At 59.9% G+C, this 43,886-nt stretch carries 48 protein-coding genes (1 of these 48 only partly in view); 24 read left to right on the top strand and 24 right to left on the bottom strand.

Going from position 1 to position 43,886, the window contains the following annotated elements; all coding sequences use genetic code 11:
* Nucleotides 1–190 precede the first annotated feature (190 nt).
* The 7 genes from PMI34_RS25465 to PMI34_RS25490 all read left to right on the top strand — a co-directional run bounded on the left by PMI34_RS25465 (nt 191) and on the right by PMI34_RS25490 (nt 5,883).
* Complete coding sequence (locus PMI34_RS25465; protein ID WP_008045887.1) at nt 191–1,684, top strand: acetyl-CoA hydrolase/transferase family protein; 1,494 nt, start codon at nt 191–193, stop codon at nt 1,682–1,684.
* A gap of 319 nt (nt 1,685–2,003) precedes the next feature.
* Nucleotides 2,004–2,219 (top strand): DUF1127 domain-containing protein, encoded by a 216-nt coding sequence (locus PMI34_RS25470; protein ID WP_008018491.1) that lies wholly within the window; start codon nt 2,004–2,006, stop codon nt 2,217–2,219.
* 258 nt (nt 2,220–2,477) lie between these two features.
* On the top strand, nt 2,478–2,687 hold the full coding sequence (locus tag PMI34_RS27795) for a DUF1127 domain-containing protein (RefSeq protein ID WP_081498025.1): 210 nt from the start codon (nt 2,478–2,480) through the stop codon (nt 2,685–2,687).
* A gap of 143 nt (nt 2,688–2,830) precedes the next feature.
* Nucleotides 2,831–3,151 carry a DUF2388 domain-containing protein gene (locus tag PMI34_RS25475; protein WP_008045886.1) on the top strand — a complete coding sequence of 107 codons (321 nt, stop codon included), beginning with the start codon at nt 2,831–2,833 and terminating at the stop codon, nt 3,149–3,151.
* Between the two features lie 107 nt (nt 3,152–3,258).
* The gene (locus PMI34_RS25480; protein ID WP_008045885.1) at nt 3,259–3,576 is read left to right on the top strand and encodes a DUF2388 domain-containing protein; all 318 of its coding nucleotides are present in this window, start codon (nt 3,259–3,261) and stop codon (nt 3,574–3,576) included.
* Between the two features lie 28 nt (nt 3,577–3,604).
* Nucleotides 3,605–3,925, top strand: a complete 321-nt coding sequence (locus PMI34_RS25485) for a DUF2388 domain-containing protein (protein ID WP_008045884.1) — start codon at nt 3,605–3,607, stop codon at nt 3,923–3,925.
* Nucleotides 3,922–5,883 (top strand): DUF7844 domain-containing protein, encoded by a 1,962-nt coding sequence (locus tag PMI34_RS25490; protein WP_008045882.1) that lies wholly within the window; start codon nt 3,922–3,924, stop codon nt 5,881–5,883. Before PMI34_RS25485 ends, PMI34_RS25490 begins: the two co-directional genes overlap by 4 nt.
* 63 nt (nt 5,884–5,946) lie before the next feature.
* Here PMI34_RS25490 and trpA read toward each other — a convergent pair whose 3' ends face one another.
* Both trpA and trpB read right to left on the bottom strand, forming a co-directional pair.
* Nucleotides 5,947–6,759 (bottom strand): tryptophan synthase subunit alpha, encoded by an 813-nt coding sequence (trpA, locus tag PMI34_RS25495; protein WP_008045880.1) that lies wholly within the window; start codon nt 6,757–6,759, stop codon nt 5,947–5,949.
* The gene (gene trpB / locus PMI34_RS25500) at nt 6,759–7,994 is read right to left on the bottom strand and encodes a tryptophan synthase subunit beta (protein ID WP_008045877.1); all 1,236 of its coding nucleotides are present in this window, start codon (nt 7,992–7,994) and stop codon (nt 6,759–6,761) included. The genes trpA and trpB overlap by 1 nt, the downstream gene beginning before the upstream one ends.
* A 124-nt stretch (nt 7,995–8,118) precedes the next feature.
* On the opposite strand from trpB, the gene PMI34_RS25505 reads away from it, so the two are divergent.
* Nucleotides 8,119–9,012, top strand: a complete 894-nt coding sequence (locus PMI34_RS25505) for a LysR family transcriptional regulator (protein WP_008045875.1) — start codon at nt 8,119–8,121, stop codon at nt 9,010–9,012.
* On the opposite strand, the gene PMI34_RS25510 is transcribed toward PMI34_RS25505, so the two are convergent.
* Complete coding sequence (locus PMI34_RS25510) at nt 9,009–9,332, bottom strand: DUF883 family protein (RefSeq protein WP_008045874.1); 324 nt, start codon at nt 9,330–9,332, stop codon at nt 9,009–9,011. The two genes, PMI34_RS25505 and PMI34_RS25510, sit on opposite strands and share 4 nt — an antisense overlap.
* Nucleotides 9,333–9,489: 157 nt before the next feature.
* On the opposite strand from PMI34_RS25510, the gene PMI34_RS25515 reads away from it, so the two are divergent.
* Both PMI34_RS25515 and PMI34_RS25520 read left to right on the top strand, forming a co-directional pair.
* Nucleotides 9,490–9,705 carry a dodecin gene (locus tag PMI34_RS25515; protein WP_008045871.1) on the top strand — a complete coding sequence of 72 codons (216 nt, stop codon included), beginning with the start codon at nt 9,490–9,492 and terminating at the stop codon, nt 9,703–9,705.
* A 121-nt stretch (nt 9,706–9,826) separates the two neighbouring features.
* The gene (locus PMI34_RS25520; RefSeq protein WP_008045869.1) at nt 9,827–10,048 is read left to right on the top strand and encodes a DUF1161 domain-containing protein; all 222 of its coding nucleotides are present in this window, start codon (nt 9,827–9,829) and stop codon (nt 10,046–10,048) included.
* Between the two features lie 68 nt (nt 10,049–10,116).
* On the opposite strand, the gene PMI34_RS25525 is transcribed toward PMI34_RS25520, so the two are convergent.
* Complete coding sequence (locus PMI34_RS25525; protein ID WP_008045867.1) at nt 10,117–11,118, bottom strand: LLM class flavin-dependent oxidoreductase; 1,002 nt, start codon at nt 11,116–11,118, stop codon at nt 10,117–10,119.
* Nucleotides 11,119–11,601: 483 nt separating this feature from the next.
* On the opposite strand from PMI34_RS25525, the gene PMI34_RS25530 reads away from it, so the two are divergent.
* Nucleotides 11,602–11,835: a DUF1161 domain-containing protein gene (locus PMI34_RS25530; protein WP_008045865.1), complete on the top strand. Its 234-nt coding sequence runs from the start codon at nt 11,602–11,604 to the stop codon at nt 11,833–11,835.
* Nucleotides 11,836–11,839: 4 nt separating this feature from the next.
* Here the strand turns inward: PMI34_RS25530 and PMI34_RS25535 are convergent, their stop codons facing one another.
* Entirely contained in the window at nt 11,840–12,259 is a 420-nt protein-coding gene (locus tag PMI34_RS25535; RefSeq protein ID WP_008045862.1) for a PA0061/PA0062 family lipoprotein, read from the bottom strand.
* Nucleotides 12,260–12,299: 40 nt separating this feature from the next.
* Nucleotides 12,300–12,722, bottom strand: a complete 423-nt coding sequence (locus PMI34_RS25540; RefSeq protein ID WP_008045860.1) for a PA0061/PA0062 family lipoprotein — start codon at nt 12,720–12,722, stop codon at nt 12,300–12,302.
* A 59-nt stretch (nt 12,723–12,781) separates the two neighbouring features.
* On the opposite strand from PMI34_RS25540, the gene PMI34_RS25545 reads away from it, so the two are divergent.
* Nucleotides 12,782–13,879, top strand: a complete 1,098-nt coding sequence (locus PMI34_RS25545) for an aminopeptidase (RefSeq protein ID WP_008045858.1) — start codon at nt 12,782–12,784, stop codon at nt 13,877–13,879.
* Here PMI34_RS25545 and PMI34_RS25550 read toward each other — a convergent pair.
* The 5 genes from PMI34_RS25550 to PMI34_RS25565 form a co-directional block, all read right to left on the bottom strand.
* Nucleotides 13,861–15,090 carry a nucleoside recognition domain-containing protein gene (locus PMI34_RS25550; RefSeq protein ID WP_008045856.1) on the bottom strand — a complete coding sequence of 410 codons (1,230 nt, stop codon included), beginning with the start codon at nt 15,088–15,090 and terminating at the stop codon, nt 13,861–13,863. The genes PMI34_RS25545 and PMI34_RS25550 overlap by 19 nt on opposite strands.
* A gap of 231 nt (nt 15,091–15,321) precedes the next feature.
* Entirely contained in the window at nt 15,322–16,653 is a 1,332-nt protein-coding gene (gene gltP / locus PMI34_RS25555) for a glutamate/aspartate:proton symporter GltP (RefSeq protein WP_008045855.1), read from the bottom strand.
* A gap of 285 nt (nt 16,654–16,938) precedes the next feature.
* The gene (locus PMI34_RS28655) at nt 16,939–17,244 is read right to left on the bottom strand and encodes a hypothetical protein (RefSeq protein WP_157222699.1); all 306 of its coding nucleotides are present in this window, start codon (nt 17,242–17,244) and stop codon (nt 16,939–16,941) included.
* A gap of 248 nt (nt 17,245–17,492) precedes the next feature.
* Nucleotides 17,493–17,657 carry a DUF1328 domain-containing protein gene (locus PMI34_RS27790; protein WP_008045854.1) on the bottom strand — a complete coding sequence of 55 codons (165 nt, stop codon included), beginning with the start codon at nt 17,655–17,657 and terminating at the stop codon, nt 17,493–17,495.
* Nucleotides 17,658–17,728: 71 nt separating this feature from the next.
* The gene (locus PMI34_RS25565) at nt 17,729–18,016 is read right to left on the bottom strand and encodes a hypothetical protein (protein ID WP_008045853.1); all 288 of its coding nucleotides are present in this window, start codon (nt 18,014–18,016) and stop codon (nt 17,729–17,731) included.
* A gap of 434 nt (nt 18,017–18,450) precedes the next feature.
* On the opposite strand from PMI34_RS25565, the gene algB reads away from it, so the two are divergent.
* Both algB and PMI34_RS25575 read left to right on the top strand, forming a co-directional pair.
* Nucleotides 18,451–19,797 carry a sigma-54-dependent response regulator transcription factor AlgB gene (gene algB / locus PMI34_RS25570; protein ID WP_008045852.1) on the top strand — a complete coding sequence of 449 codons (1,347 nt, stop codon included), beginning with the start codon at nt 18,451–18,453 and terminating at the stop codon, nt 19,795–19,797.
* A gap of 10 nt (nt 19,798–19,807) precedes the next feature.
* Nucleotides 19,808–21,598, top strand: coding sequence for an ATP-binding protein (locus PMI34_RS25575; protein WP_008045851.1), 1,791 nt, complete (start codon nt 19,808–19,810; stop codon nt 21,596–21,598).
* A 7-nt stretch (nt 21,599–21,605) separates the two neighbouring features.
* Here PMI34_RS25575 and PMI34_RS25580 read toward each other — a convergent pair whose 3' ends face one another.
* From PMI34_RS25580 to PMI34_RS25610, 7 genes are all read right to left on the bottom strand, one after another.
* Entirely contained in the window at nt 21,606–23,219 is a 1,614-nt protein-coding gene (locus PMI34_RS25580) for an EAL domain-containing protein (protein WP_008045843.1), read from the bottom strand.
* Nucleotides 23,220–23,295: 76 nt separating this feature from the next.
* Nucleotides 23,296–24,075, bottom strand: a complete 780-nt coding sequence (locus tag PMI34_RS25585) for an N-acetylmuramoyl-L-alanine amidase (protein WP_008045831.1) — start codon at nt 24,073–24,075, stop codon at nt 23,296–23,298.
* A 103-nt stretch (nt 24,076–24,178) separates the two neighbouring features.
* Nucleotides 24,179–26,158, bottom strand: a complete 1,980-nt coding sequence (locus PMI34_RS25590; protein ID WP_008045829.1) for a GGDEF domain-containing protein — start codon at nt 26,156–26,158, stop codon at nt 24,179–24,181.
* Entirely contained in the window at nt 26,155–27,033 is an 879-nt protein-coding gene (locus PMI34_RS25595) for an endonuclease/exonuclease/phosphatase family protein (protein WP_008045827.1), read from the bottom strand. Before PMI34_RS25595 ends, PMI34_RS25590 begins: the two co-directional genes overlap by 4 nt.
* Before the next feature lie 14 nt (nt 27,034–27,047).
* On the bottom strand, nt 27,048–27,689 hold the full coding sequence (locus tag PMI34_RS25600; protein ID WP_008045826.1) for a thiol:disulfide interchange protein DsbA/DsbL: 642 nt from the start codon (nt 27,687–27,689) through the stop codon (nt 27,048–27,050).
* A 200-nt stretch (nt 27,690–27,889) separates the two neighbouring features.
* Nucleotides 27,890–28,519, bottom strand: coding sequence for a c-type cytochrome (locus PMI34_RS25605; protein WP_008045824.1), 630 nt, complete (start codon nt 28,517–28,519; stop codon nt 27,890–27,892).
* Nucleotides 28,520–28,564: 45 nt separating this feature from the next.
* On the bottom strand, nt 28,565–28,855 hold the full coding sequence (locus PMI34_RS25610) for a c-type cytochrome (RefSeq protein ID WP_008002190.1): 291 nt from the start codon (nt 28,853–28,855) through the stop codon (nt 28,565–28,567).
* 191 nt (nt 28,856–29,046) lie between these two features.
* Here PMI34_RS25610 and yihA point away from each other — a divergent pair, with 191 nt between their 5' ends.
* Nucleotides 29,047–29,691 carry a ribosome biogenesis GTP-binding protein YihA/YsxC gene (gene yihA, locus PMI34_RS25615; protein WP_008045823.1) on the top strand — a complete coding sequence of 215 codons (645 nt, stop codon included), beginning with the start codon at nt 29,047–29,049 and terminating at the stop codon, nt 29,689–29,691.
* Nucleotides 29,692–30,011: 320 nt separating this feature from the next.
* Here the strand turns inward: yihA and polA are convergent, their stop codons facing one another.
* Nucleotides 30,012–32,816 carry a DNA polymerase I gene (gene polA, locus PMI34_RS25620; RefSeq protein ID WP_008045822.1) on the bottom strand — a complete coding sequence of 935 codons (2,805 nt, stop codon included), beginning with the start codon at nt 32,814–32,816 and terminating at the stop codon, nt 30,012–30,014.
* Between the two features lie 74 nt (nt 32,817–32,890).
* Between polA and PMI34_RS25625 the strand changes: the two genes are divergently transcribed.
* Nucleotides 32,891–33,178 carry a DUF2782 domain-containing protein gene (locus PMI34_RS25625; protein WP_008045821.1) on the top strand — a complete coding sequence of 96 codons (288 nt, stop codon included), beginning with the start codon at nt 32,891–32,893 and terminating at the stop codon, nt 33,176–33,178.
* A 60-nt stretch (nt 33,179–33,238) separates the two neighbouring features.
* Entirely contained in the window at nt 33,239–34,189 is a 951-nt protein-coding gene (locus PMI34_RS25630) for a homoserine kinase (protein ID WP_008002196.1), read from the top strand.
* Between the two features lie 45 nt (nt 34,190–34,234).
* Here the strand turns inward: PMI34_RS25630 and znuA are convergent, their stop codons facing one another.
* Nucleotides 34,235–35,155 (bottom strand): zinc ABC transporter substrate-binding protein ZnuA, encoded by a 921-nt coding sequence (znuA, locus tag PMI34_RS25635; RefSeq protein WP_008045819.1) that lies wholly within the window; start codon nt 35,153–35,155, stop codon nt 34,235–34,237.
* Between the two features lie 66 nt (nt 35,156–35,221).
* Here znuA and zur point away from each other — a divergent pair, with 66 nt between their 5' ends.
* From zur to PMI34_RS25670, 7 genes are all read left to right on the top strand, one after another.
* Nucleotides 35,222–35,704, top strand: coding sequence for a zinc uptake transcriptional repressor Zur (zur, locus tag PMI34_RS25640; RefSeq protein ID WP_008045818.1), 483 nt, complete (start codon nt 35,222–35,224; stop codon nt 35,702–35,704).
* Nucleotides 35,704–36,489 (top strand): zinc ABC transporter ATP-binding protein ZnuC, encoded by a 786-nt coding sequence (znuC, locus tag PMI34_RS25645; protein WP_008045817.1) that lies wholly within the window; start codon nt 35,704–35,706, stop codon nt 36,487–36,489. The genes zur and znuC overlap by 1 nt, the downstream gene beginning before the upstream one ends.
* A complete protein-coding gene (gene znuB, locus PMI34_RS25650) occupies nt 36,482–37,270 on the top strand; it encodes a zinc ABC transporter permease subunit ZnuB (RefSeq protein WP_008045814.1) in 789 nt (262 codons plus the stop codon). Before znuC ends, znuB begins: the two co-directional genes overlap by 8 nt.
* Nucleotides 37,271–37,307: 37 nt before the next feature.
* Complete coding sequence (locus PMI34_RS25655) at nt 37,308–38,024, top strand: PA5502 family lipoprotein (protein ID WP_008045813.1); 717 nt, start codon at nt 37,308–37,310, stop codon at nt 38,022–38,024.
* Between the two features lie 329 nt (nt 38,025–38,353).
* Entirely contained in the window at nt 38,354–39,361 is a 1,008-nt protein-coding gene (locus PMI34_RS25660) for a methionine ABC transporter ATP-binding protein (RefSeq protein ID WP_008045811.1), read from the top strand.
* Nucleotides 39,361–40,035 carry a methionine ABC transporter permease gene (locus tag PMI34_RS25665; RefSeq protein WP_008002212.1) on the top strand — a complete coding sequence of 225 codons (675 nt, stop codon included), beginning with the start codon at nt 39,361–39,363 and terminating at the stop codon, nt 40,033–40,035. Before PMI34_RS25660 ends, PMI34_RS25665 begins: the two co-directional genes overlap by 1 nt.
* A gap of 63 nt (nt 40,036–40,098) precedes the next feature.
* Entirely contained in the window at nt 40,099–40,869 is a 771-nt protein-coding gene (locus PMI34_RS25670; protein ID WP_008045809.1) for a MetQ/NlpA family ABC transporter substrate-binding protein, read from the top strand.
* Between the two features lie 173 nt (nt 40,870–41,042).
* Here the strand turns inward: PMI34_RS25670 and PMI34_RS25675 are convergent, their stop codons facing one another.
* The 4 genes in view from PMI34_RS25675 to PMI34_RS25690 are tightly spaced (at most 10 nt apart) and all read right to left on the bottom strand, a layout consistent with a single transcriptional unit that may run on beyond the window.
* Nucleotides 41,043–41,678, bottom strand: a complete 636-nt coding sequence (locus PMI34_RS25675) for an SCO family protein (protein ID WP_008045807.1) — start codon at nt 41,676–41,678, stop codon at nt 41,043–41,045.
* Nucleotides 41,675–42,574, bottom strand: a complete 900-nt coding sequence (cyoE, locus tag PMI34_RS25680; RefSeq protein WP_008045805.1) for a heme o synthase — start codon at nt 42,572–42,574, stop codon at nt 41,675–41,677. Before cyoE ends, PMI34_RS25675 begins: the two co-directional genes overlap by 4 nt.
* Entirely contained in the window at nt 42,562–43,632 is a 1,071-nt protein-coding gene (locus PMI34_RS25685; protein WP_008045802.1) for a COX15/CtaA family protein, read from the bottom strand. The genes cyoE and PMI34_RS25685 overlap by 13 nt, the downstream gene beginning before the upstream one ends.
* A gap of 10 nt (nt 43,633–43,642) precedes the next feature.
* Nucleotides 43,643–43,886, bottom strand: the end of a protein-coding gene (locus PMI34_RS25690) for a hypothetical protein (protein WP_008045800.1). Its footprint extends 350 nt past the window's final position; the window shows 244 of its 594 coding nt (coding positions 351–594); its start codon lies off the right edge, out of view; the stop codon is at nt 43,643–43,645.

Raw genomic sequence — 43,886 nt, 5'->3', positions numbered from 1 at the left:
CCGATTCGTCGGGGCGTTTTTGTTTGCGCAAATCGTCGGACAAACTATCCTTTTGTTACCGATCCGGTAACGGTGTTTTGCTTGAAAGGCCCGGAATAGACGCCTCGATTGCGACCTTGGTAGCGGGACAGAAGTCGGCGCAATTCACTAGACTGCACATCCTGCTACCTGTTGCCCGAGATAACAATCCATGTACCGTGACCGTATTCGCCTGCCTTCGTTGTTGGACAAAGTGATGAGCGCTGCCGACGCTGCCGCTCTGATTGAGGACGGCATGACCGTCGGCATGAGTGGCTTTACTCGCGCCGGCGAAGCCAAGGCCGTCCCCCAGGCGCTGGCCGAACGCGCCAAGGTCACGCCGCTGAAGATCAGCCTGATGACCGGCGCAAGCCTGGGCAACGACCTCGACAAGCAGCTGACCGAAGCCGGCGTGTTGTCGCGACGCATGCCGTTTCAGGTCGACAGCACCCTGCGCAAGGCGATCAATGCCGGCGAGGTCATGTTCATCGACCAGCACTTGTCGGAAACCGTGGAGCAATTGCGCAACCAGCAATTGAAGCTGCCGGACATTGCCGTGATTGAAGCCGTTGCGATCACCGAGCAAGGACATATCGTACCAACCACCTCGGTCGGCAACTCGGCCAGCTTCGCGATTTTCGCCAAGCACGTGATCGTCGAGATCAACATGGCACACAACCCGAATCTCGAAGGTCTGCACGACATCTATATTCCGACCTACCGTCCGACCCGTACGCCGATTCCGCTGGTCAAGGTCGACGATCGCATTGGCAGCACCGCCATCCCGATTCCACCGGAAAAAATCGTCGCCATCGTGGTCACCAACCAGGCTGACTCGCCCTCCACTGTGCTGGCACCGGACGCCGAGACCCAGGCCATTGCCGACCACCTGATCGACTTCTTCAAACAGGAAGTGGCAGCCGGGCGCATGACCAACAAGCTCGGCCCGCTACAAGCCGGTATCGGCACCATCGCCAACTCGGTGATGTGTGGCCTGATCGACTCTCCGTTCGAAGAACTGACGATGTATTCCGAGGTGCTGCAGGACTCGACCTTCGACCTGATCGACGCGGGCAAGCTGAGTTTTGCCTCGGGCAGTTCGATCACCCTGTCGAGCCGGCGCAATGCCGACGTGTTCGGCAATCTGGAGCGCTACAAGGACAAACTGGTTCTGCGCCCGCAGGAGATCTCCAACCACCCTGAAGTCGTGCGCCGCCTTGGCATCATCGGCATCAACACGGCACTGGAGTTCGACATCTACGGCAACGTCAACTCCACTCACGTCTGCGGCACGCGGATGATGAACGGCATCGGCGGCTCGGGCGACTTCGCGCGCAACGCGCACCTGTCCGTGTTCGTGACCAAATCGATCGCCAAGGGCGGTGCGATCTCCAGCGTGGTGCCGATGGTCAGCCATGTCGACCACACCGAACATGACGTCGACATCCTCGTGACCGAAGTGGGCCTGGCAGACTTGCGTGGCCTGGCGCCCCGGGAGCGCGCCCGGGTCATCATCGACAAATGCGTGCACCCGGATTACCGCCAGGCGCTGAATGATTACTTCACCGCCGCGTGCGCCATCGGCGGGCACACCCCGCACATCCTGCGTGACGCCCTGAGCTGGCACATCAACCTGGAAGAAACCGGGCAAATGCTGAAGAAGTAATTGGTACAGATAGCAGCTGGCGCAAACACAGTTTCGTCAGCTTGCCCTTGCCTCTTCGTAATATGAAAAAAACTGTACTGCTGTACTGGTCATTTTTGAAGGAAAACACCTACTCCACCGAGCCAAAATAGCATATTTGCACCTAAATGGTGCGCATAGGTACAGTTGCCTCAATTTAGACCAGTACACCCCCTATAAACAGTTAACTGAGCTCTCACAATACAGATGAACTGTATCTACAGAGACTAGGCAAACGAGAGGATCATGGGTACCAGTTAAACCACTACCTAATCCCGCCATAAGCGGAAGGATGTCAACCATGGAACGTACACTCAGTTCCGAACTGTTCTTCGAAGACACTGCTGCAAAAACCCAGGCTTCCCTGCCTCTGCGCGTTATCGCCAACCTGATGCTGTGGCAGCGCCGCATCACCAGCCGCCATCAACTGGCTCGTCTGGATTCGCGTCTGCTGGCTGACGCCGGTATTAGCGAAGCACAACGCTACGAAGAGCTGAGCAAGCCGTTCTGGCGCTAAGTTAGCGTCGCTGGCCCTGACCTGAAGGTCCACCGCCAGCAACCCGAATTGAAAAAACAAAACCCGTCGTGGGAAACCACGACGGGTTTTGTCGTTTTGGCATGTCAAATCCGCTTTTACAGTAGGGAGCCACGAACACCAGTACAGTTTTCAAAAACAACAAACTGAACAAGTACAATATCGTCGCAGTGTGTCTGTAACGGATATTCGACCGATGTCAGCATGAAGTCCTCTACTTATCAGGACAGGGACCGCGCCATGAATTCTTTACAGGATGTTTCCACCCCCTCAATTCGATCAAGACCTTGCTTGCACCGGGTTAGAGCTCTGTTATCAGGTTTCTTCGCTAGCCTGGAAAGGACGAGAACACGACGTTTACTGGCTCAACTCGATGATCGTCAGCTATCGGACCTTGGCATCAGCCATGCTGAGCGCATCAACGAACTGGATAAACCGTTCTGGCGCTGACGGCCTGTTTGCATGACGGGCTGTTCGAGCTGACACACTCAGGCCTAATATCAAGCCAGAACGTGGCGAACGCCGAGTGCCTGGCGTCTGACTTTTCAGACACTGCGCCATATTTCAAATGGTCTACCAAAAGGAGTTACCCCATGTCCCGTCTTCGCCTGCTTAGCGCCGCGGCCCTGTTTGCCGTGGCTGCCGGTGCCCAAGCCTCCAGCTTCATCGTGACCACGGATGCTGTGGTCAACGCGCTCAAGGCCACTTCCGATGCGACCACCAACATCGTTTCGTCGTCGTTCAAGGATGACAAGATCGTCCTCGCGGCCCGTGACGACGCTGCCAGCTTTGTCGCCAGCGAAGGTTCCATCCGCGGCGTGAAGCTGGAAAGCGCACTCGACCACATTCGCCACCAGGCTCCACAGCTGAACGCAAGCGACGCACAACTGGCGCAAGCGATCCTGACGATCTAACCGACCGTACAGGCATGGGGCACGCCCGGCGTGCCCCGATGTTTCGGTGCTGGCTCTAGATCGGGCCTTGCGCTAGGCTTGGGACTCACGTTCAACTGTCGAGTCTCATGCGTTTCCCTTCAGGTTTCTTGATCGCTCCAGTCTTTCTTACCCTTGGTTACTGCGGATCGGCCGACGCTTATGACGCCTTTAACCTGTCCACCCAAGGCATTGTTGCCAGCGGTTACGCCACAAGTTTGGTGACCTCCGCCCCCTTCGACCATAAACTGCTGCTCGCTGCCCATGATGACGCCGCGGCATTCATTGCCAGTGACGGTGAACTGAGAGGCGCACGACTGGAATCGGCCCTGCGGTATCTGCGCCGAACCCAGGCAAAACTTCATGCCAGTGACCTTGAACTGGCACAAGCAATTCTCGTCCAATAGTTATCCCCGTTTTTCTGGAGTTCGTTCCATGCGTAACCCGCTGATTGCTGCCATCCTCGGCCTGCTGCTGTTGGCCGATGTGGCCCAGGCACATACTCTGGTTGCCACCAGTAACATCCTGATCCGTGCTACCCAGCGCACCCTCGATTTCACCTCCGACACCACCACGTCCATTCGCGATTCGAAAATCGTGCGCGAAGCCCAGGACGACGCCGCCAGTTTCGTCGCCAGCAATGGCGACATTCGTGGCGCTCACCTGGAGTCCGCTTTCAACTTGCTGCGCACCCGCGTGCCGGAAGCGCGCGACGCCAGCGATCAGGATCTCGCCGAAGCCATCCTCGCACTGTGAGGTGTCCACGCGCCTGGCTGCTGACCGGGGCCCTGTTGCTGCTCGGCAACACGGCCCACGCAGGCCTTCAGTTACAACTCAAGACCGAAGGCCTGACGCCCGCGCAACAGCAAGCCAGCCAGGCGTTGCTCGATGAAGCCATGCAGGCGTTGCCGCCACGCTTTATCGAGCAACTCGATCGACGCATCGACATCGGCTGGACCGATGACATGCCGAGAAATGCCTACGGTCAGGCCACTCTGGTGTCCGAACTCGATCTGAACCGCAACCTGCTGGCCGGCCTCACCGATGGCAGCGCCGCGACCAAGAAAACCCATCGCCCCCATGGCACCGTGCGCCGGGAAATGCTGGCCACGGTGTTGCACGAGCTGACTCACATCTACGATCGCTCACGCCTGTGGCCGGATGCCGAGCGCAAGCTGATTCAGCGCTGCACCCAGCGCAACAACAGCTCAGGGCTGGTTGGCATTCCCGACCAATGCCGGGGCCAATCCGATCGGCGTTTTACCCTCAGTGACGATCCGCGCCTGCTCGACCTCGCCGGCTGGCAGCAATACGTAGGCCGTCGCGGTGAACGCGAACAGCACAATCGCCAGATTGCCCGCAGCCCGGACATCTACGAGACCAGCAGTCCAAAGGAATTCGTCGCGGTCAACATGGAGTATTTCCTCCTCGACCCGAGCTACGCCTGCCGCCGCCCCGCGCTGTACCGCTACTACAAGGAACATTTCGGCTGGGCGCCCGCCGCCAAAGACACCTGCAGCAAGACCTTCGCGTTCCTCAATGCCGGCAACGACTTCGCCAAGACACCATTGGGCCAGGTCGATCCGGAGCGGGTCTATGCCGTTGACTATCTGCTGGCCGAGGCCAACCAGAACCTGTTCAGCCGCTGGGGCCACAGCATGTTGCGCCTGGTGATCTGCGCGCCGGGCCGCCCACGCGGACCGGATTGCCGATTGGATCTGGACCAGCATCTGGTGCTGTCGTACCGCGCTTTCGTTGGCGACGTACAGCTGTCGAGCTGGGATGGCCTGGTCGGTAAATACCCATCGCGGCTGTTTATCCTGCCGCTGTCCCAGGTCATCGACGAATACACCAAGACCGAACTGCGAAGCCTGGCCTCCGTGCCCCTGAACCTGTCGCGCAGAGAGATTGAAGACGTGGTCGGACGTGCCGCCGAGATGCACTGGAGCTACGACGGCAACTACTTCTTCCTGTCGAACAACTGCGCGGTGGAAGAGCTGAAATTACTGCGCGGCGGCACCAACAACCCGCAATTGGTGGGACTCGACAACATCATGCCCAACGGTTTGCTGGAAGTGCTGAAAGGCCGCGGACTGGCGGACACCAGCGTGCTGGACGATCCACGAGAAGCCTTGCGCCTGGGTTATCGTTTCGACTCCTTCCGCGAGCGCTATCAGGCGATGTTCGAGATCCTGAAAAAGCACTTGCCGATCAAACAGGAAACCGTCGAAGACTGGCTGGACTTGAAAGCCGCGCAGCGTCGGCAATGGTTCGAGCAGGCCGACTTGCGCACCAGCGCGGCGTTACTGCTATTGGAACAGGCCAGTTTCCGTCAGCAGTTGCTGCTGGCCCAGGATGAAGTGAAGCAGCGTTATCTGGGCGCCAGAGAACTGAAGAATGGCGGCATGGACAAGGCCAACGAGACGCTCAAGGACATTCTCGCCAACAGTGGTTTCCTCAGCCGGCCGGCGGAACTGCTGGGCACCAACGGTTATGGCTTGCCGCAACCAAGCGAGTGGGAGCATCTGGAAGCGGAAAGCAGCCAGCGCCAGAAGCAGCTCCTGGCGCTGTCCGGGGATCTGGACAAGGAAGTGAGAGCCTTGCTTGAACCGAGCCGCGCCGCCGAAATGGCCGCCAACGAGGCTAACGTGAAGCAGATTGGTGAGCACCTGCGCAAACTGCACAAGGCATCAGGCGGGATAGAGTTGCCTTGATATCGCAACCTTGTGGGAGCGAGCTTGCTCCCACAAGGTTTACAGCGTTCAGGAGCTTTACCTTCAGCTGATGCGAGCCTTACGCACGCCTTCAGCCAACGCCGAGCACAGGCTCAGCACGCCATCCACGGCTTGTTCCGGGGAGGTGGCATTGGCGATGTGATCGATCAACGCTGAGCCCACCACAACACCGTCGGCCAGACGCGCGATGGACGCCGCCTGTTCTGGAGTCCGGATACCGAAACCGATGCTGATCGGCAGATCGGTATGGCGGCGCAGACGGGCGACCGCTTCCTCGACGTGTTCCAGCGTGGCAGCGCCGGCGCCAGTCACACCGGCCACCGAGACGTAGTAGACGAAGCCGGAGCTGCCGTTCAGAACGGTCGGCAGGCGCACATCGTCGGTGGTTGGCGTAGTCAGGCGAATGAAGTCCAGGCCCGCAGCCTGCGCCGGGTCGCAGAGCTCGCCGTTATGTTCAGGCGGCAGGTCGACCACGATCAGGCCGTCAACGCCGGCCTCCTTGGCTTCGGCAATGAAGCGCGGTACGCCGTACATGTGGATCGGGTTGAAGTACCCCATCAGCACCAAAGGCGTTTCGTTGTTGTCCTGGCGGAACTCGCGAACCATTTGCAGGGTTTTCGCCAGATTCTGCTTGGCTCCCAGCGCACGGATGTTGGCGAGCTGGATTGCCGGGCCGTCAGCCATCGGGTCGGTGAAGGGCATGCCCAGCTCGATCACGTCAGCGCCAGCCGCCGGCAGCCCCTTGAGGATTGCCAGGGACGTGTCGTAGCCCGGGTCGCCAGCGGTCACGAAGGTCACCAGGGCGGCGCGGTTCTGTTCCTTGAGTTCGGCAAAACGCGTTTGCAGGCGGCTCATCAGTGTTTCTCCTGCTTCGATTGCTCTTGTTGAGAGTGTTCCATGTGGTGCATCACGGTCTGCATGTCTTTGTCGCCACGGCCGGACAGGTTGACCACCATCAGGTGATCTTTTGGCAAGGTCGGTGCGCGCTTGAATACTTCAGCCAGGGCATGGGCGCTTTCCAGGGCAGGGATGATCCCCTCCAGGCGGCAGCACTGGTGGAATGCAGCGAGGGCTTCGTCGTCGGTCACCGAGGTGTACTGGACGCGGCCGATGTCATGCAACCAGGCGTGTTCCGGGCCGATGCCCGGGTAGTCCAGGCCAGCGGAGATCGAGTGGGCGTCGATGATCTGACCATCGTCGTCCTGCAGCAGGAAAGTACGATTGCCGTGCAGGACGCCTGGAACGCCGCCATTCAGACTGGCCGCATGCTTGCCGGTCTCGATGCCGTAACCGGCGGCTTCAACGCCGATGATTTCGACACTCTTGTCGTCCAGGAACGGGTGAAACAGGCCCATGGCGTTGGAACCACCGCCGATGCACGCCACCAGGCTGTCCGGCAGGCGACCTTCCTGGGCTTGCAGCTGCTCGCGGGTTTCCTTGCCGATCACGGCCTGGAAGTCGCGAACCATTGCCGGGTAAGGGTGCGGACCGGCCACAGTGCCGATCAGGTAGAAGGTGCTGTCGACGTTGGTGACCCAGTCACGCAGGGCTTCGTTCATCGCGTCTTTCAGCGTGCCGGTACCGGCTACCACCGGGATCACTTCGGCACCCAGCAGCTTCATGCGAAACACGTTGGCCTGCTGACGCTCGATGTCAGTGGTGCCCATGTAGATCACACAATCCAGACCGAAACGCGCAGCGACGGTGGCGGTGGCCACACCGTGCATGCCGGCGCCGGTCTCGGCGATGATGCGCTTCTTGCCCATGCGCCGCGCCAGCAGGATCTGGCCGATGCAGTTGTTGATCTTGTGCGCGCCGGTGTGGTTCAGCTCTTCACGCTTGAGGTAGATCTTCGCGCCGCCACAGAACTCGGTCAGACGCTCGGCGAAGTACAGTGGGCTTGGGCGTCCGACATAGTCGCGCTGGAAGTAGGCCAGTTCCTCCTTGAATGCAGGATCTTCCTTGGCCAACTCATATTCGCGGGCCAGGTCGAGGATCAACGGCATCAGGGTTTCGGCAACGTAGCGGCCGCCGAACGCGCCAAACAGGCCGTTGGCATCAGGGCCGTTGCGCAGATTAGTCTGGGTCATGGGGCGCTCCAGTTGAATGCGTGAAGTGATGCATAAAGAGATAGTGGACTTCACTCTACCCCTGACGCCTCGACCTGAAAACCGATAAGATCGCCACAACCTGTCAGGAAAACTCACAGATCACATGAGCCATGACCTTCCTCCGCTGAACGCGCTTCGCGCCTTCGAAGCCACTGCCCGCTTGAATAGCGTCAGTCAGGCCGCCGAACAGCTGCACGTCACCCACGGCGCGGTCAGCCGGCAGCTCAAGGCGCTTGAAGAACACCTCGGCGTAAGCCTTTTCATCAAGGACGGTCGCGGCCTGAAACTCACAGATGCCGGGTTGCGTCTGCGTGACGCCAGCAGCGAAGCCTTCAAGCGTCTGCGCAGCGTATGCGCCGAACTCACACAAAGCACAGCCGATGCGCCATTCGTGCTCGGTTGCTCGGGAAGCCTGCTGGCGCGCTGGTTTATCCCGCGATTGGGGCGACTCAATGCCGACCTGCCGGACCTGCGCCTGCACCTGTCGGCCGGAGAAGGCGATCTGGATCCGCGCAGACCGGGGCTGGATGCCTTGCTGGTATTTGCCGAACCACCCTGGCCGGCGGACATGCAGGTTTTTGAGTTGGCCAGCGAACGTATCGGCCCGGTCATGAGCCCTCGGTTCGTCAGCTATGAGCGGCTCAAGCAGGCACCGGAGACCGTGCTACTGGACGAGCCCTTATTGCACACCACCTCCCGCCCGCAAGCCTGGCCAAACTGGGCGCAACCACGGGGGCTCGACCCCAGGGCGCTGAAGTACGGTCAGGGATTTGAACATTTGTATTACTTGCTGGAAGCCGCCGTCGCGGGTCTGGGCGTGGCGATTGCCCCCGAACCCTTGGTGACGGAGGACTTGAAGGCCGGCCGCCTGGTTGCGCCCTGGGGCTTCAGTGAAACTCCGGCGCAACTGGCGTTGTGGCTACCCAAGCGCGCCGCGGACGGGCGCGCCCGGCAACTGGCGCAGTGGCTCAAGAACGAGCTGCGTCGAGCGGATTAATCACGCCTGCACAACAGATAAGCCGCCAGCAGGCCCAATGCGCCAACGGCGACACCGGCTGTCGTCCAGGGGTGTTCCTGGGCGTAGTCCCGGGTGGCAATCCCGGTTTCACGGGTTTTGACCTTGACCTCTTCATACGCATCGGCAAGCAGATGGCGCGAATGCTTCAAGGCATTCTCGGCGTTGCTTTTCAGGGTCTTGAGGGTTTTACGCGACTCGTCCGAGGCGTCGTCCTTCAGGCTTTCCAAAGACTTGAGCAGACTCTCGATCTCGGCTTCCATGCTTTGCAATGAGGCTTTGCGTAACGAGTTGCTGGCCATGGTGGCTCTCCTGCATTGGTGATGAGTGGCGTGTGTTGGTTGGGACTTCACGGGGTCGAGAAAGTGCAGAAAATCTGAACTTCACCCTCAGAACGGCTAACAGAAGAAATAGGAAAAATCACTGCTAGTCTGTAATTCACACGCCGAGGAGAACGCCATGTCTGACCATCACACCTACAAGAAAGTCGAGCTGATCGGCTCGTCCACCAGCAGTATCGAAGATGCGATCAACAACGCGCTGGCCGAAGCCAGCAAAAGCATCAAGTACATGGAATGGTTTGAAGTGACCGAGACCCGTGGACATATCAGGGACGGCAAGGCTGCGCACTTTCAGGTGACCTTGAAAGTCGGGTTCCGGATTGCCAGCAGCTGACTTTGGGCTAGTCTTCTGAACTTGCACGCCGGTCGAATGCCATAGGGAATGGCAAAGCACTACATGAGTGCGTCCGGCTGACGGCTGGTTACCCCTATGATCCGACCAGGGAATGCAACCGATGAAGAAGTTTATGTTAGCGGTAGGTTTGTTGAGCCTTGCGGGGAGCGCATTGGCGGGCGGCAAGCCATGCGAAGAGCTGAAAGCCGAAATCGCAGCGAAACTTGATGCCAAGGGCGTTTCCGGATACTCGCTGGAGATTGTCGATAAAGGTGCCGCTGCCGGCGGGAAAGTCGTTGGAAAATGCGAAGCGGGCGCCAAAGTGATCGTCTATAAAAAGTAGGCCGATTCTCGCCCGAATGAAAAAGCCGACGCCCTGGCGCCGGCTTTTTTATGCCTGCCGTTTGAGTATCAGCCCCGCATGACCTGCGCCAGCAGTTCGTAGGAATGCACGCGATCGGCATGTTCGTACAGGTCACAGGTGAAAATCAGCTCGTCAGCCTGGGTCTGTTCGATCAGGACCTCGAGTTTGGCGCGGATTTTCTGCGGGCTGCCGATCATGGCCAGGCCAAGGAAATCGTGCACGGCGTCTTTCTCATGGGGCAGCCACAGGCCGTCCATGGTCTTCACCGGCGGACGCTGTACCAGGCTTTGGCCACGCATCAGGGCGAGAATCCGCTGGAACACCGAGGTCGCCAGATAATCGGCCTGCTCGTCGGTATCGGCTGCCACCAATGGCACGCCGAGCATCACGTAGGGCTTGTCCAAAACGGCTGACGGCTTGAAGTGATTGCGGTAGACCCGAATCGCTTCATGCATGTAGCGCGGTGCGAAATGCGAGGCGAAGGCGTAGGGCAAACCGCGCTCACCCGCCAACTGTGCGCTGAACAGGCTCGATCCCAACAACCAGACCGGCACATTGGTCCCGGTTCCCGGCATCGCGATGATGCGTTGGTCCGGGGTACGTGGCCCGAGGTAGCGCACCAGTTCCGCCACATCTTCCGGAAAATCGTCGGCGCTGCCGGAGCGCTCTCGGCGCAGCGCACGCGCGGTCATCTGGTCGGAACCGGGCGCGCGCCCCAGGCCCAGATCGATCCGGCCCGGATAAAGGCTTTCCAGGGTGCCGAACTGTTCGGCGATCACCAACGGTGCGTGGTTGGGCAACATCACCCCGCCCGAACCGACTCGAATGGTCGACGTGCCACCGGCCAGGTAACCGAGCAGCACCGACGTCGCGGAACTGGCGATGCCATCCATGTTGTGGTGCTCAGCCACCCAGAAGCGGTTGTAACCGAACTTCTCGACATGCTGCGCCAGGTCCAGCGAGTTGCGCAGCGACTGGGCCGCGCTGCCGTTCTCGCGTACCGGCACCAGATCGAGGGTCGAGAACTTGATATCGGACAGTCGTTTCATAAACCTGCTTCTCCAATTGAGGGCGCAGGTTTGTTCTTGCGAACGCAAACCTGCCGAATCCAAAAGCGTGTTCATGCAATGAGGGCATATACCCGAGTTTCAATAGCCCGGTAAAAAATCCCGCGAAAAAAGCGGATTGACCGGACGAGATGAACTTTGCCCCGCCGTCTGTCCTCACAACCCTGGCGAGCGAAAAACACGAAGTCGCCGTTCGAAGAGTTCTGCAACAAAGCCAATGAGGGCTCTCCGGTGTCCAATGTGCCGAATGCGAAGATCAGCCTGAAGGTAACGTTGGTCGGCTAGATTTTCGTTGAAAACAAAAGATCGCAGACTTGCGCAACCTGCCGGGATCATTCGGGAAAAGGTGCTCAAGACTGCGATCTTTTTTTTGTCGCGACAGACTTGCCCACTAAAACTGTGGTCGAATAAATGACAGCAGCGAAAACCCACGATTGTGCGTGCTGCCTCAACGGAGCTTCAACCATGAAACGTTTTGCCCTGGTGGTAATCTGTTACGCACTGGCCACTTCGGCCCTGGCGGCACCGAAACCCTGCGAAGAACTCAAGGCCGAGATCGAAGCCAAGATCCAGGCCAGTGGCGTCACTGCCTACACGCTTGAAATCGTCGCCAACGACGAAGTACACGACCAGAACATGGTCGTTGGCTCGTGCGAAAACGGCACCAAAAAAATCATCTACCAGAAGAACGACCGCTGACATTTCACATCAGGCAGTAGGATTCCCGGTCCTCGGCAACGATCTCGCGCTTGGCGTTGTACAGCCTGGCGCCGGGGGTAAATGCGATGGAGCGGCCTTCGAGCACATAACGCTGACCGGCTTCGAAATGATCGTAATTGATGGTCAGGTAGCACAACCGTTCCGAAGGGCCGCTCATCATGCCCAATCCGCCACCAGGTACTTCAAAGTCGAAACGCACGATCAGTTCATGGCTGCCTGGCGTGACCTCGAAAAAACGCCCGTCGCGCAGGCGTTGTTTATCCAGTCGTTCGGCCATCAACAACTTGTCGTTAGGGAAGGGCGTCGAGAAATCGACCCAGGCCATTTTTGGATCAGGTGTCGGCATCGGGCTTTGGCAACCCGCGACGACACTGACGGCGAGTAATAGCATCAACCTGCGCATGATGGATGTCCCCAGGGATATGCATCCAGCATAACGCCGATCAGGTGTGTTGACAGCCTGCCGGCGTGCCCTGGCCAATCACTTTTCGCTGCTGATCGTAGAGCTTCGCCCAAGGCCGAAAGCCGATGTTCCCCGCCTGTAGCTGATAACGCTCACCCGCGTTGAAGTCGCTGAATTTCACGTTCAACTGACAATCGCGCCACAACGGCTCGGCGTCTGGGCCGATATTGGTGGGCTGGACCGCGAATTGGTAGCGGACCGTCAACTCATGGCTACCGGGATGAACCTGGAAATAGCGTTTATCGTCGGTAATCTTGTCATCGACCTCCAGCGCCTGCAGCGCCGTATCTTCTTGCTTCGAGTCCAGGTCGATCCAGGCTTGCGCAGGATCATGGCGGGGTATTCCGAAACCAGCACAGCCGGCCAGCATCAGCAGGCCTCCTGTCAGTATCAACATGCGCATAGCGGAGCTCCAGTCTGGCGGGATAGTCTTGCGGAAAGACTCTCCAAGGAAGAATTATTGTGATCAGGCCGCTTCCTAGCCTTGGGTTACTTGATCGCGTTTTTCGCGTTTTGTTTCCGGGCCTGTTGTTTTTGTTGCTCAACGGCTGCACCAGCGCCAGCTATTACAGCCAACTGGCCAGCGGCCAAATGCAGTTGCTGCAGGCCAGGGAGCCTGTTTCCAGCGTGATTGCCGACCCGGCGCGAGATCAAAAACTGCGTACACACCTGGAGCAATCCCAAAAGGCCAGAACCTTCGCCAGCCAGCAATTGCACCTGCCGGAAAACCAGAGTTACCGCCTGTACGCGGACATTGGGCGTCCCTTCGTCGTCTGGAATGTCTTCGCCACGCCGGAGTTTTCCCTCAAGCCCGTAAACCACTGCTTCCCCATCGCCGGTTGCGTGGCCTATCGCGGTTACTACAGCCAGAGTGCAGCCCGTGGCGCAGCGGCTTTGCAACGCTTGCAGGGCATGGACGTGTCGATTGGCGGCGTCGAGGCCTATTCGACACTCGGCTGGTTCAACGACCCGATCATCAGTTCGATGATGGGCTGGGGGGATGAGCGACTGGCCACGCTGATCTTTCACGAATTGGCCCATCAACGCGTCTATGTGAAGGACGACACGGAGTTCAACGAATCCTTCGCCACCTTCGTCGAGCAGGAAGGTACTCGCCAATGGCGCACCTACCGCCACCTGCCGGCGGATAACAATGCGCAGGCACATCAGCGCGAACAGTTCACTGAGTTGGTGCTCAAGACCCGCGCCCGCCTGGAAAAGCTCTACACCTTGCCGTTGCCAACCGAACAAATGCGCCAGCGCAAGGCGGCCGAATTCGAGCGCTTGCGCAGCGAATACCGGCAATTGCGCGACAGTCAGTGGGCCGCAGACAAACGCTACGACGCCTGGATCTATGCCCCCATGAACAACGCCCGGCTATTGCCGTTTGGCTTGTACGACCAATGGGTGCCGGCATTTGCCGCGCTGTTTCATCAGGAGAATGGCGACTGGCTTAAATTTTACGCCGCCGTGGAAAAGCTTGGCGCCTTGCCGACGGACGAGCGCAAGGCCGCGCTGAAGGCTTTGGCTGACGGAGCCGATCAACCAAAGAACCAGTAGCAAACCCCGATCGCACCCAGCACCCCGGCAAGCTCGGCCAACAGTGCACAACCGACGGCATGGCGTGCGCGCTGGATGCCCACGGCGCCGAAGTACACTGCCAGTACATAGAAGGTCGTCTCGGTACTGCCCTGGATCGTTGCCGCCACCAGCGCCGGGAAGCTGTCCACGCCCGAGGTTTTCATGGTTTCAATCAGCATCGCCCGGGCGGCGCTACCCGAGAAGGGTTTGACCATCGCCGTCGGCAGCGCATCGACGAAACGCGTGTCCCAACCGGCCCACGCCACCAGATGACGAATCCCGTCCAGACCGAAGTCCAGCGCCCCGGATGCCCGCAGAACACCCACCGCGCAGAGCATTGCCACCAGGTAGGGCAGCAGGTTCTTGGCGACGTCGAAACCCTCTTTGGCGCCTTCGACGAAGGCCTCGTAAACCTTCACTTTACGCAGCGCACCGATCAGCAAAAACAGCATGATCAGGCCAAACAGCGTCAGGTTGCCGAGGATCGACGACAGGCCAGCCAGCGCGGTCGCCGAAAGGGTCGCCAGCAACGCCATGAAACCGCCGAGGGCGAGGGAGCCAGGGATGAGGTAGGCCAGCACCACGGGGTCCCAGATGCGCAGGCGCTGCATGAACGCCACCGACAGGAAGCCGACAATGGTCGAGCAACTGGTCGCCAGCAGGATCGGCAGGAACACCAGCGTCGGGTCCGGCGCGCCTTGCTGGGCGCGATACATGAAGATCGTCACCGGCAGCAGGGTCAGCGAGGAAGCGTTAAGCACCAGGAACAGGATCTGTGCGTTGCTGGCGACGGTATCGCTGGGATTGAGTTCTTGCAGCGCTTTCATGGCCTTGAGACCGATCGGCGTGGCGGCGTTGTCCAGCCCCAGGCCATTGGCGGCGAAGTTCAGGGTGATCAGGCCGATGGCCGGATGACCCGGCGGGACTTCGGGCATCAGGCGCAAGAACAGTGGCCCCAGGGCCCTGGCCAGCCATTCGACGATGCCGGCTTTCTCGGCAATGCGCAGAAAACCCAGCCAGAGGGTTAGGGTGCCAAACAGCAGCACCATGACTTCGACCGACAGCTTGGCCATGGCAAAAATGCTTTCCACCATCGCCGCGAATATTCCGGCGTTGCCACCAATCAGCCACTGCGCCAGCGCCGATACGGCTGCCACGATGAAGAAGCCAAGCCACAGGCCATTGAGCATCAGTCAAATCCCCCCAAAAGATCCGCGAATGATAGCGGGGTGGCCAGAAACGACAAACCCCGGATTTCTCCGGGGTTGTCTGGTGCGGCTTTCGTAGATCACTGTGGGAGCGGCCGGTCGACGCTCGATTGCTCGCGAAAGCGGTGTGTCATTGAGCATTGAACTGGCTGACATGACGCCTTCGCGAGCAAGTCGGATCGCCGCACCGCCGCTCCCACAAGGGGTATTGCATCAGCCCTTGGAAATTTCACCCGCCGGCAGTTTTTCCTTGCTGCGCCAGTGCGGCAGGGAGTTCCAGTAGCGCTGGCCCTTGGCGTCGTCGTACATGCCTTCCCAACGAGCGATAACCAGAACAGCCAAGGCGTTGCCGATCACGTTCAGTGCGGTACGGGCCATGTCCATGACCCGGTCGACACCGGCAATGAACGCCAGGCCTTCCAGAGGAATACCGACGCTGCCCAGGGTGGCCAGCAGTACCACGAAGGACACGCCCGGCACGCCGGCGATGCCTTTGGAGGTGACCATCAACGTCAGTACCAGCAGCAGTTGCTGGCTGATCGACAGGTCGATGCCATACAGCTGGGCAATGAAGATAGCCGCGATGCTTTGGTACAGGGTCGAACCGTCGAGGTTGAACGAGTAACCGGTCGGCACCACGAAGCTGCAAATGGCTTTCGGCGCGCCGTAGGCTTCCATTTTCTCGATCACGCGCGGCAGCACGGTTTCGGAGCTGGCGGTGGAGTAGGCCAGTACCAGCTCATCCTTGAAGATGCGCATCAGCTTGATCACCGAGAAGCCGAACAGGCGAGCGATCAGGCCCAGGATCACGAAAGCGAAGAAGGCGATGGCGACGTAAACCAGGATCACCAGTTTGGCCAGCGGTATCAGCGACGCGAAGCCGAAGTTGGCCACAGTCACCGCGATCAGTGCGAACACGCCGATCGGGGCATAGTTCATGATCATGTGAGTGACCTTGAACATGCTTTCCGATACGCCCTGGAACATCTTCACCAGCGGCTCGCGCAGGTCCGCCTGCAGGCTCGACAAACCGAGACCGAACAACACAGAGAAGAAGATGATCGGCAGCATTTCGCCGCGAACCATGGCCGCAAAGATGTTCGACGGGATCAGGTTGAGGATGGTTTGAATGAACGCGTGTTCATGCTGGACCTCGGCCGCCGTGGCCTGGTACTTGGAAATGTCCACAGTACCCAGGGTGCTCATGTCGATGCCGGTACCCGGATGGAACAGGTTGGCCAGCAGCAGACCGACCACGATGGCGATGGTGGTGACGATCTCGAAGTAGATGATGGTCTTGAAGCCGATGCGCCCCAGCTTCTTGGCGTCACCGACGCCGGCAATGCCGACGATCAAAGAGGAAATGACGATCGGGATCACGATCATCTTGATCAGACGGATAAAGATATCGCCTGCCGGTTGCAGGACGTTGCTGATCCACCAGGCTTTTTCGGCACTGAAATGGTTGAGCAGCGCACCGATTGCAATCCCCAATACCAGACCGATGAGGATCTGCCAGGCGAGGCTAAGCTTTGCCTTCTTCATATCTTTACCCTTACTTGTTGTTTGACTCAGGGAGATGCGCGAACTGGAACGCTTATGGCGAAAAAGTCCAGTGCATCTGCCCCCCGTATAAGGTGCCCCGAAGCTCGTGTTTGCAGCTCTCTGGCAGGCGAAAAAAGGCGCAACTATTCCGATGCAAGGGAGCGCCGTCTAATGCCGTAAACGCCTACCCCATGCCGAATCGGCATGAGGTTTTTTTAGCGAAACGCACGTCCCAACCGGTTCGAATACGACATTTCGGCAGGCATAAGTGCCGTGAACCGGCCATCACAGAGCAGATTGAATGTTTTTTGAGCAGTGGCCGAGCGTTGATTTTTCAGCAAAATCCCACAGGACGAAGGGAAAAATTGCGGCCAAAGAAAGATGATTTTTCTCGATATACGGTCGCGGGTGAAACACCGGGAAAAGTATTTTCCGACGTAACAAGGACAAGGACGAGAAAACAGTGATGAAACGGGACGAGCGCTCTATTTCAATGTGTTGCGTGATCAAGCTCTTCGCAAGCCCGTCGAGCCTTGGCGGTCCGACGAACTTGCGCAGCAGCTTTTCCTGACCCGGCCCTTGCGCAGGCACTCCCTGTACCCGTAGGTCACTCCGCCCCTGAAACAGGCAGAACGTCCCGCCCCCTTGGTCATGCGCCGGCCTTCCTCAGGTGGCGCAGATGGAAAGAGGCGCTGTGGCCTCCTTCGTGTACAAATTCTGTCCTGTCAACAAACCCTGCATGCGCAGGTCAGGCATGTCGGGGAAACGCCAGCCCGCATGCCATGGCACTACCGCCCAACAGCAGGGCGGCTGCCAGTGTCTTGAACAACCCTCTCATGTCAGCCTCGACCACGACGGCCAAAGAAAAAGGAGGCAACGAACATCACCAGGAACACGATAAACAGAATCTTGGCGATACCCGTGGCGGTGCCCGCGATACCACCGAAGCCCAGTACAGCGGCGATGATGGCGATGATCAGGAATGTGATTGCCCAGCTCAACATGGTGATTCTCCTTACGCTTCTGTTTAGAGGTGCTGCGTTTCCCGGCGCATGGGGTGCGGCGGAAGTTTTGCCTAGAACATCCAACGCTCCTGATGACGTATCTCACCTACAGGCCCGGCCTGGTCGACATCCATCATGCGCATTGGGGTGCTATCGGCCTGACCGCTGCCGACAGCACTGAAATGGGTTTGGGTCGGATGCGGAATCGACAGGCGTGGTGCTTCCGGCTGCCGGCTCTGCTCCCAGCGCAGAAACTGCTGACCACCGATCAGCGTGATCAACAGCGCCAGAACAGCAAACAGTCCTTGCTGGATATGCACAGGCCAGAGGCGCAGGTGGGCAGCACGTTGACGGTTCATCCTGGAGCTCCTACCACTGGGGTCGGTATTCGTGGGCGTTTGTTTTTGAATGCCCTGATTAACCAGTCAACTGCATGGCGCATGCCAGCCTTGATTCGAATTAATTCGCTTTGATATCAATACGTTATAAACATCAAAGAAACCACTCCGCGCGCATCCTGCACGATGCCCCTTGTGCGGTCGTGCGGATTGCACGATCGGTTTGAAGGAAGGCGTAAATTTTTTGAATTGAGAGGAGGGTGCGCAGGTCAGAAATTCACGCTGGCCGCTGGCAAAGACCGGGTATCAATCAAAAGACCCGCAAAATCAGGTGGCTAACCGATACATCGGATGAGAGCTACCCTGCCATGACAGGAAAGGCTCAGAATCAATCATGCAACTTGCCCGATTTCTCCGGGACTAAATTAAGATCATTCATTAAGGAGCGTAGGAAAATGGAATCCGCGACTGAGCATCAAGGCCGCATTCTGCTGGTGGATGATGAGTCCGCCATCCTGCGTACTTTCCGTTACTGCCTCGAAGACGAAGGCTACAGCGTAGCCACCGCCACCAGCGCCGCGCAGGCTGAAGCCTTGTTGCAGCGGCAGGTCTTCGACCTGTGCTTCCTCGACTTGCGTCTGGGTGAAGACAACGGCCTCGATGTGCTGGCCCAGATGCGTATCCAGGCGCCCTGGATGCGGGTGGTGATCGTCACTGCCCACTCGGCCGTCGACACGGCGGTGGACGCGATTCAGGCCGGCGCCGCCGATTATCTGGTCAAACCGTGCAGCCCCGATCAATTGCGGCTGGCAACCGCCAAGCAACTGGAAGTGCGGCAACTGTCGGCGCGACTGGAAGCCCTGGAAGGCGAGGTGCGCAAGCCCAAGGATGGTCTGGACTCCCACAGCCCGGCCATGAAAGTGGTACTCGAAACCGCCCGCCAGGTTGCCACGACCGATGCCAATATCCTGATTCTGGGTGAGTCCGGTACCGGCAAGGGCGAACTGTCCCAAGCCATTCACGGTTGGAGCAAACGCTCGAAGAAATCCTGCATCACGATCAACTGCCCGTCGCTGACCGCCGAACTCATGGAAAGCGAACTCTTCGGCCACAGCCGCGGCGCCTTCACCGGCGCCAGCGAAAGTACCTTGGGGCGAGTCAACCAGGCCGACGGCGGAACGCTGTTTCTCGACGAGATCGGCGACTTTCCCCTCGCATTGCAGCCGAAGTTACTGCGTTTTATTCAGGACAAGGAATATGAGCGCGTCGGTGATCCGGTGACCCGCCGTGCCGATGTGCGCATCCTTGCGGCCACCAACCTCATCCTTGAGGACATGGTGCGCGACGGTCGCTTCCGTGAAGACCTGCTCTATCGCCTGAATGTCATTACCCTGCACCTGCCACCGCTACGCGAACGCCGCGAAGATATTCTCAACCTGGCCGACCGTTTCCTGGCGCGCTTCGTCAAGGAGTACGCCCGTCCCGCGCGCGCGTTGAGCGACGAGGCCCGGGAAGCCCTGCTGGGCTATCGCTGGCCGGGCAACATCCGTGAACTGCGCAACGTAATCGAGCGGGCGAGCATCATCTGTCCACAGGAACGGGTCGAGATCAGTCATCTGGGCATGGCTGAAACCTCGGCCAACAATGCACCGCACATCGGCGCGGCGTTGAGCCTGGAGGAGCTGGAAAAGGCCCACATCGGCGCGGTCCTCGCCACCGCCGACACCCTGGATCAAGCGGCGAAGACCCTGGGCATCGACGCCTCGACGCTGTACCGCAAACGCAAGCAGTACAACTTGTGAGCATTAGCCGATGAAACTGGCGCTGAAATTGCGGACCCGGCTTTTCCTGAGCATCTCCGCACTGATCACCGTCGCGTTGCTCGGACTCTTGCTCGGGCTGGTCAGCGTAATGCAGATGGCCGGTAGCCAGGAAACACAGCTGCGCAGTAACTTCATCACCCTGGACCTGGGGCTCAAGCTGCGTCAAACCCTGGGTGATCAACTGATCATCATGCTCAGCGAGGAGCCTGACTCCGCCGCTTTCGCCGCCTCGAAGCAGCATTACTTCGAACTGCTGGAGGAAGGCATCGCCCAGGAGCCGGCAGAAACCGGAAGCGAGCACGGCTTCAGAAAAGCCAAGGCCGACTACGAGAGCTTTATCCAGGCTTATGAAGCCTCCCCGGCCCCGTCGAACGTGCTCAGCAGCCACGACAACCTGACGGAAAAATTCAACGCGCTACGCAATGGCCTGATCGCCGAGCACAAGCGCGCGCTGGACAAAATCAGCAATACCGAGCGCCAGGCCCGGGAGCAGGCACTGCTGATTGCCGGGTTGCTTGGCCTGGTGGGGCTGGCGGTGCTGATCATTGGCTTCGTGACTGCCCAGGCCATCGCCCGGCGTTTCGGGGAGCCCATCGAGGCCTTGGCCAATGCGGCGGACAAAATCGGTCTGGGCAATTTCGATGTCACCTTGCCGATCTCTTCGGCGGTGGAACTGAACCAGCTGACCCGGCGTTTCGGGATCATGGCCCAGGCGCTGCGTGAACATCAGGCCACCAACGTCGATGAGCTGCTGGCCGGTCAGCAGCGTTTGCAGGCCGTGCTCGACAGCATCGACGACGGACTGCTGATGATCGACCGTCAGGGCCATCTGGAACACCTTAACCCTGTGGCCCAGCGTCAGTTGGGCTGGGAGTCCGATCGACTGGGTCAGGGGTTGGGCACGGCGCTGGAGCGCCCCGAGCTCGATGAGCAGCTGCAGCTGGTGCTGCGCGGCGGTACGCTGGAGCGGGCACCGGAAGACTTGAGTGTCGAAGTCGATGGAGAGTCTCGACTGCTGACCTACAGCCTGACTCCGGTCAGCCATACCCAGGGCCATATCCTGGGTGCCGTGATGGTGCTGCATGACGTTACGGAGCAACGAGCCTTCGAACGGGTACGCAGCGAATTTGTATTGCGTGCATCCCATGAATTGCGCACACCAGTCACCGGCATGCACATGGCCTTCGGATTGTTCCGTGAGCGCGCGCACTTTGCTCCGGACTCCCGGGAAGCCGACCTGCTCGATACAGTGAATGAAGAGATGCAGCGACTGATGCAGCTGATCAATGACCTGCTGAATTTCTCCCGTTACCAGAGCGGTTTGCAGAAACTCACCCTGGCGCCGTGTTCCATCGAAGCGCTGCTGGAACAGGCACAGTCACGCTTTGCCACGGCGGCCGAAGAAAAGGAGATCAATCTGCTGGTGGAAGTGCAGGGACCTTTGCCGCGGTTGCAGGCCGACCCGCCACAACTGGACCGGGTACTCGACAACTTGCTCGACAACGCCTTGCGTCACACCGGTTCCGGCGGGCGGATACGCCTGCAAGCCAGGCGCCACGGCGACCGGGTCATCATCAGTGTCGAGGACAACGGTGAAGGTATTGCCTATGGTCAGCAGGGGCGGATCTTCGAGCCCTTCGTGCAGGTTGGACGAAAGAAAGGCGGGGCCGGGCTCGGACTGGCCTTGTGCAAGGAAATCGTGCAATTGCATGGCGGGCGGATAGGCGTCTATTCTCGGCCGGGGCAGGGTACTCAGTTCTATATGACGCTGATCGTTTAGGTCACCCTCACGCTTCATCATCCAGGCGCCGGCCTCCCCGACGTCGCCCCCGGGTAATCAATTCGGTGAACTGCACTGCGCTCAGCGCGCGGGCGAACAGCCAGCCCTGGCCGAACCTCACGCCTTCACTGCACAGGAACGCGGCCTGGGCCTCATGTTCGATGCCCTCGGCAATCACCTTCAAGTGAAGCGACTGGGCCATGTGAATGATGTGCGGAGCCACTCCGCTGCTGGCAGCGTCATGGCCCAGCGCATCAATGAACGCTTTGTCGATTTTCAGGCAATCGACCGGCAGGGTTTGCAAATAGGCGAGGCTGCAATAGCCGGTGCCAAAGTCATCGATCAACACCTGGTGTCCGACATCCCGCAGCGCTTGCAGGTTTTCCCGGGCCACCACCACGTCGACCAGCCCGCGCTCGGTGACTTCAAAGGCAATTTGCCGCGCAGCGACGCGATGCAGTGTCAGCAGCCGCGCCATCACCTGGCCGATCCGAGGAACCATCACATCGCACGCCGCGAGATTGACCGAGATGTACAGTTGCGGGTTGGCACGCAGCAACTGGCCGAGTTGCTCGAGCAGGCGCTGCAGGACGAAGTCCGTCATCTGGCGAATCTGCCCGGTGTTCTCCGCCATGGGAATGAACAGGTCGGGACTGGTCAGGGTACCGTCCGGCCTGCGCCAGCGCAGCAGTGCTTCAGCCCCGACGCAGTTGCGGCTATCGAGGTCGAAGATCGGTTGATACAGCACCTGCAACTCGCCACGACGAATCGCACCGGTCAGTTCGGCGTCCAGCGACTGCCGTTGGCGTACCAGCAAAAACACCAGGAACCCAACGCATGTGCCCAGCGCGAGGCTGGCCGGAAGCAACCACCACCAGACCGCCGGGATATGCATGCCGGTGCGCGGGCTGATCAACACCAATTGATATTCCGGGTTGTCGGTGGGCATGCGGTATATCAAGCGTGTCTGGGTGATTTGCAGCGCATCACGGTTTTTCGGTGGCCAGGCCTCGGCCGGCGGCCAGGCCTGAGTAGCGCCGAGCACCGGTATCGCGCGCGCGCCATGGTCCAGGACCACCAGCAGGCTGCTGCCCGGCGACAGGTCAACCATATCTGTCAAATGCCCACGAGAGGTCGCGACCCGGAAATTCCCGCGCCCGAGCATCAGCGCGGCGCGGTTTTCATCGGGTTCGGTGGTGGTGTTGAGCCAATAGCTATAAGTCGGGCCTTTGATGTCTGGAGATCGACTGAGCGACAACCCTTCCTGGCGAGGGCGATTGGAGCAGATTCGCGAGGAGTCCATGTAGGCGGCTTCGTAGACGAAGCGATAATTGAACGAAACCTGTTGCAAGGTTGCGATCATTTCAGCATCGCAGCCGCGCAACGGTTGCGCTTCAAGGTCGTCAAGGCTTTCACGCAGTTGACCGAAGAGCTGTTCCAGACGGGCGAGGAAGCGTTCGCCCTGAGCATTCATTTCTTCGCTTTCGTTTTGCTCGACCTGGTGTATGGCGACGAACAGGCTGCCGGCCATCAATAACGTTGCGCTCAAGACAGTAGACATCAGCCCCAGGAACCAGGGGCGATGGAACCAACTACGGAAGGTCTCTTGAGCAGCGTTCATTGTGAAATATCCGAAGGATTACCAATGAGTTATAGCTGCTGATTGGAAAAAAGCCCTGACCGTCGGGCGGGCGTCATTATTTTGTCTGATTCAACACCAACAATAGCGCGGCAGTTTGCGCATCCGGTGTGCCATCGAAGCGCGCCGGACGGAAATGCATCTGAAATGCCGCGATCACATGTCGCGTCGCGACATCGAGCTCGCCGGTTTGTGGCGAGGCATAACCCAGGCGGGCCAACTGCGCCTGAAACCAGCTAATGCTCGGCAACTGCTCGGCGAACAGCATTTGTTGGCGTGCCACCGACTGTTCATTCGGCCAGATGCCCAAGCCTTCGGAAGCCAGACGCTTCCAGGGAAACAGCGGCCCCGGGTCCAGCTTGCGCAAGGGTGCGATATCGCTATGGCCAATGATGTCGCGAGGCTTTATGCCGTGACGCTTGCTGATGTCCTTGAGCAACACGATCAACGACTGGACCTGATCTTCGGTGTAGGGATACCACAGCCGTCCGGTCGGGGTGTCCTTGAACCCCGGATTGACGATTTCGATACCGATGGAGCTGGAATTCAGCCAGGTCCGGCCATCCCACTCGCTCTCCCCGGCGTGCCAGGCCCGCACATTTTCATCCATCAGCTTGTAGATGGTGGCGCCCTTGTCATCACCGATCAGGTAATGGCTGCTGACTTCACCGTGGGTCAGCAATTGCAATGAGCGCTCCAGCGAGGCATTGGTGTAATGCACCACCACAAATTGCACGCGGCTGTCGTAATTGGCCGAAGGGTGGCTGGTGTCGAAACGGGGACCGCTGGCACAGCCGGCAAGCACAATCAGCGATACGATCAGAGCGAAATATTTCATGGCGAAAGGCAGTACACGCAAGACAATAATGCAACAGTGTAACGTAATGCCTTGCGGGTGGACGGCAACCCCATCGAATTAAACAAAATGGAACAAATAACCGTCAGCTCGGTTCCACCCGGTTGCGTCCGGCATTTTTTGCGCGATACAGCGCCTGATCGGCTCTTTTAAGCACCTGATCGCCGTGTTCACCCGGCCTGAATGCCGTCATCCCGATAGACACGGTGATGGTCACCGGCTCTCCCTTGAAGTGGAACGGGCAGGCCTCGATGGAGGCCCGCAAGGCTTCCAGCAACTTCAGCCCCGCCGCCGGCACCGTGGATGGCATCAACAGCACAAACTCCTCGCCGCCAAACCGGGCAATGAAATCCGTCCCGCGCAGCCGCTTGCGCAACACGCCGGCGATGATTTTCAGCACTTTGTCACCGGCCAGGTGCCCGTAGTTATCGTTGATGCGCTTGAAATGATCGAGGTCGAGCATGGCCAGCAGCAGCGTGTTGCCATGTTGCTGCCATTGTGTGACTTCATGATCCAGGCGCTCGCTCCAGGCCGCGCGGTTGGGCAGCCCGGTCAACGGGTCGACCAATGCCTTCTGCCGTTGCTCTTCAAGGTGCTCGCGGTAACCCTGGGCCTCCTGCTCCATATGGGCGACCCGCTCGGCCAGACTGTGCAGGCGCGCAGCGACCTCCTGCTCACGTTCATCGCGCTGTTTCTGGTGCTGGTCCATGGTGCCCAGCAAGCCTTCGAGATGGTTTTCCAGCACATGCTTGAGATCTTCCAGGTCCGCGGCTTCCTGCATGCTGCTTTGCAGGCCATCGACCTGTTCGCGGATCTGCGTGTCCATCTGCCGCGCAGCCGAACGGTTGTCGGCGTGTCCTGCGGTAGCAGCCTGCAAGTTGCTCTGGAACGATTCGAGGCGCTCGTTCAGTCGTTGCAGATAGGCTTCGAACTCATGCTGGCCGCTGTCGGTAATGGCCAGCATCAAGGTGGCGAAGTCGTCGAGGATCGGCAGCAATTCGTACCAGTTCAGACCGTTTTTCAGACGATCGCGCATGGATTCGGCTTGCGGGCGATGACGCTCGGGCAAGGTCAGATCGTCGAGCAGCCCCAGCAGCGTGTCTTCAATGTGGCTGGCCACCGAGCTATAGGAGGGCTCGGGGGAATCCGGGAGTGCGTAGAGAATGTCGTGTTCGGATGACGCCTGCTCGGCGGCGGCCACGTCCTCCATAGCCATCGGAGGTAACGGCAAGCTATCCGGCGATGCTTGCGTGGTCAGCTCGTCGGGGTTTGTTTCCGACTTGGGAGACACCGTGATGGTTTCCGGGATCGGTTGCTCGGCCGATTCGATTTCTGTCGCGGCGGCACTGGCCGGTTGAGACTCCGCAGCCGGGGGGGCAAAAGCCACGACTGCCGGAGCAGGCGCAGCCACGGTTGGCTCGGTCAGCGCGCAGTCGTCTTCAACTCGCTCAGCAGGGGGTACCTCGAAAGTTGCCGCAGGGTTCTCGGCTACAGAGGCCAGGTCAGAAGAAGTAGCCGTTGATGCCGTTACCTCCTCCGCTTCACGACCGCCGAACAACCGCTGCAGCAAGCCCGGCCGGCCATTCTCCGTCGGGGTCTCCAGCTGGCTCAGGGCTTTGCCCTGCAAGCCACTCAGCTCGCTGAGCAGCAAGGGTATCTCACGCGCCTGACTGACCCGTGCCTCCAGCTGCTTGGCGAAACTCTTGAGGGGCCGGCTCACATCCCGCGGCAACGGCAATGTTTGCAGTTGCGTGACCAGCGCGGTCAGGGCGGCACTGGTCTGGTTGACCCGGGTTTCCCGACGCTGCTCCGAGTCGAGCACGGCTTTTTCCAGGCGTGGAATCAGCGCAGCCAGACCAGCGTCCATGTCGTCGGTGCGCACGACTTCGCGCATTTCCTTCATGCATTGGTCAACGGCGCGGTCAGTACCTTCCGCCGCCAGGGTGCTGCGCACCAGCCCTCGACGCAGCAAGTCGAGTCGTGCGTCCCAGCGACGTTCGAGCTTCTCCTGTTGTTCAATGCTTTTGAGGTACTTCTCTTTCCAGCGCTGTGTTTCGTCGCTCATTCAGGCGTTCCGCGAGGGGCAGGACTCAACGCGGGCAATGCATCGGCCGTGAGCGAACCCGGCAAACGAATCTCTACCGCGACCGGCAGGTGATCGGAAATGGGCTGCGCCAGCACCTCGACCTTTTCCAGGGTCAGGCTCGGGCTCAGCAGGATATGGTCCAGGCAGCGCTGTGGGCGCCAGCTGGGAAACGTCGCTTCCAGCTGCGGCGCGAGCAGGCCGAGGTCGCGCAACGGGGAATGTTGCAGCAGGTCACTGGCATGGGTGTTCATGTCGCCCATCAGCACCTGGTGCTTGTAGTCGCCAACCAACTCGCGGATGTAGGCCAGTTGCAGGCTGCGCGCCCGGGCGCCCAACGCCAGGTGCATCATGACCACCACCAGCGCTTCCGGGCCTTCGCCGAACCGTATCAGAATGGCTCCGCGCCCTTTTGGCCCCGGCAACGGATGATCTTCAATTGCCCACGGACGCAATCGGCTGAGCACGCCATTGCTGTGCTGGGCCAGACGACCGAGATTGCGATTGAGTTGTTGATACCAGTAGGGAAAGGCGCCGAGCTGGGCCAGGTGTTCGACCTGATTGACATAGCCTGATCGCAGGCTACCGCCATCGGCTTCCTGCAGGGCGACCAGATCGAAGTCGCCCAGCAGATTGCCGATTTTCTGCAGGTTGTCGGCACGCCCGGTGTGCGGTAACAGATGTTGCCAGCCCCGGGTCAGGTAATGCCGATAGCGCTCGGTACTGATGCCGACCTGGATATTGAAACTGAGCAAGCGCAGACGGCTGTCTGCGGGCAGGCCCGTGGACTCCAGATGATGCTCGTTGACCCGCGGATGATGCAGGCCAACGATGCGTTCAGTACCCCATCGGCGCATGGCAGTGACTGCCCTTAGTTGGCGGCAGCCTTGTTAGCCGCTCGCTCTTTGTCGATCAGTTTGTCGGCCAGTTGCAGGGCCTGTTCGGCACCGCCGGCGGAACCCACGTCAAAACGGTACTTGCCGTTGACGATCATGGTTGGAACGCCGGAGATTTCATACTTCTTGGCCAGTTCACGAGCCTTGACGATCTGACCTTTGATAGCGAAAGAGTCGAAAGTCGCGAGGAACTTGTCCTTGTCCACGCCTTGGGTAGCGAGGAAGTCGGCCATGTCATCCTTGTCGGTCAGTTTCTTGTGTTCTTTCTGAATCGCGTTGAACACCGCGGCGTGAACGTTGTGCTCGACACCCATGGCTTCAAGGGTCAGGAACATCTGACCGTGAGCGTCCCACGGGCCACCGAACATGGCTGGAATGCGCACGAAGTTCACGTCCGAAGGCAGCTTCTCGACCCACGGATTGATCACTGGCTCGAAGGCGTAGCAATGCGGGCAGCCGTACCAGAACAGCTCTACCACTTCGATCTTGCCAGGCACGGCAACCGGAACCGGGTTGCTCAGTTCGACATAAGGTGCGGCGGGGGCGTCAGCGGCCTGGGCAGTCATGCCGAACAGGCTGGCAGCGGCAAAAACGGCGCTGATGATCAGATTACGCATGCTTTACTCCTGGACAATTTTTTTCGCCTCGCGCGACCTGTTATCAGACAGGTCCTGGCGGGCTTGAGTTCTGTAGTGTAACGGCAGCGGCCACAAAAAAGGGCGGCCAAAGCCACCCTTTTTATACTCGTTGCAACGGATTAATCGAGCGTTAACGTTGCAGGTGATAAGCACCCCGTTCAACGCCCGATCCGCCAGCCTTAGTGCAGGCCTTGAATGTAGCTGGACACCGCGGCGATGTCTTCGTCGCTCAGCTTCTTGGCAATGGTCTGCATGGGCTTGGTATCGCCGTCGTTGGTACGGCCGCCTTCTTCCTTGCGGAAATCGACCAGTTGCTTGCCGACGTATTGAGCGTGCTGGCCACCCAGGTGCGGGAAACCGGCAGCCGCGTTACCTGCGCCATTTGGGGAGTGGCAACCGGTGCAGGATGGCAGGCCCTTGGCCAGGTCACCACCACGGAACAGGGCTTCACCGCGAGCGACGATCTTTGGATCGGCGGCTCCGACGCTGCCTTTCTGGCTGGCGAAGTAGGCGGAGATGTCCGCCAGGTCCTGATCGCTCAGGTTGGTCAGCAGGCCGGTCATCTCCAGAACGGTGCGCTTGCCCGACTTGATGTCGTGCAATTGCTTGGTCAGGTAGCGTTCACCCTGACCCGCCAGTTTTGGAAAGTTTGGCGCCATGCTGTTGCCATCCGGGCCGTGGCAGGCGCCACAGACGGCGGCTTTGGCCTGGCCGGCTTTTGCATCACCCGGTTGTACTGCCTCACCTGCAGCATGGGCCATGCCGGAGATGCCCACGGTCAACAGCAGACTCACGATCAATTTCTTCATCAGCTAATCCAACTACGGCTAAGGGTTAAGAGTTATGGACCGGGCTTACTCGCTCATCCAAAGGATGATGGCTTGGTAATCCTCGGCACTGCAGTCCATGCACAAACCACGCGGCGGCATCGCCTTGAAACCCTGGGTCACGTGTTGCACCAGCGTCTCCATACCTTTCGCCAACCTCGGCGTCCAAGCTTCCTGATCGCCTTTTTTCGGCGCCATGGGGAGTTGGCCGGAATGACAGGCACCACAAACACGGTTGTACACAGCTTCCGGATCCTGTGTAGCCTGAGCGCTGTAAAGCGGCATCAATACACCGGCAGCTAGCAGCCATTTCGTCATAAAACGACCTTTTCAGGGTTGAGAGCGAGCTGCGTTCTAGTGCGCAATCAAGGTCTGTCGCTCTCGTGAACTTCATCCTACGCTGGGACAAAGCGCACACAAAATCTGCGGCATTATATACTGGCGTCACTGAAACGGAAGCGACACTGCTTGCCGCACCCATTCCTGGCGCCGCCCACATCGGAAATCCCATGCAACTCAAGAATCCCATCCTCGGTCTGTGCCAACAGTCCACCTTCATGCTCAGCGCCGCCAAAGTCGACCAATGTCCGGATGACGAGGGCTTCGAAGTCGCCTTCGCCGGGCGTTCCAACGCCGGCAAGTCGAGTGCCCTGAACACCCTGACCCACGCCAGCCTGGCGCGCACCTCGAAAACCCCGGGGCGCACGCAACTGTTGAATTTCTTCAAGCTAGACGATGAACGCCGTCTGGTCGACCTGCCGGGCTACGGTTATGCAAAAGTACCGATCCCGCTCAAGCAACACTGGCAGCGTCACCTGGAGGCATATCTGGGTGGTCGCGAGAGTTTGAAAGGTCTGATCCTGATGATGGACATCCGCCATCCGATGACCGATTTCGACCTGCTGATGCTCGACTGGGCCGTGGCCGCAGGCATGCCGATGCACATTCTGCTGACCAAAGCGGACAAGCTGACTTATGGCGCGGCCAAGAACACGCTGCTCAAGGTTCAGTCGGAAATCCGCAAGGGCTGGGGTGATCTGGTGACAATCCAGCTGTTTTCGGCCCCCAAACGCATGGGCCTGGAAGATGCCTATACCGTACTGGCAGGCTGGATGGAGCTGGCGGACAAGGGTGTCGAGGTAGAAGCCCAGTAAGGCTGCGAAAGCTGTCTGGGCACTCCAGACAGCTTTCTGCAGGCAAAAAAAACCCCGGACTTCATATGGGGAGGGAGAAGTTCCGGGGTTCAAGCTCTAGACCGCTAGGGCGGGGTCCAGATATCTGCCAACACTTAACACAACATAGGAGCATCGAAGGGCTTCACCAGCCATTCAGTAACTCTGAGTGGTGGTGTGCAAGATTAGTTCAGATTTTTTTCAAATAGCGTTGAAATAACTCTGATCGCCTTCCGGACCAAGCTGTTTGCGCCCTTCTGCCGCGGCACTATGCCGCAGCAGAAAAGGTCTTTTCAGGGGGCTCAGTGAGCCTCATCCCAGTTATTTCCAATACCCACTTCGACCAGCAACGGCACGTCAAGTTTCGCTGCTTCGCTCATGTGCACGCGAATTTCATCGCGAACCTGGTCGACCAGGTCTTCACGCACCTCGAGCACCAGTTCATCGTGCACCTGCAAGATGACTTTGGCGTCGAGGCCCGACGCGGTCAGCCAGTTATCCACCGCGACCATGGCTTTTTTGATGATGTCCGCCGCGGTGCCTTGCATCGGTGCGTTGATCGCCGTGCGTTCGGCGGCGGCGCGCTCTTGCGGCTTGTTGGAGTTGATGTCCGGCAGGTACAGGCGACGGCCGAAGAACGTCTCGACATAACCTTGTTCGGCGGCCTGGGCACGCGTGCGGTCCATGTACTGACGAACACCGGGGTACCGGGCGAAGTAGGTATCGATGTAGGCCTTGGCGGTCTTGGTGTCGACGCCGATGTCCTTGCCGAGCTTCTGCGCGCCCATGCCGTAGATCAGGCCGAAGTTGATTGCCTTGGCACTGCGGCGCTGGTTGGAGGTCACATCGGCCAGTTCGACCTTGAACACTTCGGCGGCGGTCGCGGTGTGTACGTCCAGATTGTGGCGGAAGGCGTTCATCAGCCCTTCATCCCGGGACAGGTGCGCCATGATCCGCAGTTCGATCTGCGAATAGTCCGCCGCCAGCAGCTTGTAACCGGCTGGAGCCACGAAGGCCTGGCGGATGCGACGCCCTTCGGCGGTGCGCACCGGGATGTTCTGCAGGTTCGGATCACTGGAGGACAGCCGCCCGGTGGACGCCACCGCCTGGTGATACGAGGTATGGATCCGCCCGGTACGCGGGTTGATCTGTTCCGGCAGACGGTCGGTGTAGGTGCTTTTCAGCTTGCTCATGGAACGGTATTCCATGAGCACTTTCGGCAACCGATAGTCGTCTTCTGCCAGTTTGGCCAGCACTTCTTCGGCAGTGGACGGCTGACCCTTGGCGGTTTTCTTCAACACCGGCAGGCCGAGCTTCTCGTAGAGGATCACGCCAAGTTGCTTGGGCGAACCGAGGTTGAATTCCTCGCCGGCAATCTCGAAGGCTTCACGCTCCAGCGCCACCATCTTGTCGCCCAGTTCGATGCTTTGCACGCCTAGCAAGGCGGCGTCGACGAATGCGCCCTGGCGCTCGATACGCGCCAATACCGGCACCAACGGGATTTCGATGTCGGTCAGCACGCTGGCCAGGCTCGGAATGGCCGAGAGCTTTTCGAACAGGGCATGGTGCAAGCGCAAGGTGATATCCGCATCTTCGGCGGCGTAAGGCCCGGCCTGCTCCAGGGCGATCTGATCGAACGTCAGCTGCTTCACGCCTTTGCCGGCGATGTCCTGGAAACTCACCGTGGTGTGGTCCAGATACTTCTGCGCCAGGCTGTCCATGTCATGGCGGGTGGCCGTGGAGTTGAGCACGTAGGACTCAAGCATGGTGTCGAAGGCGATGCCACGCACGGTAATGCCGTTGTCCTGATCGCCGCCGATGGCGCAGTTGGCCAGGATGTTCATGTCGAACTTGGCGTGCTGGCCGACCTTGAGCTTGTCCGGGTCCTCCAGAATCGGCTTGAGCGCGCGCAGGACCGTGTCGCGGTCCAGTTGCTGCGGCACGCCGATGTAGGAATGGGTCAACGGGATGTAGGCCGCTTCGTTGGCCTGAACCGCGAACGACAGCCCCACCAGTTGCGCCTGCTGCGCGTCGATGCCGGTGGTTTCGGTGTCGAAGGCAAACAGCTTGGCGTTGTTCAGCTTTTCCAGCCAGGCATCGAACCGCGCCTGATCGAGGATGGTTTCATAGGCGGCTTCAGCAGCGGCGGCCGGTGCTTCGGCCTCTGGTTCGCTGAACAGATCGACGGCTGGTGCAGGCTCGGCGGCAGCGCTCAGTTCCAGGCGTTTGGCATCGCGATCAAGATCGTTCAGCCAGCTCTTGAACTCCAGCAGGCTGTAAAGCTCGTAGAGTTTTGCCGGATCTTCAGGACCCATTTGCAAGTCGTCGAGCCCAACGTCCAGCGGCACGTCGACCTTGATGGTCGCCAGCTGATAGGAAAGGAAGGCCATTTCCTTGTGCTCTTCGAGCTTGGCCGGCAGGGTCTTGGCGCCACGAATCGGCAGGGTCGGCACGATGTCGAGTTGCGCATAGAGCTCGGTCAGGCCGCCGTTCACACCGACCAGCAGGCCGGAAGCCGTCTTCGGACCGATGCCCGGAACGCCCGGGATGTTGTCGGAAGAATCGCCCATGAGCGCCAGATAATCGATGATCTGCTCCGGAGCGACGCCGAATTTCTCCTTCACGCCCTCCACGTCCATGCTGCTACCGGTCATGGTATTGACCAAGGTAATGTGACCGTCGACCAGTTGCGCCATGTCCTTGTCACCGGTGGAGATGATCACCGGACGATCCGCCGCCGCGCTGCTGCGGGCCAGGGTGCCGATCACGTCATCGGCCTCGACGCCTTCGACGCACAGTAGCGGGAAGCCCAGGGCGATCACGCTCTGGTGCAGCGGCTCGATCTGCACGCGCATGTCGTCAGGCATGCTCGGACGGTTGGCCTTGTATTCGGCGTACATGTCATCGCGAAAAGTCCCACCCTTGGCGTCGAACACCACGGCGAACGGACTATTCGGATATTGTTTGCGCAGGCTCTTGAGCATGTTCAACACGCCCTTGACCGCACCGGTCGGCAGGCCTTTGGACGTGGTCAGCGGTGGCAGCGCGTGAAAGGCGCGGTACAGGTAAGAAGAACCGTCCACCAGGACGAGGGGGGCTTGGCTCATGAGCAGGATCAACCTTTTCGGCGGGTCCGGCGCTAGAATAGCGGGACCGTTGACGACAAAGGGACAAGGTTATCATGCGCACACTAAATCGCCTGTTGCTGGCTGGCTTGTTTGCAATCGCCCCATTGGCCGTCATGGCGGCGGACGATGCGCCGACACCGGAGCCAGAAGTCACGATCCGCACGGAAGGGGACAAACTCATCCAGGAATACCGCCAAAACGGCTTCCTGTATGCGATCAAAGTCACGCCCAAAGGCGGCAAGCCGTATTTCCTGGTACGCGCCGACGGATCAGAAGGTAACTTCATCCGCTCTGATTACCCGGATATGCTGATTCCGGCGTGGGAAATTTTTAAGTGGTAAGTCGTCCTTAACTTTAATCGGCGCTGGCTCAACAGCGGCGCCCGTACTGGCAGTTTAAAAATGTCTGTGTTCACCCCCCTGGCTCGGCCCGAGCTGGAAGCTTTTCTCGCCCCTTATGGCCTCGGCCGCCTGCTTGATTTCCAGGGGATTGCCGCCGGTAGCGAAAACACCAACTTCTTTATCAGCCTGGAGCAGGGCGAGTTTGTCCTGACCCTTGTCGAGCGCGGCCCGGTTCAGGAAATGCCGTTCTTCATCGAACTGCTCGACGTGCTGCACGGCGCCGACCTGCCGGTGCCGTACGCCTTGCGCACCACCGACGGCGTGGCCTTGCGCGAACTGGCGGGAAAACCTGCGTTGCTGCAACCGCGCCTGGCCGGCAAGCACATCAAGCAAGCCAACGCGCAACATTGCGCGCAGGTGGGCGAGTTGCTCGGCCATCTGCACCTGGCGACCCAGGCCAATATGATCAAACGCAAAACCGATCGTGGCCTGGACTGGATGCTGGAAGAGGGTACGCAGTTTTTGTCGCACCTCGGTGCCGAACAGAAAGACTTGCTGCAACGGGCGCTTGAAGAAATCACCCGGCAGAAAGAAAAAATCCTGGCACTGCCGCGAGCGAACATTCACGCCGACCTGTTCCGCGACAACGCAATGTTCGAAGGCACGCACCTGACCGGGCTGATCGATTTCTACAACGCCTGCTCCGGGCCGATGCTCTACGACGTGGCGATTGCCTTGAACGACTGGTGCTCGGACGACGATGGCGTGATCGATGGACCGCGAGCGCGGGCCTTGTTGGGCGCTTACGCGGCCTTGCGACCGTTCACCGCTGCCGAAGCCGAGCTGTGGCCGACCATGCTGCGGGTGGCTTGCGTACGGTTCTGGTTGTCACGTCTGATCGCGGCGCAGGCGTTCGCCGGGCAGGATGTGTTGATTCACGATCCGATGGAGTTCCAGTTGCGCCTGGCGCAGCGGCAGACGGTCAATACGCCGTTGCCTTTCGCCCTTTAAATTGTGGTGAGGGGGCTTGCCCCCTCACCACAGGTCTGGTGTCGATTACAACGACTCCAGACACCCCGCCAGATCATTCCCCAGTTTCTCCAACACCTGCTCATAGCCCTGAGCGGTCGCTGGCGTATACCCGCCCAGCGCATCCAGCTCAGCCAGCTTCACCGGTAAACCCGCCACCAGGGTTTCCGCCAGGCGCGGCCGCAGCGGCGGTTCGCTGAACACGCAGGTCTTGCCGACTTCCTGCAATCGCGCGCGCATTGCCGCGACATGCTGCGCACCGGGTTGGACTTCGGCCGCGACGCTGAACACACCCACGTGCTTGAGGCCGTAGGCGTCTTCGAAGTAGTCGAAAGCTTCGTGGAACACGAAGTAGGGCTTGCCTTGAACATCGGCCAGGCGTTTCTTCAGACGCGCATCCAGTGCATCGAGACGCTCGTCGAAGGCTTTCAGATTGCTCTGATAGCGCGCGGCATTGTCAGGATCGGCGGCACTCAGGTCAGCCGCCATTTTCGTGGCGATGACCCGGGCGTTGACCGGCGACAGCCACAGGTGCGCATCCAGGCTGCCCGGACGGTGATCGTGGTCATGTTCGTCGGCTTCTTCAGCGTGGGAGTGGCTATCTTCGGCAAAGCGGCGAAGTTTCATGCCCGGCAAATCCTGCACGGCGACGTTGGGCAACGTACGACCATTGAGCACCCGTGGCAGGAAGCCTTCCATGTCCGGACTGATCCAGTACAACAGGTCCACCGATTGCACCTTGCGCACGTCGGAAGGGCGCAACGCATAGTTATGCGGCGAGGCACCCGGTGGCAGCAAAACCTCGGGGATCGCCACGCCGTCCTGCACCGCCGCGGCGATCAATTGCAGAGGCTTGATGCTGGTAAGGACCTTGACCTCGGCCTGCGCCGAACCGATCAGCAGAAAACTTGCGATAAATGCGACAAAAACAGAAAAAAGTCGGGACACGATGACCACTCGAAGAGGCGAGAACGGGTAACATAATAACGTCTCTCACAAACCTCGTCGCCGCTCATGCTAAAAACACCGATCGCCAGCCGTCCCCACGACCACTCACATTGCGTTCACAGCGCTTTGTCCGAGGCCGATGCCCTGTGCGCACGTCAAGGCCTGCGCCTGACCGCGTTGCGCCGGCGGGTGCTGGAACTGGTGTGGCAAAGCCACAAGCCGCTGGGTGCCTACGACATTCTCGCCGTCCTCAGCGAGCAGGACGGTCGCCGCGCCGCGCCGCCGACGGTGTACCGCGCGCTGGATTTCCTGCTGGAAAACGGCCTGGTCCATCGGATTTCCTCGCTCAACGCCTTCATTGGCTGCAATCACCCGGAACATGCTCACCAGGGTCAGTTCCTGATCTGCCGTGTGTGCCACGCCGCGATCGAGCTTGAGCAAAAATCCATCAGCGACGCGATCATCGCCAGCGCTCGGGATGTCGGGTTTGTCGTCGAAGGCCAGACCGTCGAAGTGGTCGGTCTCTGCTCGGGTTGTCAGGGGGCTTGATGAGCAACGCGCTGATCCGTCTTGAGCAGGTTGCCGTCACGTTCGCCGGGCAACCGGTGCTGGACAACATTGAGCTGAGCGTCGAGCCGGGGCAGATCGTTACCCTGATCGGCCCCAACGGCGCCGGCAAAACCACCTTGGTTCGTGCCGTGCTCGGCCTGTTGAAACCAGACAGCGGCAGCGTCTGGCGCAAGCCGAAACTGCGGGTCGGTTACATGCCGCAAAAACTTCATGTCGACCCGACCCTCCCGCTATCGGTCCTGCGATTCTTGCGCCTGGTGCCGGGCGTGGACCGTGCGATGGCCTTGGCGGCACTCAAGGAAGTCGGCGCCGAACAGGTGATCGACAGCCCGGTGCAAAGCGTTTCCGGCGGCGAAATGCAACGCGTGTTGCTGGCCCGGGCCTTGTTACGCGAGCCGGAACTGCTGGTACTCGACGAGCCGGTACAGGGTGTCGACGTGGCCGGCCAGGCTGAGCTATACAGCCTGATCACTCGCCTGCGCGACCGTCACGGTTGCGGCGTGCTGATGGTCTCCCACGATTTGCATCTGGTGATGAGTACCACGGACCAGGTGGTTTGCCTCAATCGTCACGTCTGCTGTTCCGGCCATCCCGAGCAGGTCAGCGGCGATCCGGCGTTCGTCGAGTTGTTTGGAAAGAACGCACAAAGCCTGGCGATTTATCACCACCATCACGACCACGCCCACGACTTGCATGGTTCGGTGGTCAAGGCGTCCGCGTCGGGCCAACCCCATGTTCACGGAGATAGCTGCAAGCATGGCTGATTTTCTGCTCTACGCCCTGCTTGCAGGCCTGGCCCTGGCCGTCGTCGCAGGCCCGCTGGGGTCTTTCGTGGTCTGGCGGCGCATGGCCTATTTCGGCGACACCTTGTCCCACGCGGCATTGCTCGGTGTGGCCTTGGGCTTCCTGCTGGATGTCAGCCCGACCGTTGCCGTCACCGTAGGCTGCTTGCTGTTGGCGGTGATGCTGGTGACCTTGCAACAACGCCAGCCACTGGCGTCCGACACGCTTTTGGGAATTCTCGCACCCAGCACGCTCTCTCTAGGCCTGGTGGTACTAAGCTTCATGCACGAAGTGCGGATCGACCTGATGGCTTACCTGTTCGGTGACCTGCTGGCGATCAGCCCGACCGATCTGGCCTGGATCCTTGGCGGCAGCGCTGCGGTACTGCTCTTGCTGGTTGCGTTGTGGCGCCCATTGCTGGCGATCACGGTGCACGAAGAACTGGCCAGGGTCGAAGGCCTGCCGGTGGCGGGATTGCGCCTGGCCCTGATGCTGTTGATCGCCGTAGTGATCGCCGTGGCGATGAAAATCGTCGGGGTATTGCTGATCACGTCGCTGCTGATCATCCCGGCGGCTGCGGCACAACGTCACGCCCGCTCGCCGGAGCAGATGGCACTGGGCGCGAGCCTGCTGGGCATACTTGCCGTGTGTGGCGGGCTGGCGTTGTCCTGGTTCAAGGACACCCCGGCCGGCCCGTCGATTGTAGTGACGGCCGCCGTGCTATTTCTGCTGAGTTTTGTTCTGCCCCGTCGAGGGGTGTAGACTTGCTCGTTTTTTGCGCAAATAGAGAGTCGCAGGAATGAAGTCGTTCGCCTCCCGTTATCTGCTCCTTGTCGCATTTTCTTTGCTGCTGGGAGCCTGCCAAAGCACGCCATCGCAAGCCACCAAGGCCGCCGATGCACGGGCCATGGCCATCGTGCAGCTGGAGCAAAACATCGCCAGCGACGAGCTGGCCATTGCCGAAGACCAATTGGCAGCCTTGCAGGCCGAATCGCCCAACGATGCTTCCCTTGAGCAATACCAGCGGCAACTGGCCGAGGCCTATCTGCGCCGCAGCCAGACCGTACTGCAAAAGGGTGACGTGGATGCTGCCGCGACTGCCCTGAGCCGTGCCCGCGCTCTGATGCCCAAGGCTCCGGCACTGACCGGCGGAGTCAACGGCTCGATTGCCCAGGCGCGCAAGGCCGAGCTGGAAAAAGCCGAAGCCGCCCTCAAGGCTGCCGAAGCCAAGCCAAAAGCCAAGGTTATCGACCTGACGGCAGAGAGCACCACGGTCGTGCTGAATATCAACGATATGGGAAAACTACGTCGCCAACTGGACGCCATCGCCGCCGATGTGGTGAATTTTCAGTGCGACGTGAGCATTCAGGCTCCACGCACCAACGATTACCCTTGGCTGGCTAACTTGCTGACCAAACGGGTGAACAAGCTCGATCCCGAGTTTGATCTGAAGCTGGAGCGGCAGATTTTGCGCAGTGTTCCGGCGCAGATGGTTCTGAGTCCGCGTAAACCCTGAAAAGCTTCGTCGGAACGCCTTCGCGGGCAAGCCCGCTCCCACAATGTCCGAGTTAGCCACAAAGTATGTGACCAACCTGGAATCCTGTGGGAGCGGGCTTGCCCGCGAAGGCGTCCTGTCTGGCAGTAAAACTCTCAGGCCGGAATCGCCTTGGCCTTCGCCTCCCTTCCCCAAATTAAGCCGTTCCTTTTTCCTGACCTTTGATCGCGTTATTGCCAAATGACAGGACAAATGCGAAATAAATGCTAAGAACCTCTATACGGACAGGCTAAAATGCGCGCCCGGCTAACCGCTGATCCTTTTCTAACGCGCCCCACAAGGTTCGCTACGTGATCGAGTTTCAAAACGTCCATAAAACCTACCGCGTCGCCGGTAAGGAAATCCCCGCCCTGCATCCGACCAGTCTGACGATTGAGAACGGGCAGGTTTACGGCTTGATCGGTCATTCCGGCGCAGGAAAAAGTACCCTGCTGCGTCTGATCAATCGCCTGGAAAACGCCAGCGGCGGCAAGATCATCGTCGACGGTGAAGAAGTCACCGCTCTCGACGCCAACGGCCTGCGTCGCTTCCGTCAGCAGGTCGGGATGATTTTCCAGCACTTCAACCTGCTGGCTTCCAAGACTGTCGCCGACAACGTGGCGCTGCCGCTGACCCTGGCCGGCGAATTGTCGCGTAGCGAGATCGATGCGCGCGTGGCCGAGTTGCTGGCGCGAGTCGGTTTGTCCGACCACGCCAGGAAATACCCGGCGCAATTGTCCGGCGGGCAGAAGCAGCGTGTCGGCATTGCCCGCGCCCTGGCGACCAAGCCGAAAATCCTGCTGTGCGACGAAGCCACCAGCGCCCTCGACCCGCAAACCACCGCATCGGTCCTGCAATTGCTGGCCGAGATCAACCGCGAGCTGAAACTGACCATCGTCTTGATCACCCACGAGATGGACGTAATTCGCCGGGTCTGCGACCAGGTAGCCGTGATGGACGCCGGCGTGATCGTCGAGCAAGGCTCGGTGACCGAAGTGTTCCTGCATCCGAAGCACCCGACCACCAAACGCTTCGTGCAGGAAGACGAGCAGATCGACGAAAGCGAACAGCGTGACGACTTCGCTCACGTGCCGGGGCGCATCTTGCGTCTGACCTTCCAGGGAGAAGCAACCTACGCGCCTCTGCTGGGCACTGTCGCCCGGGAAACCGGTGTGGACTACAGCATCCTGGCCGGTCGTATCGACCGCATCAAAGACATTCCCTACGGGCAACTGACCCTGGCCGTGACCGGCGGCGACATGGAGGCGGCCTTTGCCCGCTTCACCGCAGCCGACGTCCACATGGAGGTGCTGCGCTAATGGAAGCCCTGACAAGTTTCTTCGCCAATATCGACTGGTTCGAAATCTGGCTGGCCACCGGCGACACCCTGCTGATGCTCGGCGGTTCGCTGCTGTTCACCGTGCTGCTCGGCTTACCCTTGGGGGTGTTGTTGTTCCTGTGCAGCCCGCGCCAGTTGCTGGAAGCCAAAGGCGTCTACGCGATGTTGTCGCTGGTGGTGAACATCCTGCGTTCGCTGCCGTTCATCATCCTGTTGATCGTGATGATTCCGTTCACCGTGTTGATCACCGGCACGTCCCTGGGTGTCGCCGGTGCGATCCCGCCGCTGGTGGTGGGTGCCACGCCATTCTTCGCCCGCCTGGTGGAAACCGCCCTGCGTGAAGTGGATCGCGGCATCATCGAAGCGACCCAGGCCATGGGCGCGACCACGCGACAGATCATCACCAACGCCTTGCTGCCGGAGGCTCGTCCGGGCATCTTCGCGGCGATTACGGTGACAGCCATTACACTGGTGTCCTACACGGCGATGGCCGGTGTCGTCGGCGCCGGTGGTCTGGGTGACTTGGCGATCCGCTTCGGCTACCAGCGTTTCCAGACCGATGTGATGGTGGTGACCGTGGTGTTGCTGCTGGTACTGGTCCAGGTACTGCAAACCGTTGGCGACAAATTGGTTGTGCATTTCTCCCGTAAATAAAGACATGAGCCGGCCATTCGCTGGCAGGCGCCGGTAATCGGCGCCGCACAAGGAGTTAGCTGAATGAAAAAACTACTCGTGGCCTTCGCGGCCGTTGCGGCATTCTCTGCCCACGCTGAAACCCTGACCGTCGCGGCCACTCCGGTTCCGCACGCCGAGATCCTCGAATTCGTGAAGCCGACCCTGGCCAAAGAAGGCGTGGACCTGAAGGTCAAGGTATTCACCGACTACATCCAGCCGAACGTGCAGGTCGCGGAAAAACGCCTCGACGCCAACTTCTTCCAGCACCAGCCGTACCTGGATGAGTTCAACAAGGCCAAGGGCACCCACCTGACTTCCGTGGCCGGCGTGCACCTGGAGCCCCTGGGCGCTTACTCCAGCAAGTACAAGACCATTGCCGAACTGCCTGGCGGTGCCAACGTGGTGATCCCGAACGACGCCACCAACGGCGGCCGCGCACTGTTGCTGATGGCCAAGGCCGGCCTGATCAAGTTGAAGGATTCGAACAACATCCTGTCGACCGTCAAGGACATCACCGAGAACACCAAGGACCTGAAAATCCGTGAACTGGAAGCCGCGACCATCCCGCGCGTACTGACCCAGGTCGACCTGGCGCTGATCAACACCAACTACGCGCTGGAAGCCAAGCTCGATCCGGCCAAGGACGCGCTGTTCATCGAAGGCAGCGATTCGCCTTACGTGAACATTCTGGTGGCTCGCCCGGATGACAAGGACAGCGACGCGATGAAGAAACTGGTTGCTGCCCTGCACAGCCCGGAAGTGAAAGCGTTCATTCTCGAGAAGTACAAAGGCGCAGTCGTGCCGGCGTTCTGATTGAACTGCTGCAACGAAACAGGGGACGCCAGGTGCGTCCCCTTTTTTGTGCCTTGAATTATAGACCCCTGTGGGAGCGGGCTTGCTCGCGAAGGCGGTGTGTCAGCCACTATCAATGTCGGCTGAACCACCGCCTTCGCGAGCAAGCCCGCTCCCACAGGGTTTTGTGTCACTTAGTCGCGCTTGAGCATCACCGGCAACTGCGCCACCAGCTTCGCATTGTTCAACGGCGCCCGAATAAACCCGCGCTGGGTGCCATCCGGCCCGATCACCGCGAGGTTGCCGCTGTGGTCGACGGTGTAGTTCGGCTTGCTGGTGTCCGCAGGAATGAATGGAATGCTCACCGCGTTGGCGATCGTTTGCAGCTCATCGGTCGACGCCGGGGTCAGGCCAACAAACTGCGGATCGAAGTAGCCCAGGTACTGCTTGAGCTGCTTGGGCGTATCGCGATTGGGGTCGATGCTGACCAGCACGATCTGCAATTTATCCACAGCCTCGGGCGGCAACTCGCTCTTGATCTGTCGCAGCTGGGCAAGGGTGGTCGGGCAGATGTCCGGGCAGAAGGTGTAGCCGAAGAACAGCAGGCTCCACTTGCCTTTCAATTCATTGATCGCGACCGGTTGGCCGTCCTGGTTGGTCATCGTCACGTCCGGCAGATTACGGCTCTGCGGCAGCAAGATGATGCCGGCGTCGATCAGCGCCGTTGGATCGCCCTGGTTCTTCCCGGACAGCACCTTGTTGACAGTCAGGCCCAGGATCAGTGCGACGAGGGCGACGAGTATGAAAACGGTTTTCTGGGTTCGAGTCATAGGTTCAACAGTAAGTAGTGGTCTACGAGCAGGGCGATAAACAGCAGGAACAAGTAGTAAATAGAGTACTTGAACGTATTGATCGCCGCGTGCGGCCGAGTGCCACGGTACAGCACCACGGCCCATTGCAGAAACCGCGCACCCAGCCCGAGCGCGCAGACCAGGTAGAGCGTGCCGCTCATGTGGATCACATAAGGCATCAGGCTGACGGCAAGCAATGCAAAGGTATAAAGCAGGATGTGAATCTTGGTGTAGTGCTCGCCATGGGTGACCGGCAGCATCGGAATGTCGGCCTTGGCGTATTCTTCTTTGCGATGGATCGCCAGCGCCCAGAAGTGTGGCGGGGTCCAGGCGAAGATGATCAGCACCAGCAGCAGGGGTTCGGCGCTGACGTGACCGGTGGCGGCGGTCCAGCCGAGCAACGGCGGCGCGGCACCGGCCAGACCACCGATGACGATGTTCTGCGGTGTCGCGCGCTTGAGGAATCCTGTGTAGACCACTGCGTAACCGAGCAACGAGGCGAGGGTCAGCCACGCAGTCAACGGGTTGGTGAACGCCAGCAGCATGGCTTGCCCCAGGACCGCCAATACCAGCGCGAACGTCAGCGCGGCGGTCGGCGAAACCCGGCCTTCGGCGAGCGGCCGTTTGTGGGTGCGCGCCATCACCGCGTCGATGCGCCGGTCCACCACATGATTGACCGCCGCCGCGCCACCGGCACACAGGGCGATGCCCAGGTTGCCGAAAATCAGCACCGTCCACGGCACTCCGGCGCGGGTCGCGAGGAACATCCCCACCAGTGAAGTGATGAGCATCAGCACCACGACTTTGGGCTTGGTCAGTTCCAGGTAGTCACGCCAGATCGCCTGACTGGGACGTTCGCCGATCAGAATCGCCATGGCATCTCTCCTTTTATTGTTATAGGCCCGGCTGAGTGTTTACGCGGGCTGAAGTGCCAGCGCGCTTGCTTGACCCGGACCAGACTGGTTCGGGCGTGGTAATTGACCAGCACCATGGTCAGCAACAGCGCCGCGCCGCCCGCGTTATGCGCGACGGCCACCGGCAGCGGCAGATGGAACAGCACGTTGCTGATGCCCAGGGTGATTTGTGCGCCGAGGGCGATCAACACCAGGCCTGCCAGGCGCGTCATGCCGACTGCTTTCAGTTGCCAGGCCAGACCGAGCAGCACCAGGGTCACCAGCAGGGCGCCGATACGGTGAGTCAGGTGAATCGCAGTACGGGCATCGCTGTCCAGTTGCCCGCCGAGGTAGTTCGGGCCGATGTGCTGGGTCAGGTGAAAGCCGTTGGCGAAGTCCGCCGGTGGCAACCACTGGCCGTGACAGGTCGGGAAGTCGATACAGGCCACCGCGGCATAGTTGGAACTGACCCAGCCCCCGAGGGCGATTTGCCCGATCACCAGCAGCAGCCCCGCCGTCGCCCAGTGCTGCAAACGTCGTGGCACGGTCAGCGCCGGCAGTACGCCGGACAGGCGTAAGGTCAACAGAAACAACAGGCTCAAGGTCGCGAAGCCGCCAAGCAAATGCCCGGTGACCACCTGCGGCCAGAGCTTGAGCGTTACCGTCCACATGCCGAACGCGGCCTGTCCAAAAACTACCGCCAACAGAAACAACGGCAACTTCACCGGCTGCCCGGGATGGCGGCGATGCACCCACGCACGACCGGCCAACACCGCGATCAACAGCCCAAGCGTACCGGCGAAGTAGCGGTGGACCATCTCGTTCCAGCCCTTGTGGGCCTCGACCGGAGCGTCCGGGAAATGCAATTCGGCATGGGCCAGCTGGGCTTCGCTTTTCGGCACGCTGATGAAGCCATAGCAGCCCGGCCAGTCCGGACAGCCGAGGCCGGCGTGGGTCAGGCGGGTGTAGGCGCCGAGCAACACCACAATCAGTGCCAGCAAGGTGGCAAACAACGCGAGGCGAAATCCAGGCTTGGCCATGACGATGCCCTTATCCGATGTTCGACAGTTTCAGCAGGTGGCGCAGATCATTGAGCAGGTCCTTGCCCTTCACCGACGGGTCGTAGCGCAGCACCAGATTGCCGTGGGGGTCGATGATCCACAGATGCGGCGCGTCATTGCTCTGAGCGCCTTTCGTGTAGGCAGGCAAGTCCAGTGAATAGCGTTGCAACTGCGGGTACTCGCGTTGAAGTTTAGTCTCGTAATCGCTGTTCAGCGTCTGCGCGGCGGCCAAT

Source organism: Pseudomonas sp. GM74, from assembly GCF_000282455.1.
GTDB lineage: Bacteria > Pseudomonadota > Gammaproteobacteria > Pseudomonadales > Pseudomonadaceae > Aquipseudomonas.
The sequence above is the reverse complement of the archived record's forward strand: the minus strand, read 5'-3'. Positions and strand labels throughout refer to the sequence as shown.

Excerpts from the sequence above, each read along its gene's own strand:
- PMI34_RS25465 (WP_008045887.1), top strand. The coding sequence starts at position 191 with ATGTACCGTGACCGTATTCGCCTGCCTTCGTTGTTGGACAAAGTGATG.
- PMI34_RS25470 (WP_008018491.1), top strand. The coding sequence starts at position 2,004 with ATGGAACGTACACTCAGTTCCGAACTGTTCTTCGAAGACACTGCTGCA.
- PMI34_RS27795 (WP_081498025.1), top strand. The coding sequence starts at position 2,478 with ATGAATTCTTTACAGGATGTTTCCACCCCCTCAATTCGATCAAGACCT.
- PMI34_RS25475 (WP_008045886.1), top strand. The coding sequence starts at position 2,831 with ATGTCCCGTCTTCGCCTGCTTAGCGCCGCGGCCCTGTTTGCCGTGGCT.
- PMI34_RS25480 (WP_008045885.1), top strand. The coding sequence starts at position 3,259 with ATGCGTTTCCCTTCAGGTTTCTTGATCGCTCCAGTCTTTCTTACCCTT.
- PMI34_RS25485 (WP_008045884.1), top strand. The coding sequence starts at position 3,605 with ATGCGTAACCCGCTGATTGCTGCCATCCTCGGCCTGCTGCTGTTGGCC.
- trpA (WP_008045880.1), bottom strand. The coding sequence starts at position 6,759 with ATGAGCCGCCTGCAAACGCGTTTTGCCGAACTCAAGGAACAGAACCGC.
- trpB (WP_008045877.1), bottom strand. The coding sequence starts at position 7,994 with ATGACCCAGACTAATCTGCGCAACGGCCCTGATGCCAACGGCCTGTTT.
- PMI34_RS25505 (WP_008045875.1), top strand. The coding sequence starts at position 8,119 with ATGAGCCATGACCTTCCTCCGCTGAACGCGCTTCGCGCCTTCGAAGCC.
- PMI34_RS25510 (WP_008045874.1), bottom strand. The coding sequence starts at position 9,332 with ATGGCCAGCAACTCGTTACGCAAAGCCTCATTGCAAAGCATGGAAGCC.
- PMI34_RS25515 (WP_008045871.1), top strand. The coding sequence starts at position 9,490 with ATGTCTGACCATCACACCTACAAGAAAGTCGAGCTGATCGGCTCGTCC.
- PMI34_RS25520 (WP_008045869.1), top strand. The coding sequence starts at position 9,827 with ATGAAGAAGTTTATGTTAGCGGTAGGTTTGTTGAGCCTTGCGGGGAGC.
- PMI34_RS25525 (WP_008045867.1), bottom strand. The coding sequence starts at position 11,118 with ATGAAACGACTGTCCGATATCAAGTTCTCGACCCTCGATCTGGTGCCG.
- PMI34_RS25530 (WP_008045865.1), top strand. The coding sequence starts at position 11,602 with ATGAAACGTTTTGCCCTGGTGGTAATCTGTTACGCACTGGCCACTTCG.
- PMI34_RS25535 (WP_008045862.1), bottom strand. The coding sequence starts at position 12,259 with ATGCGCAGGTTGATGCTATTACTCGCCGTCAGTGTCGTCGCGGGTTGC.
- PMI34_RS25540 (WP_008045860.1), bottom strand. The coding sequence starts at position 12,722 with ATGCGCATGTTGATACTGACAGGAGGCCTGCTGATGCTGGCCGGCTGT.
- PMI34_RS25550 (WP_008045856.1), bottom strand. The coding sequence starts at position 15,090 with ATGCTCAATGGCCTGTGGCTTGGCTTCTTCATCGTGGCAGCCGTATCG.
- gltP (WP_008045855.1), bottom strand. The coding sequence starts at position 16,653 with ATGAAGAAGGCAAAGCTTAGCCTCGCCTGGCAGATCCTCATCGGTCTG.
- PMI34_RS27790 (WP_008045854.1), bottom strand. The coding sequence starts at position 17,657 with ATGTTGAGCTGGGCAATCACATTCCTGATCATCGCCATCATCGCCGCT.
- PMI34_RS25565 (WP_008045853.1), bottom strand. The coding sequence starts at position 18,016 with ATGAACCGTCAACGTGCTGCCCACCTGCGCCTCTGGCCTGTGCATATC.
- algB (WP_008045852.1), top strand. The coding sequence starts at position 18,451 with ATGGAATCCGCGACTGAGCATCAAGGCCGCATTCTGCTGGTGGATGAT.
- PMI34_RS25575 (WP_008045851.1), top strand. The coding sequence starts at position 19,808 with ATGAAACTGGCGCTGAAATTGCGGACCCGGCTTTTCCTGAGCATCTCC.
- PMI34_RS25580 (WP_008045843.1), bottom strand. The coding sequence starts at position 23,219 with ATGAACGCTGCTCAAGAGACCTTCCGTAGTTGGTTCCATCGCCCCTGG.
- PMI34_RS25585 (WP_008045831.1), bottom strand. The coding sequence starts at position 24,075 with ATGAAATATTTCGCTCTGATCGTATCGCTGATTGTGCTTGCCGGCTGT.
- PMI34_RS25590 (WP_008045829.1), bottom strand. The coding sequence starts at position 26,158 with ATGAGCGACGAAACACAGCGCTGGAAAGAGAAGTACCTCAAAAGCATT.
- PMI34_RS25595 (WP_008045827.1), bottom strand. The coding sequence starts at position 27,033 with ATGCGCCGATGGGGTACTGAACGCATCGTTGGCCTGCATCATCCGCGG.
- PMI34_RS25600 (WP_008045826.1), bottom strand. The coding sequence starts at position 27,689 with ATGCGTAATCTGATCATCAGCGCCGTTTTTGCCGCTGCCAGCCTGTTC.
- PMI34_RS25605 (WP_008045824.1), bottom strand. The coding sequence starts at position 28,519 with ATGAAGAAATTGATCGTGAGTCTGCTGTTGACCGTGGGCATCTCCGGC.
- PMI34_RS25610 (WP_008002190.1), bottom strand. The coding sequence starts at position 28,855 with ATGACGAAATGGCTGCTAGCTGCCGGTGTATTGATGCCGCTTTACAGC.
- yihA (WP_008045823.1), top strand. The coding sequence starts at position 29,047 with ATGCAACTCAAGAATCCCATCCTCGGTCTGTGCCAACAGTCCACCTTC.
- polA (WP_008045822.1), bottom strand. The coding sequence starts at position 32,816 with ATGAGCCAAGCCCCCCTCGTCCTGGTGGACGGTTCTTCTTACCTGTAC.
- PMI34_RS25625 (WP_008045821.1), top strand. The coding sequence starts at position 32,891 with ATGCGCACACTAAATCGCCTGTTGCTGGCTGGCTTGTTTGCAATCGCC.
- PMI34_RS25630 (WP_008002196.1), top strand. The coding sequence starts at position 33,239 with ATGTCTGTGTTCACCCCCCTGGCTCGGCCCGAGCTGGAAGCTTTTCTC.
- zur (WP_008045818.1), top strand. The coding sequence starts at position 35,222 with ATGCTAAAAACACCGATCGCCAGCCGTCCCCACGACCACTCACATTGC.
- znuC (WP_008045817.1), top strand. The coding sequence starts at position 35,704 with ATGAGCAACGCGCTGATCCGTCTTGAGCAGGTTGCCGTCACGTTCGCC.
- znuB (WP_008045814.1), top strand. The coding sequence starts at position 36,482 with ATGGCTGATTTTCTGCTCTACGCCCTGCTTGCAGGCCTGGCCCTGGCC.
- PMI34_RS25655 (WP_008045813.1), top strand. The coding sequence starts at position 37,308 with ATGAAGTCGTTCGCCTCCCGTTATCTGCTCCTTGTCGCATTTTCTTTG.
- PMI34_RS25665 (WP_008002212.1), top strand. The coding sequence starts at position 39,361 with ATGGAAGCCCTGACAAGTTTCTTCGCCAATATCGACTGGTTCGAAATC.
- PMI34_RS25670 (WP_008045809.1), top strand. The coding sequence starts at position 40,099 with ATGAAAAAACTACTCGTGGCCTTCGCGGCCGTTGCGGCATTCTCTGCC.
- PMI34_RS25675 (WP_008045807.1), bottom strand. The coding sequence starts at position 41,678 with ATGACTCGAACCCAGAAAACCGTTTTCATACTCGTCGCCCTCGTCGCA.
- cyoE (WP_008045805.1), bottom strand. The coding sequence starts at position 42,574 with ATGGCGATTCTGATCGGCGAACGTCCCAGTCAGGCGATCTGGCGTGAC.
- PMI34_RS25685 (WP_008045802.1), bottom strand. The coding sequence starts at position 43,632 with ATGGCCAAGCCTGGATTTCGCCTCGCGTTGTTTGCCACCTTGCTGGCA.